This window comes from Streptomyces sp. NPDC001604 (assembly GCF_042893475.1).
GTDB lineage: Bacteria > Actinomycetota > Actinomycetes > Streptomycetales > Streptomycetaceae > Streptomyces.
This window is the reverse complement of record NZ_JBIAUY010000008.1, coordinates 56,675-114,345: the sequence shown is the minus strand read 5'-3', so window position 1 is coordinate 114,345 and position 57,671 is coordinate 56,675. Positions and strand designations below refer to the sequence as shown.

41 protein-coding genes (2 of these 41 running past the window's edge) are annotated in these 57,671 nt (G+C 71.2%); 32 read left to right on the top strand and 9 right to left on the bottom strand.

Annotation, left to right across the window (positions count from 1 at the left end; all coding sequences use genetic code 11):
* The 3 genes from ACFY1E_RS22925 to ACFY1E_RS22915 all read left to right on the top strand — a co-directional run.
* On the top strand, positions 1-1,131 hold the 3' portion of the coding sequence (locus ACFY1E_RS22925; RefSeq protein WP_389078857.1) for an ATP-binding protein. It extends 996 nt beyond the left edge of the window; 1,131 of the gene's 2,127 nt are visible here — the last part of the coding sequence; its start codon lies off the left edge, out of view; it ends in the stop codon at positions 1,129-1,131.
* A gap of 122 nt (positions 1,132-1,253) precedes the next feature.
* On the top strand, positions 1,254-2,858 hold the full coding sequence (locus tag ACFY1E_RS22920; protein WP_389078854.1) for a PucR family transcriptional regulator: 1,605 nt from the start codon (positions 1,254-1,256) through the stop codon (positions 2,856-2,858).
* A gap of 371 nt (positions 2,859-3,229) precedes the next feature.
* A complete protein-coding gene (locus ACFY1E_RS22915) occupies positions 3,230-4,675 on the top strand; it encodes an aldehyde dehydrogenase family protein (protein WP_389078852.1) in 1,446 nt (481 codons plus the stop codon).
* Between the two features lie 117 nt (positions 4,676-4,792).
* On the opposite strand, the gene ACFY1E_RS22910 is transcribed toward ACFY1E_RS22915, so the two are convergent.
* Positions 4,793-7,633, bottom strand: a complete 2,841-nt coding sequence (locus tag ACFY1E_RS22910) for a glycoside hydrolase family 3 C-terminal domain-containing protein (protein WP_389078850.1) — start codon at positions 7,631-7,633, stop codon at positions 4,793-4,795.
* A 326-nt stretch (positions 7,634-7,959) separates the two neighbouring features.
* On the opposite strand from ACFY1E_RS22910, the gene ACFY1E_RS22905 reads away from it, so the two are divergent.
* From ACFY1E_RS22905 to ACFY1E_RS22870, 8 genes are all read left to right on the top strand, one after another.
* Complete coding sequence (locus ACFY1E_RS22905; RefSeq protein WP_389078847.1) at positions 7,960-9,660, top strand: extracellular solute-binding protein; 1,701 nt, start codon at positions 7,960-7,962, stop codon at positions 9,658-9,660.
* 27 nt (positions 9,661-9,687) lie between these two features.
* Entirely contained in the window at positions 9,688-10,722 is a 1,035-nt protein-coding gene (locus ACFY1E_RS22900; protein ID WP_389078845.1) for an ABC transporter permease, read from the top strand.
* Positions 10,719-11,654 carry a carbohydrate ABC transporter permease gene (locus ACFY1E_RS22895; protein WP_389078842.1) on the top strand — a complete coding sequence of 312 codons (936 nt, stop codon included), beginning with the start codon at positions 10,719-10,721 and terminating at the stop codon, positions 11,652-11,654. The genes ACFY1E_RS22900 and ACFY1E_RS22895 overlap by 4 nt, the downstream gene beginning before the upstream one ends.
* A gap of 104 nt (positions 11,655-11,758) precedes the next feature.
* Positions 11,759-13,978: a 1,4-beta-glucanase gene (locus tag ACFY1E_RS22890; protein ID WP_389078840.1), complete on the top strand. Its 2,220-nt coding sequence runs from the start codon at positions 11,759-11,761 to the stop codon at positions 13,976-13,978.
* Positions 13,978-15,948, top strand: coding sequence for a beta-galactosidase (locus ACFY1E_RS22885; RefSeq protein ID WP_389078837.1), 1,971 nt, complete (start codon positions 13,978-13,980; stop codon positions 15,946-15,948). The genes ACFY1E_RS22890 and ACFY1E_RS22885 overlap by 1 nt, the downstream gene beginning before the upstream one ends.
* A gap of 20 nt (positions 15,949-15,968) precedes the next feature.
* Entirely contained in the window at positions 15,969-18,164 is a 2,196-nt protein-coding gene (locus tag ACFY1E_RS22880) for a glycoside hydrolase N-terminal domain-containing protein (protein WP_389079289.1), read from the top strand.
* A 37-nt stretch (positions 18,165-18,201) separates the two neighbouring features.
* Positions 18,202-18,915: a hypothetical protein gene (locus tag ACFY1E_RS22875; RefSeq protein WP_389078835.1), complete on the top strand. Its 714-nt coding sequence runs from the start codon at positions 18,202-18,204 to the stop codon at positions 18,913-18,915.
* A gap of 35 nt (positions 18,916-18,950) precedes the next feature.
* A complete protein-coding gene (locus ACFY1E_RS22870; RefSeq protein ID WP_389079286.1) occupies positions 18,951-19,529 on the top strand; it encodes a chorismate mutase in 579 nt (192 codons plus the stop codon).
* A 97-nt stretch (positions 19,530-19,626) separates the two neighbouring features.
* Here ACFY1E_RS22870 and ACFY1E_RS22865 read toward each other — a convergent pair whose 3' ends face one another.
* Both ACFY1E_RS22865 and ACFY1E_RS22860 read right to left on the bottom strand, forming a co-directional pair.
* Positions 19,627-21,702 (bottom strand): TIM-barrel domain-containing protein, encoded by a 2,076-nt coding sequence (locus tag ACFY1E_RS22865; protein ID WP_389078833.1) that lies wholly within the window; start codon positions 21,700-21,702, stop codon positions 19,627-19,629.
* Between the two features lie 55 nt (positions 21,703-21,757).
* Entirely contained in the window at positions 21,758-22,774 is a 1,017-nt protein-coding gene (locus ACFY1E_RS22860; RefSeq protein ID WP_351480256.1) for a LacI family DNA-binding transcriptional regulator, read from the bottom strand.
* A gap of 301 nt (positions 22,775-23,075) precedes the next feature.
* Between ACFY1E_RS22860 and ACFY1E_RS22855 the strand changes: the two genes are divergently transcribed.
* The 8 genes from ACFY1E_RS22855 (at position 23,076) to ACFY1E_RS22820 (ending at position 34,060) form a co-directional block, all read left to right on the top strand.
* On the top strand, positions 23,076-25,019 hold the full coding sequence (locus ACFY1E_RS22855; protein WP_389078830.1) for an acyl-CoA dehydrogenase family protein: 1,944 nt from the start codon (positions 23,076-23,078) through the stop codon (positions 25,017-25,019).
* Between the two features lie 226 nt (positions 25,020-25,245).
* A complete protein-coding gene (gene dxr, locus ACFY1E_RS22850) occupies positions 25,246-26,511 on the top strand; it encodes a 1-deoxy-D-xylulose-5-phosphate reductoisomerase (protein WP_389078828.1) in 1,266 nt (421 codons plus the stop codon).
* Positions 26,512-26,519: 8 nt separating this feature from the next.
* Entirely contained in the window at positions 26,520-27,812 is a 1,293-nt protein-coding gene (locus ACFY1E_RS22845; protein ID WP_389079284.1) for a M50 family metallopeptidase, read from the top strand.
* A gap of 219 nt (positions 27,813-28,031) precedes the next feature.
* Entirely contained in the window at positions 28,032-29,189 is a 1,158-nt protein-coding gene (gene ispG, locus ACFY1E_RS22840) for a flavodoxin-dependent (E)-4-hydroxy-3-methylbut-2-enyl-diphosphate synthase (protein WP_115905551.1), read from the top strand.
* Between the two features lie 227 nt (positions 29,190-29,416).
* Positions 29,417-30,265, top strand: a complete 849-nt coding sequence (locus tag ACFY1E_RS22835) for a GNAT family N-acetyltransferase (RefSeq protein WP_389078825.1) — start codon at positions 29,417-29,419, stop codon at positions 30,263-30,265.
* 78 nt (positions 30,266-30,343) lie between these two features.
* Positions 30,344-30,910 carry a GNAT family N-acetyltransferase gene (locus tag ACFY1E_RS22830; RefSeq protein ID WP_389078822.1) on the top strand — a complete coding sequence of 189 codons (567 nt, stop codon included), beginning with the start codon at positions 30,344-30,346 and terminating at the stop codon, positions 30,908-30,910.
* 73 nt (positions 30,911-30,983) lie between these two features.
* Positions 30,984-32,687 carry a proline--tRNA ligase gene (locus ACFY1E_RS22825; RefSeq protein ID WP_389078820.1) on the top strand — a complete coding sequence of 568 codons (1,704 nt, stop codon included), beginning with the start codon at positions 30,984-30,986 and terminating at the stop codon, positions 32,685-32,687.
* Positions 32,688-32,842: 155 nt separating this feature from the next.
* Positions 32,843-34,060, top strand: a complete 1,218-nt coding sequence (locus ACFY1E_RS22820; protein ID WP_389078817.1) for a M20 family metallopeptidase — start codon at positions 32,843-32,845, stop codon at positions 34,058-34,060.
* Positions 34,061-34,227: 167 nt separating this feature from the next.
* Here ACFY1E_RS22820 and ACFY1E_RS22815 read toward each other — a convergent pair whose 3' ends face one another.
* From ACFY1E_RS22815 to ACFY1E_RS22805, 3 genes are read right to left on the bottom strand one after another with little or no spacing between them, the layout of a single operon-like run.
* Positions 34,228-35,136: an aminoglycoside phosphotransferase family protein gene (locus tag ACFY1E_RS22815; RefSeq protein WP_389078815.1), complete on the bottom strand. Its 909-nt coding sequence runs from the start codon at positions 35,134-35,136 to the stop codon at positions 34,228-34,230.
* 26 nt (positions 35,137-35,162) lie between these two features.
* Entirely contained in the window at positions 35,163-35,621 is a 459-nt protein-coding gene (locus tag ACFY1E_RS22810; RefSeq protein ID WP_389078812.1) for a ferritin-like domain-containing protein, read from the bottom strand.
* Positions 35,618-36,130 carry a hypothetical protein gene (locus tag ACFY1E_RS22805; RefSeq protein WP_389078810.1) on the bottom strand — a complete coding sequence of 171 codons (513 nt, stop codon included), beginning with the start codon at positions 36,128-36,130 and terminating at the stop codon, positions 35,618-35,620. Before ACFY1E_RS22805 ends, ACFY1E_RS22810 begins: the two co-directional genes overlap by 4 nt.
* 352 nt (positions 36,131-36,482) lie before the next feature.
* Here ACFY1E_RS22805 and rimP point away from each other — a divergent pair, with 352 nt between their 5' ends.
* The 9 genes from rimP (at position 36,483) to ACFY1E_RS22760 (ending at position 48,531) form a co-directional block, all read left to right on the top strand.
* Entirely contained in the window at positions 36,483-36,980 is a 498-nt protein-coding gene (gene rimP, locus ACFY1E_RS22800; RefSeq protein ID WP_389078807.1) for a ribosome maturation factor RimP, read from the top strand.
* 2 nt (positions 36,981-36,982) lie between these two features.
* On the top strand, positions 36,983-37,993 hold the full coding sequence (nusA, locus tag ACFY1E_RS22795) for a transcription termination factor NusA (protein ID WP_351480224.1): 1,011 nt from the start codon (positions 36,983-36,985) through the stop codon (positions 37,991-37,993).
* 101 nt (positions 37,994-38,094) lie between these two features.
* Positions 38,095-38,373 (top strand): YlxR family protein, encoded by a 279-nt coding sequence (locus ACFY1E_RS22790; RefSeq protein ID WP_185124210.1) that lies wholly within the window; start codon positions 38,095-38,097, stop codon positions 38,371-38,373.
* A gap of 148 nt (positions 38,374-38,521) precedes the next feature.
* The gene (gene infB / locus ACFY1E_RS22785; protein ID WP_389078805.1) at positions 38,522-41,641 is read left to right on the top strand and encodes a translation initiation factor IF-2; all 3,120 of its coding nucleotides are present in this window, start codon (positions 38,522-38,524) and stop codon (positions 41,639-41,641) included.
* A 144-nt stretch (positions 41,642-41,785) separates the two neighbouring features.
* Positions 41,786-42,079, top strand: a complete 294-nt coding sequence (locus ACFY1E_RS22780; protein WP_242775834.1) for a DUF503 domain-containing protein — start codon at positions 41,786-41,788, stop codon at positions 42,077-42,079.
* 32 nt (positions 42,080-42,111) lie between these two features.
* Positions 42,112-42,564 (top strand): 30S ribosome-binding factor RbfA, encoded by a 453-nt coding sequence (gene rbfA, locus ACFY1E_RS22775; protein ID WP_344404750.1) that lies wholly within the window; start codon positions 42,112-42,114, stop codon positions 42,562-42,564.
* Complete coding sequence (gene truB / locus ACFY1E_RS22770; RefSeq protein WP_389078801.1) at positions 42,561-43,466, top strand: tRNA pseudouridine(55) synthase TruB; 906 nt, start codon at positions 42,561-42,563, stop codon at positions 43,464-43,466. Before rbfA ends, truB begins: the two co-directional genes overlap by 4 nt.
* A gap of 340 nt (positions 43,467-43,806) precedes the next feature.
* Positions 43,807-47,493, top strand: a complete 3,687-nt coding sequence (locus ACFY1E_RS22765; RefSeq protein ID WP_389078798.1) for a trypsin-like peptidase domain-containing protein — start codon at positions 43,807-43,809, stop codon at positions 47,491-47,493.
* Between the two features lie 90 nt (positions 47,494-47,583).
* Positions 47,584-48,531 (top strand): bifunctional riboflavin kinase/FAD synthetase, encoded by a 948-nt coding sequence (locus ACFY1E_RS22760; RefSeq protein ID WP_389078796.1) that lies wholly within the window; start codon positions 47,584-47,586, stop codon positions 48,529-48,531.
* A 90-nt stretch (positions 48,532-48,621) separates the two neighbouring features.
* On the opposite strand, the gene ACFY1E_RS22755 is transcribed toward ACFY1E_RS22760, so the two are convergent.
* The 3 genes from ACFY1E_RS22755 to eccE all read right to left on the bottom strand — a co-directional run bounded on the left by ACFY1E_RS22755 (position 48,622) and on the right by eccE (position 53,785).
* The gene (locus ACFY1E_RS22755) at positions 48,622-51,396 is read right to left on the bottom strand and encodes an SCO5717 family growth-regulating ATPase (RefSeq protein WP_389078793.1); all 2,775 of its coding nucleotides are present in this window, start codon (positions 51,394-51,396) and stop codon (positions 48,622-48,624) included.
* A 218-nt stretch (positions 51,397-51,614) separates the two neighbouring features.
* Complete coding sequence (locus ACFY1E_RS22750; RefSeq protein WP_389078791.1) at positions 51,615-52,460, bottom strand: hypothetical protein; 846 nt, start codon at positions 52,458-52,460, stop codon at positions 51,615-51,617.
* Positions 52,460-53,785 carry a type VII secretion protein EccE gene (eccE, locus tag ACFY1E_RS22745; RefSeq protein WP_389078788.1) on the bottom strand — a complete coding sequence of 442 codons (1,326 nt, stop codon included), beginning with the start codon at positions 53,783-53,785 and terminating at the stop codon, positions 52,460-52,462. Before eccE ends, ACFY1E_RS22750 begins: the two co-directional genes overlap by 1 nt.
* Before the next feature lie 410 nt (positions 53,786-54,195).
* Here eccE and eccB point away from each other — a divergent pair, with 410 nt between their 5' ends.
* The 4 genes from eccB to mycP form a co-directional block, all read left to right on the top strand.
* Complete coding sequence (gene eccB / locus ACFY1E_RS22740; RefSeq protein ID WP_389078786.1) at positions 54,196-55,773, top strand: type VII secretion protein EccB; 1,578 nt, start codon at positions 54,196-54,198, stop codon at positions 55,771-55,773.
* A 287-nt stretch (positions 55,774-56,060) separates the two neighbouring features.
* A complete protein-coding gene (locus ACFY1E_RS22735) occupies positions 56,061-56,372 on the top strand; it encodes a WXG100 family type VII secretion target (protein WP_115905532.1) in 312 nt (103 codons plus the stop codon).
* A 94-nt stretch (positions 56,373-56,466) separates the two neighbouring features.
* A complete protein-coding gene (locus ACFY1E_RS22730) occupies positions 56,467-56,757 on the top strand; it encodes a WXG100 family type VII secretion target (protein WP_115905531.1) in 291 nt (96 codons plus the stop codon).
* Positions 56,758-56,999: 242 nt separating this feature from the next.
* Positions 57,000-57,671: the 5' portion of a type VII secretion-associated serine protease mycosin gene (gene mycP / locus ACFY1E_RS22725; protein ID WP_389078783.1), read on the top strand. Its footprint extends 630 nt past the window's final position; 672 of the gene's 1,302 nt are visible here — the first part of the coding sequence; it begins with the start codon at positions 57,000-57,002; the stop codon falls past the right edge of the window.

Sequence of the window (57,671 nt, the reverse complement as noted above, 5' to 3'; positions counted from 1 at the left end):
GTCGTCGTGGTCGGCGCGGCGGGCGCGGGGCTCGGACCCGTCGACGCCTACGACGTCGTCGTACGGATCGGGAATCCGGAATCGGTGTACGACCTGGACCTGTACGGCGGGACGAGCGACCCGGACGAGGCCGCGGCCGTGCTGGCCGAGGCGCTGGTCGGGGACCTCGCCGATCCGCACCCGGGCAGTGACAGCCGCCGGTCCACGACCGTGCTCGCCCAGCTGCTCGGCCCCTTCCGGGCGGTCCACGGCCGCTTCCCCTCCGTACCGGAGCTGCGGCAGCTCCTGGACGGATCGCCCGGGCCGCTGGAGGAGCTGCGTACCGCGCTGCAGGGTTCCGGACAGGAGTCGCTGCTGCGGGAACTGGACGCCCGCCGGCGGCAGTCGGGGCACCCCGGGGATGTGGCGGCGGTGCTTGCGGACCGGGTGGCGCTGCTGGACCGGCCCGCCTTCGCGGGGTTCTTCGACACGTCGGGGCAGTCCAAGCCGTTCTCCCTCAAGGCGCTCGACCACCCGGTGCGGGTGCGCATCGACCTGCCCGAGCGCGGGCATGCGGACGCCTCGCGGATGCTGGCGCGGCTGGTGCTCGCACAGTTCACCGCGAGCGTGGCGGTACGCGAGGACCGGTCGCTGTTCGCCTGCCTGGTGCTCGACGACGCGACCGGGGTGGTGACCCCGGAGGCGGTGCGCGGGATCCAGCGGCTGCGGTCCGGGAACGCCGGAGTGGTACTGACCCTGCGGACCCTGGACGACGTGCCGAGGCCGCTGCGCGGGCCGCTGCTCGGCTCCACCGGATGCCGTATGGCGCTGTCCGGGCTCACCCCGTGGGACGGACAGGACTTCGCCGAGGTCTGGGGCAAGGAGTGGACCGAGGCACGGGACGTCACCGACCGGCAGATCATCGCCGAGACCCCGGCCGGCAAGGCCGTCCACATGCTCCGTCGCGTCATCACCGGCAAGGCGCCCACCGCACGGGCCGTGACCGTCCGCCAGGTCGAACGCGAGCGGTGGTCGGCGTCCGAGCTGGCGCACGGGGTGCCGCCCGGGCATGCGGTGCTGTCGCTGACGACCGTCAAGGGAGAACATGCGCCGCCACTGCTGGTGGATCTGAGGGGTCAGGACAGGCCCTGAGTCTGGACTTCACAGGACCGGGTGACCGTACGGTGAGGCAGAATCGGGACAGGCCGTTCATACCAGGCGGCCAAAAGATCAAAAGGTTCGCCCGATCCCCGCAAACCTGACCTGAAGGCCTCATGCCCCCGACACTCGCCTCGCTCGTCCACCACTCCGCGCTCAAACTCACCGTGCGCGCGGGTGAGGACCGCCTCGACGTGCCGGTCCGCTGGGCGCACGTCAGCGAGCTCGCCGACCCCGTGCCGTACATGGAGGGCGGGGAGCTGCTGCTGATCACCGCGCTGAAGCTGGACGCGGAGGATCCGGAGGCGATGCGGCGGTATGTGAAGCGGCTGGCGGGGGCGGGAGTCGTCGGACTCGGCTTCGCCGTCGGGGTCAACTACGAGGAGATCCCGAAGGCGCTGGTGGACGCGGCCGAGGGCGAGGGCCTGCCGCTGCTCGAGGTGCCACGGCGGACGCCCTTCCTCGCCATCAGCAAGGCGGTGTCCGCGGCGATCGCCGCCGACCAGTACCGGGCGGTGACGGCGGGCTTCGCCGCCCAGCGGGAACTGACCAAGCAGGCGCTGACGGGCGGCCCCGAGGGGGTGCTGTCCGCGCTCGCCTCGCAGGTCGACGGATGGGCCGCGCTGTACGACGCCTCGGGCGCCGTCGTCGCGACCGCACCGGAGTGGGCGGGGCGGCGGGCCGCTCGGCTCACGGCGGACGTGGAGCGGCTGCGGGAGCGGCCCGCGCCCGCGTCCTCGGTGGTCGGCCCCCCGGACAACGAGGACCGCGTCGAACTGCACTCCCTGGGGACGGGGCGGCGGCCCCGGGCCGCGCTCGCGGTGGGGACGGCGGCTGCGCTCGGTACCGCGGAGCGGTACGCGGTCCACTCGGCGATCGCGCTGCTGACGCTGACGACGGAACGGTCGAGGTCGCTGCACGCCGCGGAACAGCGGATCGGTGCGGCGGTGCTGCGCATGCTGCTGGCGGGAGAGCCGGACCATGCGCGGGCCGTCGCGGGCCATCTGTACGGGGGGCTGCTGGACGCCCCCTTCCGGTTGATCATCGCCGAGTCGGCCGCGCGGGCCGCCGCCGCCGACGCGGGCGGCGATCCGCTGGCCGGGCTCGCCGAGACCATGGAGTCGGCGGCCGCGCGGGCGGGGGAGGCCGTGCTGGTCGTGCCCGAGGGGGAGCGGCTGGTCGTGCTGGCCGCGGACGGGGGTGCGGCGGTCACCGCGTGTGGGGAGTACGCCGCGGCGGTCGAGGCTGCGCGGGGCGGGGCGGACGCGGTGCGGGATGCCGCCGGTGGTGAGGAGGACGAGCTGGTGGTCGGGGCGTCGGCGCCGGTGGGGCCGATCGCGGCCGCGGCGGCGTACAAGCAGGCCGAGCAGGCGTTGTCGGTGGCCCGGCGGCGGGGGCGGGTGTTCGTGGGGCACGAGCAGTTGGCGGCGGGGTCCGTGCTGCCGTTGCTGGCCGACGATGCGGTGAAGGCGTTTGCGGACGGGTTGCTGAGGGCGCTGTACGAGCATGACGCGACCGGGCGGGGGGATCTGGTGGCCTCGCTGCGGGCGTGGTTGTCGCGGCATGGGCAGTGGGATGCGGCGGCTGCGGATCTGGGGGTGCATCGGCATACGTTGCGGTACCGGATGCGGCGGGTGGAGGAGATTCTGGGGCGGTCGCTGGATGATCCGGATGTGCGGATGGAGTTGTGGCTGGCGCTGAAGGCGACGTCTGCGGAGTAGCCACCGAGGAGTTCTTCGCCCCCGCCGCCCCTTCCCGTCCCGTACCTGGGGGCTGCCGCCCCCAGACCCCCGCTTTCGGCCTGAACGGCCTCGTCCTCAAACGCCGGACGGGCTGAAAGACCAAGCCCCGGCCGGCGAAAATTCAGCCCCTCCGGCGTTTGAGGAGCGGGGGTCCGGGGGCCGGCCCCCGGGTCGGGACGGGAAGGGGCGGCGGGGGCGGAAAATGCTGGCTGCACCACCACCCCGCCAAACCGTCGTACAACCCGCCCCCACCACTACACCCCGGCCAAACACGCCCCCACCCCCACCGCCCTACCGTGGACCCCGAAGCCACGAACAAGAGCACCCCAACAGGGAAGGGCCGGAACCCCATGACTTCCACCACCGCCTTCTGGCTCGCCGGCCGCCAGGCCACGGGTGAGGACACCTTCGACGTCACCTCCCCGTGGGACGGCCGCCTCGTCGGCAAGGTGAGCGTGCCGACCGACGCCCAGGTCGAGGAGGCCGTCGCCGCCGCCCACGCCGTCCGCGAGGACTTCGCCGCAACGCCCGCCCACGTCCGCGCCGGCGCCCTCGACCACGTCAGCCGCAGGCTCGCCGAGCGCACCGAGGAGATCGCCCGGCTGATCTCCGCCGAGAACGGCAAGCCGATCAAGTGGGCCCGTGGCGAGGTCGGCCGCGCGGTCTCCGTCTTCCGGTTCGCCGCCGAGGAGGCGCGCCGCTTCAACGGCGGCGAGGCCCAGCGCCTCGACACCGACGCCGGCGGCCAGGGCCGTCTCGCCCTCACCCGCCGCTTCCCGAAGGGCGTCGTCCTCGGCATCTCGCCCTTCAACTTCCCGCTCAACCTGTGCGCCCACAAGGTCGCCCCGGCGATCGCGGCCGGCGCGCCGATCATCCTGAAGCCGGCGCCCGCCACCCCGCTCTCCGGCCTGATCATCGGCGACCTGCTCGCCGAGACGGACCTCCCGGCCGGCTCCTGGAGCATCCTCCCGGTCGCCAACGACAAGATGCCCGCCCTGGTCCAGGACGAGCGCCTGCCGGTCATCTCCTTCACGGGCTCCGAGAAGGTCGGCTACGCGATCATGGACTCGGTGCCGCGCAAGCACTGCACCCTTGAGCTGGGCGGCAACGGCGCGGCCGTCGTCCTCGGCGACTACGCCTCCGACGCGGACCTCGACTGGGCCGCCACCCGCATCGCCACCTTCTCCAACTACCAGGGCGGCCAGTCCTGCATCTCCGTGCAGCGCGTCATCGCGGATGCCACCGTCTACGACCGGTTGCTGCCGCGTATCGTCGCCGCCGTCGAGGCCCAGGTCACCGGCGATCCGAGCGACGACAAGACCGACGTCGGCCCGCTGGTCAGCGAGGACGCGGCCAGGCGCGTCGAGTCGTGGGTGAAGGAGGCCGTCGAGGCCGGTGCCACGCTGCTCACCGGCGGCGACCGCGACGGCGCCTCCTACGCGCCGACCGTCCTCACCGACGTACCGGCCGACACGACGATCTCCTGCGAGGAGGTCTTCGGGCCCGTCCTCACCGTGCAGAAGGTGGACGGCGAGGCCGAGGCCTTCGCCGCCGTCAACTCCTCCAAGTACGGCCTCCAGGCGGGCGTGTTCACGCACGACCTCCAGGTCGCCTTCCGGGCGCATCGTGCGCTGGAGGTGGGCGGCGTGGTCATCGGCGACGTCCCCTCCTACCGGGCCGACCAGATGCCGTACGGCGGCGCCAAGCAGTCCGGCGTGGGCCGCGAGGGCGTGAAGTTCGCGATGGACGACTACACGTACGAGCGGGTGCTGGTCCTCACCGGGCTCGCCCTCTAGAGCCCCTCTGGACGGCCTAGTAAATGGGAACCATTTTCATATAGGCTTCCCGAAGGGGCCCGGCACCGATGCCTTCCGGTGCCGGGCCCCTTCTTTGCGTCGGCTTCGTCCGGACCCTCAACCGGAGAAGCCGACGTGCGCGAGCCGCAGCGGGCCGCGCAGCGTGAGGTGGACGTCGTGGACACCCTCGGCGAGGAGCCCGGCGGTGACCGTCGTGTAGTCGTACGGTCCCGGCGTCGGCGTCCCGGGCGTCAGGGACGCGAGCACCGGACCCCCGTCCAGTGACACATCGACCACACCCTCGCCCGCCACCGTCACGGACACCTCGCCGGCGCCCTTTCCGAAGTCGCAGTCCCGGTAGAGCAGTTCACCCGCCCTGCCCTCCACCGGGGTCACCGCGTCGCCCGCGGCCTTCGTGCGGTCGACGATCTCGATGCCGCTCTGCTCGTCGAAGTCGGCCGCGTCGAGACCCCGGCTCAGCACGGGGCGCGGTGCGGACGCCTCGCCGTCGAGGGTCACCGTCGTACGCAGCCGCACATCCTCGCTGGAGGCACCGGCCAGCAGTTCGTAGGGGCCCGGTTCACGGCGCCAGCGGCCCTGGTGCACATCCCAGAAGCCGAAGGCGGACAAGGGGACCTCGAAGGAGAGCTCCCTGCGCTCGCCCGGCTCCAGACGCACCCGGTCGAGTGCCGCCAGCTCGCGCCGCGGACGCGGGAGAGCCGGGTCCACGGCGCGGAGATAGAGCTGGGCGACCTCGTCCGCCGCCATGGCTCCGGTGTTCGTGACCGTGAAGGAGACGGACACCGCGGCGCCCTCCGCCTTGGCCGTCAGGTCCGCGTACGCGAACGACGCGTACGACAGGCCGTGGCCGAACGGGAACAGGGGCGTGCCCTCGAAGTACAGGTAGGTCTGGCGGCTGCCGATCACGTCGTAGTCGAGGAGGTCGGGCAGGTCGGCGTCGTCGGCGTACCAGGTCTGCGGGAGGCGGCCGGCGGGGGAGACGTCGCCGGCGAGGACCCTGGCCAGGGCGGTGCCGGCCGCCTGGCCGCCGTGCGCCGTCCACAGGACGGCCGGGAGGCGGGCGGAGTCGAACGCGTAGGGGTACGCCGACACCAGCGCCAGCACCGTGTGCGGGTTGGTGGCGCGCGCGGCGTGCAGCAGGCGTTCCTGGTGCCGGGGGAGGCGCAGGGTCGTACGGTCCTCGGTCTCACGGCCGTTGATGTGCGGGTCGTTGCCCGCGACCACCAGGACCACGTCGGCCTCGGCGGCGGCCCTGCGCACCGCGTCCTCGCCGCGCTCGGTGATGATCACCTCGAAGATTTCCGGGTTCGCTTCGGCAACCTTGACGCCGTCGGCGGCGACACAGACGTGGCGACCCGTACCGAGGTGCTTCAGGAGGTGCCCGTTCTCGTGGGGTTCCAGGCGGAAGGTCTCCTGGACGATCCAGCCTCCCGGCTGGTCGGCGGAGGCGCGCAGACAGCCGTCCTCGGCGACCGAGAGATAGCGGCCGTCGGGCGCGCGCAGCGTCAGCACGCCCTCGCCCCACTCCATGAGCGCGAACTCGGTACCGGTCGCATCGGTGGTCAGCGGGGGCAGATCGGTGCGGCCCGTCAGTGTGGCCGGGTCGAGAGCGCCCTCGGCGCCGCGTACCTGCTCCTCGGCGCCGTCGGCCGCCGGGGCGTGGAGAAACGTCCCGGCAGAGGTCTTGAAGCGGACGCGGTCCACGCCCTCCGCGAACTCCACGCGCTCCGCGCCGAACCGCTCGTACAGACCCTCCAGCGGTGTGGACCGGTGGATGAGCGTGCCGCTGTACCAGTCGAGCTTGGACTCGTCCGCGAGCAGGCCGACCACCGCGATCCGGGCGTCCTCGGCGAGCGGCAGCAGACCGCCGTCGTTCTTCAGCAGCACGATCGCCTGCTCGGCGGCCTCCTGTGCGAGCGCGCGATGGGCCGGGGTGTCGAACTCTCCGGTGCCGGCGTGCGGGTCGTAGCGCGGGTCGAACTCGCCGAGGCGGAAACGTACCGAGAGCTGGCGGCGCACGGCCGTGTCGATGTCCGACTCGGTGAGCAGGCCCTGCTCCAGGGCCCCGCGCACCCGCGCGGTGAGCTTCGAGCTGTCGGTGCCGTGGTCGGTGAAGCTGTCCACGCCGGCCAGCAGCGCCGCGGCCGTCGCCTCCTCGTGCGTGTCGAAGTAGTGCTCGGAGTCGACCAGGTTGGACGGCGCGCCCGCGTCCGAGCAGACGAGGAGATCCGCCTCGGTCCAGGTCCGCAGGTGCTCGCGCAGATACGGCGAGACATGGTTCGGACGGCCGTTGACCAGGTTGTACGCGGGCATGACGCCGGCCACCGCACCCGCCTCGACCGTGTCGCGGAAGGCGCGCAGGTCGTACTCGTGCAGGACGCGCGGGCGGACGGAGGAGGACGTGGTGTCGCGGTTCGTCTCGTTGTTGTGCGCGAGCCAGTGCTTGAGGACCGGCGCCGTACGCCAGTACGTCGGGTGCTCGCCGCGCAGGCCGTGTGTGTAGGCGGTGGCGATGGCCGAGGTGAGCCGCGGATCCTCCGAGTAGCCCTCCTCGTTGCGGCCCCACAGCGGGTGGCGCAGGAGGTTGACGGTCGGGGACCAGACGTTGAGCCCCACGCGGTCGTCACGGGCGCGCATCGCGCGGATCTCCTTGGAGACGGCCTCACCGACCCGTCGTACCAGGTCCGGGTTCCAGGTCGCGCCGAGACCGACCGCCTGCGGGAAGACCGTGGCCGGGCCCATCCAGGCCACGCCGTGCAGCGCCTCCTGGCCGGTGCGGAACGCGGCGATGTCCAGCCGCTCGACGGCGGGGACGAACTGGTGCAGGAATCCGATCTTCTCGTCGAGGGTGAGCCGCGACAGAAGGTCGTCGATGCGCTTCGCGAAGGGCAGGTGTGGATCGCGAAAAGGCGGCGTGTGCGGCGTGTGTGCGGCCATGTGGAGATCCCCCTGCGATGAATCGACGGGATTGCTTTCGAAGCGCTTCGATGCTCATTCGACTCGGTGTCGAGTGTCAAGAGATCGACACCCCGACTTCAAGCGGTGCATACGAAAGCAGGGCGCTCGCCTGCCGCGTAGGAATCTTGGAAGCGACCCTTGTGCGCCCCTGTGTGTTCACTTAACCTCACAGCAACATCGAAGCGCTTCGACTGCACATTCCGTTCATACGTCGAAGAAACGCTTCAGCTCAGCCAGTTCCACTTACGACACCGCAGCCGACGGCCTCCGCCGGGTGTCCAGGTGCGCCACGAAGGGTTGACGCAATGACGCCGAACGCCGCTTCCACCTCCACCTCCTCCGGACCGAGCCGGAGAAGCTTCCTCGCCTCGACAGCGGTCGCCACCGCGGCAGTGGCGGGAGGGATGCCACTGCTGTCCGCCTGCGGTGGTTCGGACGGCGGGTCGCGTGAGGGGACCACGTCGGGCAGGAACGCCAAGAAGCTCCTGCCGGCCCATGTGGCCAGCAACGTGGTGACGCCGGACATCCCGTCCAAGAACGGCTCCGCGATGGGCTTCACCAGCAAGCTGGACATCGCCACCCTCAAGACGTCGGTGCCGAAGAAGCTCGGCAAGGGCGGCAAGGTCACCATCATGTCGCCGTTCTGGGGCTCGCCGCCCAAGCAGGGCTGCGCCTACTACACGGCGATGAACGACCTGATCGGCGTCGACGTCCAGTGGCGCAACCAGGACGGCAACACCTACGACCAGAAACTCGGCGCGGTCCTCGCCTCCAGCGACGTCCCGGACGTGGTGGTCGTCCCCGGCTGGAACATGATGGGCAAGATTCCGAACGCCATCATCAGCAAGTTCGCCGACCTCGGCCCGTACCTCTCCGGGGACAAGATCAAGGCGTACCCCAACCTCGCGGCGATCCCCAGCGACGCCTGGCAACGCTCCATCTTCGGCGGCAAGTTGATGGGCCTGCCGATGCCCGCCGGATACGTCGGCAACATCGTGCCGATCTACCGCCAGGACATCTTCGAGAAGGAGGGCTACGAAGTCCCGCGGTCCGCGGACGAGTTCATGGCCCTGTGCAAGGACATCACCAACGCCCGGGCCAAGCGATGGGCCTGCGGCGACATGAAGTGGACCGCGTTCAGCAACTTCGGGGTGCTCGGCGGCGGTGAGAAGCCGCTGTGGTGGAACCTCGTCGACGGCAAGCTGATCAACCGCATCGAGACCCCGCAGTACCTGGAAGCCATCGAGTGGACGCGGAAGCTGTTCGCCGCCAAGGTCGTCCACCCCAACTTCTACCTGGGCAAGGGCCAGATCGGCGACACGGCCCCCGTGTTCGCCGCCGGTGAGTTCCTGATCTACAACGACGACATCTCCAACTGGTACGGGCGGCAGGCCTCGTACTCGACCCAGAACCCCGACATCAAGATCTGGGGCATGGACATCTGGGGCCACGACGGCGGGCACCCGACGCTGTACGCCACGAACCCGGCCAACATCTTCGCCTTCATCAACAAGAAGGCCTCCGAGTCCGTCATCCACGACGCCCTGGCGGTCGCCAACGTCACCGCGGCGCCGTACGGCACCAAGGAGTGGATGATGACCAACTACGGCGTCGAGGGCACCCACTACACGCTCAAGGACGGCGTGCCGGTCAAGAACGACAAGGGCAACAACGAGGTCGTCAACGCCTACGTCATGGTCGCGAGCCCCGCCGCGACCATCGCCCACCCCGACCTGCCGGACTACACCCGGGCCATGGTCGAGTGGCAGCAACGGATGGGCGCCTTCACCAGGAAGTCCTCGTTCTGGGGCCTCCAGATCACCGAGCCCTCCCGCTACACCAACCTCGCCACCAACTTCGAGCAGCTCGAGGACGACATCATCCGCGGGCACAAGAAGATCAGCGACATGCAGCAGGCCATCTCCGACTGGAAGAGCCAGGGCGGCGACAAGCTGCGCGACTGGTACAAGAAGCTGCTCGACGAGAACGGTTCCGCGGCGGGCTGACCCCACTCTGAGGCAAGGAGACCGACCGTGTCCCACAGCACGGTGCCTCGGAGCAGCGCCGAGGCCAGCACACCGGTGAAGACCGCGGCGGCGTCCGGCGACGCCGCCCGCCCCCGGGAGAAACGAGTCACGGGAAAACCGAGCCTGCGGCACCGGTTCCGGCGCGACCGCGTCCTGATCCTCATGACGCTGCCGGCTGTCGTGCTCCTCCTGATCTTCAACTACCTGCCCATCCTCGGCAACGTCGTCGCCTTCCAGGACTACGACCCGTACATCAGCGACAACGGCATCGTCTCCATCCTGCACAGCCCCTTCGTGGGCCTGGAGAACTTCCAGCGGATGTTCGAGGACTCCGCCTTCTGGAACGCCGTCGAGAACACACTGGTGCTGTTCTTCGTGCAGCTCCTGCTGTTCTTCCCGGTTCCGATCCTGCTCGCGCTGCTCATCAACAGCGTGGTCAGGCCCCGGGTGCGGGCCGTCGCGCAGGCCGTCCTGTACCTGCCGCACTTCTTCTCCTGGGTGCTGGTCATCGCCGTCTTCCAGCAGATGTTCGGCGGCGCGGGAATGCTCTCCCAACTTCTGCGGGAGAACGGCCACGACGGCCTGAACATCATGACCAACCCGGACACCTTCCCCTTCCTGCTCACCGCGCAGAGCGTGTGGAAGGACGCCGGGTGGGGGATCATCGTCTTCCTCGCCGCGCTCGCCTCGGTCAGCCCGGACCTGTACGAGGCCGCCGCGATGGACGGCGCCGGACGCTGGCGCCGCATGTGGCACATCACCCTGCCCGCCCTGCGGCCGGTCATCGCCCTGCTGCTGGTGCTGCGCGTCGGCGACGCCCTGACCGTCGGCTTCGAGCAGATCCTGCTCCAACGCGACGGCGTCGGACCGGGCGCCGGAGAAGTCCTCGACACCTTCGTGTGGTGGAACGGCGTCCGCAACCAGGACTTCGGCTACGCGGCCGCCGCGGGACTGGTCAAGGGCGTGGTCAGCATCGGCCTGGTCCTCGCCGCGAACAAGGTGGCCCATCTCATGGGCGAGCAGGGGGTGTACAAGAAGTGACCGCCGTCATCGACGAACCGGTGAGCCGGCCGCGCTGGTGGACCGCACCCGAGCGCCCCGCATGGGAGGAGGAGCCCTCCCGGGCCGGTCTCGCGGGCAAGGGCATCGCCCTGACGTTCGCCTGCCTGGCGATCCTCTTCCCGCTGTGGATCGTGGTCGTCACCAGCCTGTCCTCGCGCAAGACGATCAACGAGGCGGGCGGCCTGGTGCTGGTGCCCAAGGGCATCACCTTCATCGCCTACCAGGAGCTGCTCAGCGGCGGCCAGGTCACCCGCGCCGCCCTCGTCAGCATCTCCGTCACCCTGTTCGGCACGCTGTTCTCGATGACGGTGTCCGTCCTGTGTGCCTACGGCCTGTCCCGGAGCGGGTCCCTCGGCCACCGCTGGATCCTGATGGTGCTGCTGGCGACCATGTTCTTCAGCGCCGGCCTCATCCCCACCTATCTGCTGGTGCAGTCCCTCGGCCTGACCGACAGCTATCTCGCACTGATCCTGCCGAGCGCCATCAGCGTCTTCAACATCCTGGTGCTGCGCGGCTTCTTCATGGAGATCTCGCCGGAGCTCATCGACAGCGCGCGCATCGACGGCGCCGGGGACCTGCGGATCCTCTGGCGGATCGTCATGCCGCTGTCGCGGGCCGTCCTCGCGGTGATCACGCTCTTCTACGCCGTCGGCTACTGGAGTGCCTGGTTCAACGCGTCGCTCTATCTGAACGACCAGGACATGATGCCGCTGCAGAACGTCATGATCCAGCTCGTGCAGAAGCAGGAAGCGCCGGTCGGCCTGAGCCAGGCCATCAGGACCGGTCAGCTGTCCGGGCTCGCCATCCAGATGGCGGTCATGGTGATGGCCCTGCTGCCCGTGGCCGTGCTGTCGCCCTTCGTCCAGAAGCATTTCAGGAAGGGCATGCTCACCGGCGCCATCAAGGGCTGAGCCACACCTCTCGACTCCGCCGCGGCCGACCTGCCTCCAGCAGCGGTCGGCCGCGGCGGTCCCAAACCTCCCGTTGCTCCCCACCGCACAGAACGAGGTCTGTCATGCCCGCGTTCACTCCGAGCCGACGTGCCGTTCTCGCCGGTACCGCGGCGACCGCCGCGCTCACCGCCGTTCCGCTGCTCCCCGGGCGGGCGCTGGCCGCGGCACCGGCTGCCACCGCCACGCCGGCCTACCGCTGGCGCAACGCCGTCATAGGCGGCACCGGTTTCGTCACCGGCGTCCTCTTCCACCCCTCGGTCCGCGGCCTCGCCTACGCCCGTACCGACATCGGCGGCGCCTACCGCTGGGACGACAAGGCCGCCCGCTGGACCCCGCTGACCGACCACCTCGGCGCGGACGACTGGAACCTCCTCGGCGTCGAGGCCATCGCCGTCGACCCCGCCCACCCCGACCGCGTCCACCTCGCCCTCGGCACCTACACCCAGTCCTGGGCCGGCAACGGGGCCGTCCTGCGCTCCGAGGACCGCGGTGCCACCTGGACCCGCACCGACCTCGGCGTCAAGCTCGGCGCCAACGAGGACGGGCGGGGTACGGGTGAGCGGCTGCTCGTCGATCCGTGGGACAGCGACACCCTGTGGCTGGGCACCCGGCACGACGGGCTGCTCAAGTCGACCGACCGGGGAGCCACCTGGGCCGCTGCCGGCGGCTTCCCGGGCACCCCGAGCGCCTCCGGGCAGGGCGTCACCCTCCTCGTCGCCGCCGGGCGCGCCCTCTACGCCGGCTGGGGCGACTCCGACGGCAGCACCGCCAACCTCTTCCGCACCACCGACGGCACCAGCTGGGAAGCCGTCCCCGGCGGGCCCACCGGCACGGCCGCCAAGGTGCCGGTCCGCGCCGGGTACGACCGGTACACCCGCGAGCTGTACGTGACGTACGCCGACGCGCCGGGCCCCAACGGCCAGTCCGACGGCAGTGTGCACAAGCTGTGCACCACCAGCGGGAAGTGGACCGACGTGACCCCCGTGAGACCGGGCGGCACCACTTCCGACGGTTCCGCCGACACCTTCGGGTACGGCGGCGTCGCCGTCGACGCCCGCCGCCCCGGCACCGTCGTCGTCTCCACCAACAACCGGTGGGCCGAGATCGACACCCTGTACCGGACCACCGACGGCGGCCGCACCTGGACGTCCCTCAAGGACTCCGCCGTCCTCGACGTGTCCGAGACCCCTTATCTCAAGTGGGGCGCCGACAAGCCCAAGTTCGGATGGTGGATCCAGGCGCTCGCCGTCGACCCGTACGACTCCCGGCACATCGTGTACGGCACCGGCGCCACCCTCTACGGCACCCGGGACCTGAGGAACTGGGCCCCGCAGATCCGCGGTCTGGAGGAGACGGCCGTGCGCCTGCTGATCTCGCCCCCGGCCGGCCAGGCGCACCTGATCAGCGGCTGCGGTGACATCGGGGTGCTGTACCACGAGCGGCTCACTGCGTCTCCCTCCCGCGGCATGGCGACCAACCCCGTGTTCGGGTCGGCGACGGGGCTCGCCCAGGCCGCGAACAAGCCGTCGTACGTCGTCCGTACCGGCTGGGGCGACCACGGCAACGGTGCCCGCTCCAACGACGGCGGGCAGACCTGGGTGCCTTTCGAGGCGCAGCCCGCCCTCGCCAAGGACGGGCCGGGGCCGATCGCCGTGAGTGCCGACGGCAGCGTGCTGCTGTGGGTCTTCGTGCACTCGGACGGCACCGAGTACCCCGCCCACCGCTCCACGGACCACGGCGCCACCTGGTCCGAGGTCCCCTCCTTCCCGAAGGGCGCCACGCCGGTCGCCGACCCGGCCGACCCGACGCTCTTCTATGCGTACGACACCGACACGGGAACGCTGTACGCCAGCACCGACAGCGGCCGGACCTTCACGGCCCGGGCGACCGGACTCCCCTCCGGGGACAGCCAGTTCCAGCTGGTCGCCGCACCGGGCAGGTCCGGCGATCTGTGGCTGAGCGCCAAGGGGCAGGGCCTGCACCGGTCCACCGACGGCGGCGCGAGCTTCGCGAGGACCGCCGGCGTCGGCGCCTCGGAGTGCCTCGGTTTCGGCAGGGCCGCGAAGGGCTCCGACTACCCGGCCCTCTACCAGGTCGGCACGATCGGGACCGTCACCGGCGTCCACCGCTCCGACGACGAGGCGAGGACCTGGGTGCGGATCAACGACGACCGGCACCAGTGGGGCTGGATCGGCGCGGCCGTCACCGGTGACCCGCGCATCCACGGCCGCGTCTACCTCGCCACCAACGGGCGCGGGATCCAGTACGGGGAGCCCGTCTGATGCCGGCGCTCGGCGACGCCACCCGCGGCCGCATCCTCTTCGGCGGCGACTACAACCCCGAGCAGTGGCCCGAGGAGACCTGGACCGAGGACGTACGGCTCATGCAGGAGGCCGGCGTCAACTCCGTCACCCTCGGTGTCTTCTCCTGGGCGAAGCTCGAACCCCGGCCGGGGGAGCGGGAGTTCGGCTGGCTCGACCGGCTGATGGACCTCATGCACGCGGGCGGTATCGGTGTCGTGCTCGCCACGCCCACCTCCTCGCCGCCGCCCTGGCTCGGCCGGCTGCACCCCGAGACCCTGCCCCGCGACGAGGACGGCCGCACCGAATGGTGGGGCGGCCGCCAGCACTTCTCGCACTCCAGCGCCGCCTACCGCCGCTATGCCGCAGCCATCACCGAGGACCTCGCCGCCCGCTACGGCGGCCACCCCGCCCTCACCATGTGGCACATCAACAACGAGTACTGCACCTACGACTGGGGCGACGAGGCCGCAGCCCGCTTCCGCCGCTGGCTGCAGACGAAGTACGGCACGCTCGACGCCCTCAACTCCGCCTGGGGCACGGCCTTCTGGAGCCAGGGCTACGGCGACTGGGCCGAGGTCCTGCCGCCCCGCCACGCCCACTACCTGAAGAACCCGGGCCAGGTGCTGGACTTCAAGCGGTTCACCTCCGACATGCTCCTGGAGTGTTACATCGCCGAGCGGGACATCGTCCGGCGGCACACCCCCTCCCACATCCCGGTCACCACCAATTTCATGGCGCTGTGGACCGGGCTGGACGCCTGGCGGTGGGCCGAGGAGGAGGACGTCGTCTCCGTCGACCTCTATCCCGATCCGCGCGACCCCTTCGGGGCGCAGCAAGGCGCCCTCGTCCAGGACCTGACCCGCTCGCAGGCACGCGGCCCCTGGATGCTGATGGAGCAGGCGGCGGGCCCGGTCAACTGGCGCGGCGTCAACCACCCCAAGCCGCGCGGCCTCAACCGCCTCTGGTCCCTCCAGGCGGTGGCCCGCGGCGCCGACGCCGTCTGCTACTTCCAGTGGCGCCAGTCCCGGCAGGGCGCGGAGAAGTTCCACTCCGGGATGGTCAGCCATGCCGGGCCGGAGGGTCGTACGTATCAGGAGGTCAAGCAGCTCGGCACCGAACTGGCCAGGATCAGCGGTGAGGTGACGGATCGTCACAGCAGCAACGACATCGCGATCCTGCACGACTGGCACTCGTGGTGGGCCGGTGCCCACGAGGGCCGGCTCTCGACCCGGGTCGACCACGCCCCGGTCCTCACCACCTGGCACCGCGCTCTGTGGCAGGCCCACCTCACCACCGACTTCGCCCACCCCGAACACGACCTCACCGCCTACAAGCTGGTCGTGGCCCCCCAGCTGTACGCCCTCACGGACGCTGCGGTCGACAACCTCCTCGCCTACGTCCGCGGCGGCGGCACCCTCGTCTGCGGGTTCCTGACCGGTGTCGCCGACGAGGACGACCGGGTGCGCCCCGGCGGCATGGACCCCCGTCTGCGCGAGCTGTTCGGCATCCGCACGCTGCACGAGTGGTGGCCGCTGGACGCGGACGAGACCGCCGAGACCGACGGTTTCCACGGCAGCCTCTGGTCGGAGGAGATCGAGGCCGCGGAGGACGCCTCGGTCGAGGCCAGGTACAAGGGCGGCGAGCTCGACGGCCTGCCCGCCGTGCTGCGCAGGGGCCGCGCCTGGTACGTCTCCACGCTCCCCGAGCCGCACGCGCTGCGCGTCCTGCTGGCCGGTGTCGCGGCCGACGCGGGCGCCCGCCCCGTCCTCGACGGCCTGCCCGACCGGGTGGAGGCGGTGCGCCGCGGTGACCTGCTCTTCGTGCTCAACCACGGGCGGGAGTCGGTGACCGTGCAGGTGCCGGGCACCCACCGTGACCTGCTGACGGGCGCGACAGTGGAGGGCGAGGTCACCCTCGGCCGGTACGGCGTGATGGTGTTGCGCCCATGAACACACACATGAGCACACCGATGAACATCGTCCACGGAACCTGGGAACCCGTTCCCGCCACCCGCTGGGAGGACGGCTTCCTGAGCGGCAACGGTCACCATGGCGCACTCGCGTTCGGTGACCCGAACGACGAGCGGGTCGTCGTGACCCACCACACGCTCATCCGCCCCAACGGCGCCGAGAGCGCCCGTCCGCCCCGCCTCGCCGACCAGCTACCACTTCTCCAGGACAAGTTGCTCGCGGGCGAACTGCACGCCGCCGAGACCTTCACCGACGGACGCGACCTCCAGTGGGTCCAGCCCTTCCACCCCGCCTTCCAGGTACGACTGCGCAGACCGTCCGGCGAGGAGCCGCTCCGCTACCGTCGCTCCGTCGACTTCGCCACCGGCGTGGTGAAGGCGGTCTGCGAGGGCTGGAGCAGCCGGGTCTTCGTGTCCCGCGCCGACGACGTGATCGTCCAGCACATCACGGCGGCCGACCTCGACATCTCCCTGGACCATCGCCTGCCGGGCGCACCGCCGGGCCTCGCCGTGGGCGACGGCGCGGTCCTCACCCCCGAGGGCGCCCTGCTCACCCTGCGCGGCCGCTACCCCGGCAGCGACACGGCGTACACCGGGGTGACACTCGTCGTGGTCACGGGCGGCCGTACCACCCTCACGCCCCCCGGCGTACGCGTCGCGGACGCGGAGTCGGTCCTGCTGCTGACCAGGGTGCTGCGGCACACCGGCGAGCTGGACACGACCCCCCACGCCCGCGCCCTGCGCGAACTGCTGCCGGCCGGTGAGGACCCGTACACCCTCCTCCTGGACCGCCACACCGCTGTGCACCGCAGCGCCTACGAGCGCGTCACCCTCGACCTGGACGCGGACCCCGCAGAGCGCGCCCTGCCCGGCTCGGAGCTGCTCGCGCACCCCGACAGCCCGGCCCTCCTGGAGCGCCTCTTCGCCGCCGGCCGCTACCACCTGCTCTCCGCGAGCGGTCTGCTCCCGCCCCGCCTGGTCGGCCTGTGGACCGGCGACTGGGACACCGCGTGGTCGGGGGCGTTCACCAACGACGCCAACCTCAACCTCCAGACCGCGTCCGCAGCGGCCGCAGCCCTTCCCGAAGTCACGGAAGCCCTCGCCTCTCTGATTCAGCGTCAGCTCCCGGACTGGGCCGAGAACGCCGGCGCGGTCTTCGGCGCCCGTGGCGTCGTCGCCCCCGCCCACACCGACGGCGAGTCCGGGCTGTCGTACCACTTCAGCCGCGAGTACCCCCTGCACCTGTGGACCGCGGGCGCCGACTGGCTGCTCAAACCGCTGGTCGACCACGACGAGACGAACGGCGCCCGGGACCCCCGTACCGCCCACGCGCTCGCCCAAGTCGCCCTCTTCTACGAGGACTTCCTCACCAGGACCGACAACGACGGACACGTGGTCGTCGTCCCGTCCTACTCGCCGGAGAACCGCCCGGCGAACGCGAGCTGGGGTGCGATCAACGCGGCCATGGACCTCTCGGCCGCCCGGCACGCGCTGCTGACGGCGGCCGAGTACCACCCGGGCACCCCCGAGGCCGACCGCTGGCGTGCCCTCGCCGACCGGCTGCCGCCCCACCGGATCAACGCCGACGGCGCCCTCGCCGAATGGGCCTGGCCCGGCCTCGACGACACCTACGACCACCGTCACCTCAGCCACCTCTACGGCGTCTGGCCGCTCGACGAGATCAACCCCTACGACACCCCGGACCTCGCGGCGGCCGCCCACCGCGCCCTCGAACTGCGCGGCGCCGAGAACGACTCGGCCCACGGCCATCTGCACCACGCCCTGGTCGCCGCCCGGCTGCGCGACGGTGAACGGGTCGCGCACGCCCTCGGCCAGGTGCTCAACGGCGACTTCTTCCACGCCTCCCTGATGAGCGCGCACTATCCGGACCGCGACGTCTACAACGCCGACGCCGCCCACACCCTGCCCGCCGTGCTGATCGAGATGCTCGTGCAGTCGACCCCGGACCGACTGGTCCTGCTGCCCGCGCTCCCGAAGGCCTGCCCCAAGGGCCGGCTCCTCGGTGTCCGCACCCGGTTCGGGGCGGAACTCGACCTCACCTGGAACCCACAAGAAGCGACGGCGGTGCTGCGCCCCACCCGTACGCACCGCGTCGAACTCAGGACTTCTTCCGGCACCCGGCCGCTCGACCTCGTCGCCGGAGAAGACCACGTCCTCGACCTGGGGGCGTGGTAGCCACCCCGCAGTTCCCCCCACCCATGGAAGGGACACCATGGCAAAGAGCACTCTGCGCAAGGTCACCATGGCCGTACTGGCCCCGGCGACGGCCATCGGCGCCACCGTCGGCCTCGCGTCCGCCCCCGCCTCCGCGGCGGTCTGGAACTCGTGCGCCCAGTACGGCAGCACGAGCCTGAACGGCTACACGCTCTACAACAACATCTGGGGTTCCGGCGCCGGCAGCCAGTGCATCTGGGCCAACTCCGGCACCAACTGGGGTGTCTGGGCCGACCACCCCAACACCGGCGGCATCAAGTCCTACCCGAACGCCACCAAGACGATCAACAAGTCGGTCACCTCGCTCGGTTCGCTCTCCAGCAGCTACAACGTCAGCGTCCCGTCGTCCGGCGCGTACGAGACGGCGTACGACATCTGGGACACCAACCACAGGTACGAGATCATGCTCTGGATGAACAAGACCGGAGCCGTCGGCCCGCTCGGCTCCTCGCAGGGCAACGTCACGCTGGGCGGTCACTCCTGGACCGTCTACAAGGGCACCAACGGCTCCAACGACGTGTTCTCGTTCGTCCGCAGCTCCAACTCGGCCTCCGGCACGGTCGACATTCTGCCGATCCTGAAGTGGATCAAGGACACCAAGGGCTGGTTCGGCAACGTCACCATCGGGGACGTGCAGTTCGGCTTCGAGATCACGTCATCGTCCGGTGGCCTGAACTTCATCGTCAACAGCGAAAGCGTCAGCAGCAGTTGATGTTGATGCGGACCGGGTGAGGTTTCATGGACCCCATGCAGATCCTCACCCCCCTCCGCACCACGCTGGCGGCCGCTGCCGCAGTGCTCGCCATACCGGGCACCGCGGCAGCGGCACCCGCATCCCCCTGGTCCTCGCCCCTGCACCCGGTGGCCTCCCTCGCCGCCGAACGCCTCGCCACCGCCGACCTGGTGGCCGCGGCCAAGTGGGGCACCGACAGCCCCATCGACGACCCCGCCCGCGAGCAGGTGGTCCTCGACAACGTCGCCGCACAGGCGAAGCAGATCGGCGCCGACCCCGACGAGGTCCGCCGCATCTTCCGCGACCAGATCGAGGCCAACAAGGACGTCCAGCGCGCCCTCTACGCCCGCTGGACCGCCCACCCCGACCAGGCCCCCACCACCAGGCCCGACCTGAACGTGGTCCGCCAGACCATCAACCGCATCAACACGGACCTGGTCCAGGCGGTCGCAGACACGACCCCCGACCGCACGGCCCCGACGTGCCGCCCCGAACTCTTCGTGGCGGTGATCGAGGTCCACCACGAAAAACACCCGGACCTGGTCCACACAAAGGCCCTGGTCCGCTCCCTGGAGTCCGTCTGCAGGAACTAACAGGCGGAACATTGTCCGCTGCGGTTCTGTCGCGCCCCTGAAAGGGGCGCGGGGAACTGCGCGACCAGCCACGACGGCGCAGCAGTCGACGACGCACCTATAGCGGCACATCCTGCGAAGCAATAGGCAGCTGCACACCGTCCCGCAAGAACAGCGGAATCCGATCCAACGGCGCCGCGACGGTCACGGTCGCACCACCCTCGTACGTCCGACCGGTCCACGCATCGGTCCACGTAGCCCCCACCGGAAGATAGACAGTCCGGGCGCTCGCGCCAGCCGTAAGCACCGGCGCCACCAACAGATCCCGCCCGAACAGATACGCATCATCCACGCCCCAGGCGGCCTGGTCCTCCGGAAACTCCAGGAACAGCGGCCGCATCACCGGCAACCCCTCCTCGTGCGCCTCTCGCATCACGTCCAGGACATACGGCTTCAACCGCTCCCGCAGCCGCAGGTACTTCTCCAGGATGGCCCTGGCCTCCTCGCCGTAGGACCACACCTCGTTCGGCCCGCCGGTCATCTCCGGCCCCAGCGGCATCCCCGGGTCACGGAACCCGTGCAGCCGCATCAGGGGAGACAGGGCCCCGAACTGGAACCACCGCACCATGACCTCGCGGTACGCCGGGTCGTCCGGGTCGCCGCCGTGGAAGCCGCCGATGTCGGTGTTCCACCAGGGGATGCCGGAGAGGGCCGTGTTCAGGCCGGCCGCGATCTGGCGGCGCAGGGTCGGGAGGTCGGTGCCGATGTCGCCGGACCACAGGGCGGCGCCGTAGCGCTGACTGCCCGCCCAGGCCGAGCGGTTGAGGGTGATCACCTCGTCCTCGCCGGACGCGCGCAGGCCCTCGTAGAAGGTGCGGGAGTTCTCGGCGGGGTAGCTGTTGCCGACCTCCAGGCCGGGGCCCGCCCAGTAGCGCAGGTTCTCCTGGAAGCCGGGCTTGAGCTCGGGCTCGCAGGCGTCCAGCCAGAAGGCCGTGATGCCGTACGGCTCCAGGTAGTTCTCCTTCACGCGCGACCACACGAACTCACGGGCCTCCGGGTTCGTGGCGTCGTAGAAGGCGACCTGGACGGTGGAGGCGACCTGCTTGTCGGGCCAGTCGGCGTGTGCCATCGGGCCGTACTGGGTGCCGATGAAGTAGCCGCGCTGTTCCATCACCGGGTGGTTCTCGCTCAGCGGTGACACGGATGGCCAGACGCTCACCACCAGCTTGATGCCGAGCTCGTCCAGTTCACGGACCATCGCCGCCGGGTCGGGCCACTCTGCCGGGTCGAACTTCCACTCGCCCAGGTGCGTCCAGTGGAAGAAGTCGCACACGATGGCCGAGATGGGCAGGCCCCTGCGCTTGTACTCCCTTGCCACCGCCAGGAGTTCGTCCTGGGTGCGGTAGCGCAGCTTGCACTGCCAGAAGCCGGCCGCCCACTCCGGCAGCATCGGCGTACGGCCGGTGACCGCGCTGTAGCGGCGCTGGCCGTCGGCCGGGGTGCCCGCGGTGATCCAGTAGTCGATCTGCCGGGCCGAGTCGGCCACCCAGCGGGTGCCGTTGTGCGCCAGCTCCACGCGGCCGATCGCCGGGTTGTTCCACAGCAGGGTGTAGCCGCGGCTGGAGGAGAGCACCGGGATGCCGACCTCGGCGTTGCGCTGGACCAGGTCGAGGACCAGGCCCTTCTGGTCGAGGCGGCCGTGCTGGTGCTGCCCGAGGCCGTACAGCTTCTCGTCGTCGTAGGCGGCGAACCGCTGCTCGAGCCGGTGGTGGCCGTTCCCGACGGCTGTGTACAACCGTGACCCCGGCCACCAGAAGTGGGCGCGCTCCTCGGCCAGCACCTCGTGGCCGTCGTCGGTACGCAGGAAGCGGATCAGGCCCTCGGCGCTCACCTCCACGGTGAGCGCGCCGACCGTCAACTGCCCTTCTCCGTCACCGATCTTGACGCTGCTCTCGGTGGCCGGCGCCTCGTCGAGCAGGGCGCCCGGCAGGCCCTCCAGGATCGGGCCGCCGAGCCTGGCCCGCACCCGGACCGCGTCCGGACCCCAGGGTTCGATGCGGAGGGTCTCCTGACGGCCGCTCCACTCCAGCGCGCCGTCCCGCTCCCGGAAGGTGCCGACGGTGGGTGACGACTGGGCGAGGCTGACCTGGGGCTGCGCCCCGGCCGGTGGCTGGTTTTCGGCAGACTGGTTCACGAAGGGTGCTCCCGAAAGACATGAGGGTGCCCGCAAGGGGCACGGAAGAGCGGGATCAGGAAGTACCGGAGGGTGCCGGGCCCGTGCTCGCCCGTACCGTCAACTCCGGGGCGAGCAGCACGACTTCGTCCGTGCCCCGGCCGTCCAGCTTGGCGACCAGCCGCTCCACGGCGTGCCGGCCCATCTCCTGCGCGGGGATGGCGACCGACGTCAGCCGCACCGAGGCCTGCACGGCGACCTGGTCCGGGCAGACCGCGACCACCGACACGTCCTCGGGCACGGCACGGCCCTGCTGGCGGAGCAGGGCGAGCAGCGGCTCGACCGCCGACTCGTTCTGCACGACGAAGCCGGTGGTGCCCGGCCGCTCGTCGAGAATGCGGGCGAGGGTGACGGCCATGGCGTCGTACCCGCCCTCGCACGGCCGGTGCAACAGCCGTACGCCCAGCTCCTGGGCGCGCGAGCGCAGCCCGTCGAGGGTGCGCTCGGCGAAGCCCGTGTGCCGCTCGTAGACGGCGGGGGCCTCTCCTATGACAGCGATGTCGCGGTGGCCGAGCATCGCCAGGTGCTCCACGCACAGTGCGCCGGTCGCCTTGAAGTCGAGGTCGACACAGGTCAGTCCGGAGGTGTCGGCGGGCAGGCCGATGAGGACCGAGGGCTGGTCGGTGCCGCGCAGCAACGGCAGCCGCTCGTCGTCGAGTTCGACGTCCATCAGGATCATCGCGTCGGCGAGCCCGCTGCCGGTCACCCGGCGCACCGCGTCGGGGCCCTCCTCGCCGGTCAGCAGCAGGACGTCGTAGCCGTGGGTGCGGGCCGTGGTGGCGACCGCGATGGCGATCTCCATCATCACCGGTACGTACATGTCGGTGCGCAGTGGGACCATCAGCGCGATGATGTTCGACCTGCTGCTGGCCAGGGCCCGCGCGCCCGCGTTCGGGTGGTAGCCGAGCTCGCGGATCGACTGCTCGACCCGCTGCCGGGTGGTCGTGGAGATGGACCGCTTGCCGCTGAGGACATAGCTCACCGTGCTCGCCGAGACTCCGGCATGCTGGGCGACCTCGGCGAGGGTGACCATCCAGCTCTCCAAGCGTGTGAAGCGCTTCGACAGTGCGCATTGCGAACAGGGGCGGGTGGGGGTGGTTCGACACTAGCTCTAGCGAGGGTGGGTGTCCATAGGGAGTCGAAGCGCTTCGACAGCTTTCTTCTCGGCTTTCCTTGCGCGGTGTTGTCCCACGGAAGAGGTCGTACCAGAAACATCCGCCGAACGGCTGCACAAAGGGTGGTGACCTCGCCCCGAATCGGGTACATACGATCGGGTAGCACCCGTCGGTAACCAAAGTCGACCAAGATCCCGATTCGCGGCGAGGTGGCCCCCAATGTCCGCAGCACCCGCACCCTCTTCCCGACGCCCCACCGTCACCGAACGCGAGGCCCGCCAGGTGGCGGAGGCGGCCCGTGAACAGGACTGGCGCAAGCCGAGCTTCGCCAAGGAACTCTTCCTCGGCCGCTTCCGCCTCGACCTCATCCACCCGCACCCCACCCCGTCCACCGAGGAGGCGCAGCGCGGCGAGCAGTTCCTCACCAAGCTGCGCGACTTCTGCGAGACGAAGGTCGACGGCGCGCTGATCGAACGGGAGGCCCGGATCCCCGACGAGGTGATCAACGGCCTCAAGGAAATCGGTGCCCTCGGCATGAAGATCGACACCAAGTACGGCGGCCTCGGCCTCACCCAGGTGTACTACAACAAGGCACTCGCGCTGGCGGGCTCTGCCTCCCCGGCGATCGGCGTGCTGCTGTCGGCGCACCAGTCGATCGGCGTACCGCAGCCGCTCAAGCTGTTCGGCACGCAGGAACAGAAGGAGCAGTTCCTGCCCCGCTGCGCGCGCACCGACATCAGTGCCTTCCTGCTCACCGAGCCGGACGTCGGCTCCGACCCGGCCCGCCTCGCGACCAGCGCGGTGCCGGACGGGGACGACTACGTCCTCGACGGCGTGAAGCTGTGGACCACCAACGGCGTGGTCGCCGACCTGCTGGTCGTGATGGCCCGGGTGCCGAAGAGCGAGGGCCACAAGGGCGGCATCACCGCCTTCGTCGTGGAGACCAACTCGCCGGGCATCACCGTGGAGAACCGCAACGCCTTCATGGGCCTGCGCGGCATCGAGAACGGCGTCACCCGCTTCCACCAGGTCCGCGTCCCGGCGGCCAACCGGATCGGGCCGGAGGGCGCGGGGCTGAAGATCGCCCTCACCACCCTCAACACCGGCCGGCTCTCGCTCCCCGCGTCCTGCGTGGCCGCCGGCAAGTGGTGCCTGAAGATCGCCCGTGAGTGGTCGGCGGCCCGTGAGCAGTGGGGCAAGCCGATCGCCCAGCACGAGGCGGTCGGGTCGAAGATCTCCTTCATCGCGGCGACCACCTTCGCCCTGGAGGCCGTACTCGACCTGTCCTCGCAGATGGCCGACGAGGACCGCAACGACATCCGCATCGAGGGCGCCCTGGCCAAGCTCTTCTCCTCGGAGATGGCCTGGCTCATCGCCGACGAACTCGTCCAGATCCGCGGCGGCCGCGGCTTCGAGACGGCCGCGTCCCTCGCCGCCCGCGGCGAGAAGGCGGTCCCGGCCGAACAGGTCCTGCGCGACCTGCGCATCAACCGCATCTTCGAGGGCTCGACCGAGATCATGCATCTGCTGATCGCGCGCGAGGCCGTCGACGCCCACCTGTCGGTGGCCGGCGACCTGATCGACCCCGAGAAGTCCTTGCAGGACAAGGCCAAGGCAGGCGCCAACGCGGGTGTCTTCTACGCCAAGTGGCTCCCGAAGCTGGTCGCGGGACCGGGCCAACTCCCGGTCTCCTACGGCCAGTTCAAGCACGGCGTGGACCTGTCCCCGCACCTGCGCTACGTCGAACGGCACTCCCGCAAGCTGGCCCGCTCCACCTTCTACGCCATGTCCCGCTGGCAGGGGAAGATGGAGACCAAGCAGGGCTTCCTCGGCCGCATCGTCGACATCGGCGCCGAACTGTTCGCGATGAGCGCGGCCTGCGTACGGGCCGAACTCCTGCGCAGCCAGGGCGACCACGGCCGCGAGGCCTATCAGCTCGCCGACGTCTTCTGCCGCCAGTCCCGCATCCGCGTCGAGGAACTCTTCAACCGCCTGTGGACCAACACCGACGACCTCGACCGCAAGCTGGTCAAGGGCATCATGTCGGGCACCTACGAGTGGCTGGAGGACGGCATCGTCGACCCGTCGGGCGAGGGACCGTGGATCGCCGCGGCGGACCCCGGTGCCTCGGAGAAGGAGAACGTGCACCGTCCCGTCCGCTGACCGCACCACCTTCTGAGGCAACCCCCGGCGCGTGATCTTCACGGCGTTCCGCCGGGGGGGCTGTCCGGCGCGTGCGGCTGCGGCGACCGACCACGGGGTCCGTGAACGCCGAACTCAACCGCCGGGCAGCCCCCAGGGGCCCCTTCGGCCTGCGCAGAGCGCAACAAGCCACCCACCCGAGCGACGCACTGTCCACCCGGCGCTCCGGCTCGGCAACAATGGAGCAATGAGCGACAGTCCAGCCCCCCTCGCCGACCCCCATCTCGTCTACGACCCCGTGGCGGGAACCGGCCCCAAGGACGTGGTGATCCTCGGCTCCACCGGGTCGATCGGCACCCAGGCCATCGACCTCGTGCTGCGCAACCCCGACCGCTTCCGGGTCACCGGCCTGTCCGCCAACGGCGGCCGGATCGCCCTTCTCGCCGAACAGGCGCACCGGCTGCGGGTACGGACCGTCGCGGTCGCCCGTGAGGACGCCGTACCGGCACTGCGCGAGGCGCTCACCGCGCAGTACGGCGCGGGGGAGGCGCTCCCGGAGGTCCTCGCCGGGCCCGAGGCGGCCACCCAGCTCGCCGCCTCCGACTGCCACACCGTGCTCAACGGCATCACCGGCTCCATCGGCCTCGCCCCGACCCTCGCCGCCCTGGAGGCGGGCCGCACCCTCGCGCTCGCCAACAAGGAGTCGCTCATCGTCGGCGGCCCGCTGGTCAAGGCGCTCGCCAAGCCCGGGCAGATCATCCCGGTCGACTCCGAGCACGCGGCCCTGTTCCAGGCGCTGGCGGCCGGTACGCGCGCCGACGTGCGCAAACTCGTCGTCACCGCCTCCGGCGGCCCCTTCCGCGGCCGTACCAAGGCCGAGCTGGCGAACGTCACCGTCCAGGACGCCCTCGCCCACCCCACCTGGGCCATGGGCCCGGTGATCACGATCAACTCGGCGACCCTCGTCAACAAGGGCCTCGAGGTGATCGAGGCACACTTGCTGTACGACATTCCCTTCGACCGCATTGAGGTCGTCGTGCATCCCCAGTCGTATGTCCACTCGATGATTGAGTTCACCGACGGATCGACGATCGCCCAGGCGACGCCCCCCGACATGCGCGGGCCCATCGCCATCGGCCTGGGCTGGCCCGAGCGCGTCCCCGACGCGGCACCGGCCTTCGACTGGAGCACGGCCTCGACGTGGGAGTTCTTCCCGCTCGACAATGACGCGTTCCCGTCGGTGAACCTCGCCCGGCACGTGGGTGAACTCGCGGGCACCGCGCCGGCGGTGTTCAATGCGGCCAACGAGGAATGCGTGGAGGCGTTCCGCAGTGGCGCGCTGCCGTTCAACGGGATCATGGAGACCGTGACCAGGGTCGTCGAGGAGCACGGCACCCCGCCCACGGGAACCTCACTCACCGTGCCGGACGTCCTCGAAGCGGAGACCTGGGCACGGGCCCGGGCCCGGGAACTGACGGCGCAGACGACTTCTGCCGCGGAGGCGCGTGCATGACATCCCTGATGATGATCCTCGGCATAGTGATCTTCGTGGTCGGCCTGCTGGTCTCGATCGCGTGGCACGAGCTGGGGCATCTGTCCACCGCCAAGCTCTTCGGCATCCGCGTGCCGCAGTACATGGTGGGCTTCGGCCCGACCCTCTGGTCGCGGAAGAAGGGCGAGACGGAGTACGGCTTCAAGGCCGTCCCGCTCGGCGGCTACATCCGCATGATCGGCATGTTCCCGCCCGGCGACGACGGCCGGATCACCGCGCGCTCCACCTCGCCCTGGCGCGGCATGATCGAGGACGCCCGCTCGGCGGCCTTCGAGGAACTCCGCCCCGGGGACGAGAACCGCCTCTTCTACACCCGCGCCCCCTGGAAGCGGGTCATCGTGATGTTCGCGGGCCCCTTCATGAACCTGGTCCTGGCCGTGGCTCTGTTCCTCACGGTCCTGATGGGCTTCGGCATCACCCAGCAGACCACCACCGTCAGCTCCGTCTCGCAGTGCGTCATCGCCCAGAGCGAGAACCGCGACAAGTGCACGAAGTCCGACGCCGCCTCCCCGGCCGCCGCGGCCGGCCTCAAGGCCGGCGACAAGATCGTGTCCTTCAACGGGGTGCGGACCGACGACTGGAACAAGCTCTCCGACCTCATCCGCGCCACCCCCGGCAAGGACGTGGCGATCGTCGTCGACCGCAAGGGCCAGGAGACGACCCTGCACGCGAAGATCGCCACCAACCAGGTCGCGAAGAAGGACTCCACCGGACACGTGGTCCCGGGCAAGTACGTCACCGCCGGCTTCCTCGGCTTCAGCGCCGCAAACGGCGTGGTCCGCCAGGACTTCGGCGAGTCGGTGTCCTGGATGGGCGACCGGCTCGGCGAGGCCGTCAGCTCCATCGCCGACCTGCCCGGCAAGATCCCCGCCCTGTGGAACGCGGCCTTCGACGGCGCCCCCCGCCAGCCCGACTCCCCGATGGGCGTGGTCGGCGCGGCCCGCGTCGGCGGCGAGATCTTCACCATGGACATCCCGCCGACCCAGCAGCTGGCCACCGCCCTGATGCTGATTGCCGGCTTCAATCTCTCCCTGTTCCTCTTCAACATGCTCCCGCTGCTCCCGCTCGACGGCGGACACATCGCGGGCGCCCTGTGGGAGTCGCTGCGCCGCCACCTGGCGAGGGTGCTGCGACGCCCGGACCCGGGCCCGTTCGACGTGGCGAAGCTGATGCCGGTGGCGTACGTGGTGGCGGGCGTCTTCGTCTGCTTCACACTGCTGGTGCTGATCGCGGACGTGGTCAACCCCGTGAAAATCACCTAGCGGAAATCAACTGGTCACGCGGAGTTTGTGGCGGCCCGACACGCTTTGTGCCGGGCCGCCTTCCCATGAGTGGGTTTACGGGCGAGGGCGTCCCCCCACCGGGTGTGTTCGAGGTGGGGGCGTGCTGGGGCCCGCGCCGGTGCCGTAATCTCGAAGCGAAGCCTGGAGCCCGATGATCCGGGACCGGACCTTGATCCACGACTTGGGGTTGCACAGCAGATGACTGCGATTTCTCTCGGCATGCCGTCCGTTCCGACCAGGGTTGCCGAGCGTCGGCAGAGCAGGCAGATCCAGGTGGGATCCGTGGCGGTCGGCGGCGACGCGCCCGTGTCCGTGCAGTCGATGACCACGACCCGTACGTCCGACATCGGCGCGACCCTCCAGCAGATCGCCGAGCTCACCGCCTCCGGCTGCCAGATCGTGCGCGTCGCCTGCCCCACGCAGGACGACGCGGACGCGCTCGCCACCATCGCGAAGAAGTCGCAGATCCCGGTCATCGCCGACATCCATTTCCAGCCGAAGTACGTGTTCGCGGCCATCGAGGCGGGCTGCGCGGCCGTCCGCGTCAACCCCGGCAACATCAAGCAGTTCGACGACAAGGTCAAGGAGATCGCGCGGGCCGCCAAGGACCACGGCACCCCGATTCGCATCGGCGTCAACGCCGGCTCCCTCGACCGCCGCCTGCTCCAGAAGTACGGCAAGGCGACCCCCGAGGCCCTGGTCGAATCGGCCCTCTGGGAGGCGTCCCTCTTCGAGGAGCACGACTTCCGGGACATCAAGATCTCGGTCAAGCACAACGACCCGGTCGTGATGATCGAGGCCTACAAGCAGCTCGCCGCCCAGTGCGACTACCCCCTCCACCTCGGCGTGACCGAGGCCGGGCCCGCCTTCCAGGGCACGATCAAGTCGGCGGTCGCCTTCGGCGCACTGCTCTCGCAGGGCATCGGCGACACCATCCGCGTCTCCCTCTCCGCGCCCCCCGTGGAGGAGGTCAAGGTCGGCAACCAGATCCTGGAGTCCCTGAACCTCAAGCAGCGCGGCCTGGAGATCGTCTCCTGCCCGTCCTGCGGCCGCGCCCAGGTCGACGTCTACAAGCTGGCCGAGGAGGTCACGGCGGGCCTGACCGGCATGGAGGTCCCCCTCCGCGTCGCCGTCATGGGCTGCGTCGTCAACGGCCCCGGCGAGGCCCGCGAGGCCGACCTCGGCGTCGCCTCCGGCAACGGCAAGGGCCAGATCTTCGTCAAGGGTGAGGTCATCAAGACGGTCCCCGAGTCCAAGATCGTGGAAACCCTCATCGAGGAGGCCATGAAGCTGGCCGAACAGATGGAGGCGGACGGCACCCCGTCGGGCGAGCCGTCGGTCTCGGTGGCGGGCTGAGGACACTTCTCGAGCGCCGGTGCGGGCTTGCTCTTTTCAGCCCGTCCGGCGTTTGAGGACGAGGCCGTTCAGGCCGATGAGCGGGGGCCTGGGGGCGGCAGCACCCAGTGACGGCACAGCAGCCAAGGCCCACTGGGCGACGGGCAGTACGCCAACCGGGGGCAGCACCGCCCGGCTTCCGCAGGTACAGTGCGGAGATCAGCAGAACCTCACGATGAGGCCCGCACGTGTTGACGCAGACCACCTCACGGGTGCTCGAACCGAGCGACCTGGACGCCGCGCTCGCCGTCCTCGACCGCGAGCCGGTCGCAAACGCCTTCGTGACCTCCCGGGTCCAGGTCGCGGGCCTCGACCCGTGGCGGCTCGGCGGCGAGATGTGGGGCTTCTACGAGGAGGGCATGCTGACCTCCCTGTGCTACGCGGGCGCCAACCTCGTCCCGATCTGCGCCGGTCCGCGCGCCGTGCGCGCCTTCGCCGACCGCGCCCGCAGGGTCGGCCGCCGCTGCTCGTCCATAGTCGGCCCCGTCGAGTCCACCACCCAGCTCTGGCGCCTGCTCGAACCCAGTTGGGGCCCGGCCCGCGAGGTCCGCGCCCACCAGCCGCTCATGGTCACCGACCGCATGCCCGCCGACATCGCCCCGGATCCGTACGTCCGCCGCATCCGCAAGGACGAGATGGAGACGATCATGCCGGCCTGCGTGGCGATGTTCACCGAGGAGGTCGGCGTCTCACCGCTGGCCGGGGACGGCGGGCTGCTGTACCAGGCCCGGGTCGCGGAACTCGTCGGCTCGGGCCGTTCGTTCGCCCGCCTCGACGAGAACGGCAAGGTCGTCTTCAAGGCGGAGATCGGCGCCGCCACCCCCCAGGCCTGCCAGATCCAGGGGGTGTGGGTCGCCCCCGAGTACCGGGGAATGGGGATCGCCGCACCGGGCATGGCCGCGGTCCTCCGCTACGCGCTGGCGGACGTGGCCCCGATCGTCAGCCTCTACGTCAACGACTTCAACACCCCCGCGCGAAGGGCGTACCAGCGGGTGGGGTTCCAGGAGGTCGGCGCTTTCATGAGCGTTCTCTTCTAGCCGCACTTCCGGCCGGACTTCCCGCCGCAGCTCACAGCGCTGTTCTGAGCCCCGTACGAGACCTGTAGTCTCCCCGGCATGCTGCGCTTTCCCGGTCACGGACACCGCCATCCCGAAGACGTCGTGATCGGCCCCCTCGACCTGACCGCCCGGGTCGACGAGGCCCTTGCAGTGCAGGCCCTGGCCTTCGGACTCGGCGCCGACGAGGTCGCCGTACGCCGGCAGATCGTTCTGCGGCACATGACCTACCCGGGAGCCCGCGCGCTCGGCGCCACCGTAGAAGGCCGCCTCGTCGGCTTCGTCTACGGCATGCCGAACGACCGCACCCACTGGTGGTCCACGGTCGTCGAGCCGTACCTCCGCGCGCAGGGACACGACGGCTGGCTCGACGACTCCTTCGTGATCACCGAGCTGCACGTGCACCCGCGCCACCAGAACCGCGGCATCGGCCGCTCCCTGATCACGACCATCACGGACGGTGCCACCGAGCCCCGCTCGATCCTGTCGGCGATCGACGTCGACAGCCCGGCCCGCGGCCTCTACCGCTCCCTCGGCTACCAGGACCTGGCCCGCCAGGTCCTCTTCCCGAGCGCCCCGAAGCCGTACGCCGTGATGGGCGCCCCCCTGCCCCTGCGGCGTCGTTAACGGATTTCCACCGGCACAGCAAGCCCGGCTAACCTCCATGCCATCACCGTTTCCCGGCAGGAGTACGAGAACCATGGCGAACGCACCGGTCCAGCGCATGTCCCAGTTGATGGCGAAGACGCTGCGTGACGACCCGGCGGACGCCGAGGTCCTCAGCCACAAGCTGCTCGTCCGGGCCGGCTATGTGCGCCGCACGGCGGCCGGCATCTGGTCGTGGCTGCCCCTCGGCAAGAAGGTCCTCGCCAACGTGGAGCGGATCGTCCGTGAGGAGATGGACGCGATCGGAGCCCAGGAGGTGCTGCTCCCCGCCCTGCTGCCGCGGGAGCCGTACGACGCCACGGGCCGCTGGGACGAGTACGGCGCCGAGCTGTTCCGCCTCCAGGACCGCAAGGGCGGCGACTACCTCCTCGGTCCCACCCACGAGGAGATCTTCACCCTGCTGGTGAAGGACCAGGCGTCCTCCTACAAGGACCTGCCGGTCATCCTCTACCAGATCCAGCACAAGTACCGTGACGAGGCCCGCCCGCGGGCCGGCATCCTGCGCGGCCGTGAGTTCCTGATGAAGGACTCGTACTCCTTCGACACCGAGGACGAGGGCCTCGCCCAGTCCTACGCCCTGCACCGCCAGGCCTACCAGCGCGTCTTCGAGCGCCTCGGCCTCGACTACCGCATCTGCGCCGCGACCGCGGGCGCGATGGGCGGCTCCAAGTCGGAGGAGTTCCTCGCCCCCGCCGAGGCCGGCGAGGACACCTTCGCGGACTGCCCGTACTGCGACTTCGCGGCCAACACCGAGGCGATCACCTACGAGCTCAAGCCGGTGGACGCCGAAGGCGTGCCCGCGCTGGAGGAGATCCCGACCCCCGACACCCCCACCATCGAGACCCTCGCCGCCTTCCTGGAGGTCCCCGCCTCCGCCACCCTGAAGAACCTCCTCGTGAAGGTCGACGGAGAGATCGTCGCCGTCGGTGTCCCCGGTGACCGCGAGGTGGACATGGACAAGGTCGAGGCGCACTTCGCTCCGGGGGTCGTCGAGATGGTCACCGAGGCGGACTTCGCGGGCCGCCCCGACCTGGTCCGCGGCTACGTCGGCCCGCAGGGCCGCGGCGAGAAGGTCAAGTACATCGCCGACCCGCGCGTGGCCCCCGGCACCGCTTGGATCACCGGCGCCAACAAGGCGGCCACGCACGCCAGGAACGTCGTCGCGGGCCGTGACTTCGAGGTCGACCAGTACGTCGACGTCGTGGTCGTCCAGGAGGGCGACCCGTGCCCCAAGTGCGGCACCGGCCTCAAGCTGGACCGCGCCATCGAGATCGGCCACATCTTCCAGCTCGGCCGCAAGTACGCGGACGCCCTGAAGCTCGACGTCCTCGGCCAGAACGGCAAGCCCGTCCGCGTCACCATGGGCTCCTACGGCATCGGCGTCTCCCGCGCCGTCGCGGCCCTCGCCGAGCAGACCGCCGACGAGCAGGGCCTGTGCTGGCCCGCCGAGGTCGCCCCGGCCGATGTGCACGTCGTCGCCGCGGGCAAGGCCCTGCAGATCGAGCTCGCCCTCGACGTCTCCGAGAAGCTGCGGGCGGCCGGTCTGCGCGTCCTGGTCGACGACCGGGCGGGCGTCTCACCGGGCGTCAAGTTCACGGACGCCGAACTCATCGGCGTACCGAAGATCCTGGTCGCCGGCCGCCGCTCCGGCGAGGGCGTCCTGGAGCTGAAGGACCGCAAGACAGGCGAGCGCGAGGAGCTGACGGTGGACGAGGCGATCGCCCGCCTCAGCGCCTGAGGCGCAACTCCTCGGGAACGTCTCCGTCTCGGGAGCGTCCTGAAGGCGCGCGGAGCTATTTCGCCAATTTCCGCACGACGCCGAGTCGTTCCCTCATCATTTCCGACCACATGGGCAATACATGTGACAGTCGGTGCGTGGGTGAGGGGAGAGGGATGAGCCTGAGAGACGACGCGCGTGAGCTCCAGGGTGAACTGGCCGTCCTGCGCCGGGCGTTGCACCGGGAGCCGGAGATAGGGCTGCACCTGCCGCGCACACAGGAGAAGGTGCTGGCCGCGCTGGACGGACTGCCGCTGGAGATCAGCACCGGCGGTTCGCTTTCCTCCGTCACGGCCGTGCTGCGCGGCGGCGCTGCGCCCGGCGGCCCCGTCGTACTGCTGCGCGGCGACATGGACGCTCTGCCCGTCACCGAGCGCACCGGCGCGGAGTTCGCCTCCCGGATCGCGGGCGCCATGCACGCCTGCGGTCACGACCTGCACACGGCCGGTCTGGTCGGCGCCGCCCGGCTGCTCGCGGACCGGCGCGAGAGCCTCGCCGGGGACGTGGTGTTCATGTTCCAGCCGGGGGAGGAGGGCTGGGACGGCGCCGGGCACATGGTCCAGGAGGGTGTGCTGGATGCGGCGGGACGTCCCGTCGACGCCGCCTACGGACTGCACGTCAGCTCGTCGTCGTACCCGACCGGTGTCTTCGCCTCCCGCCCCGGCCCGCTGATGGCGGCCTCGGCGGGCCTGCATGTGCGCGTGGTCGGCGCCGGTGGCCACGGCTCCCGCCCGCACGACTCCCTCGACCCGATCCAGGCGGCCTGCGAGATGGTCACCGCGCTGCAGACGATGGTGACCCGGCGCTTCGACGTGTTCGACCCGGTCGTGGTCACCGTCGGCACCTTCCACGCCGGCACCCGGCGCAACATCATCCCCGACGACGCGGCCTTCGAGGCGACCGTCCGCACCTTCTCGCCGGCCGCCGCCGAACGCATCGCGGAGGTCTCCGTACGCCTCTGCCAGGACATCGCCACCGCCCACGGCCTCACCGCCGAGGTCGACTTCGTCCCCGAATACCCGGTCACGGTCAATGACGCCGGCGAACACGACTTCGTCGCCGACACCGTCCGCGAGGCCTTCGGGGAGGAGCGCTTCGAGCAGCTCACCGACCCCATCACCGGCTCGGAGGACTTCTCCCGGATCCTGGACCGGGTGCCGGGCGCCTTCGTCTTCCTGGGCGCCGACGCCACCGGCGACCCGGAGACCGCCCCCACCAACCACTCCCCGCTCGCCGCCTTCGACGACGCGGTGCTGTCCGACGGCGCCGCCCTGCTCGCCGAACTCGCCGTCCGCCGACTCGCCCAGCAGGCACACAGCGCCCGTACCACCTGATCCCCGCAGTGCCGGCGCTCGGTGTGCATGAGCGAAGTCCGTACGGCCCTCATGGGGGCGCAGGGCGAGCGAACTGCCCCCGCTCGAGCGAAGCCGAGAGCGGGGGAGCGCCAAGCCCCCACGAACCCGCAGCCCGCAAACAACCTCCACTCCCGAGCTGAATCGCCCTAAAGCCACCCGGCGAACTCGAGCAGGAGCTCCGCGTCCTTGCCCCGCCCCACCCGAAGCGCCCGCACCCCGGACTCCACAGCCCGGAACAACGTCCACCCCCGCAACCGCTCCTGATCCACATCCAACGACTCGGCAAGCCGCTTCACCCGCCGCCGCGTCGTCGCCGCCCCCGCCGGCGAGGCGATCAGATCCTCCACCCGGTCCCGCACCAACCGAGCCAGATCGAACGCACACTCACCCACCACCGGATCGGGCCCCACGGCCAGCCACGGCATCCGCTCGCCGGCCAGCACCTTGCTCTGCCGAAACGTCCCGTGCAGCAGCCGCTGCTCGGGCGGATCCGCCAGCAGTTCCTCGCGGGCGGCGACCGCGGCGTCGACCAACACGGCCACCTCGGCGAAGCCCGCCGCGGTCGCCCGCATGGCCTCGGCCTGCCGCCCGGTCCGCTCGGCCACGGTCTCGAAGACATGCGCGCCCTCGTCGGCAGGTGGCTCCACCCACAGCCGCCGCAACGTCCCCGCCGCCTCCAGCAGCGCCTTCGCCTCCGGCAACGACCGCACCGACACATCCGGATGCAGCCGCTCCAGCAGCAACACGCCCTCCGTCGTGAACGGTTCGACCAGCTGTACGGCGCCCGTACCGCCCCAGTGCGCCAGCGCGGCCCGCTCGCTCTCCGGACGGGCCCGGGGCGGGGCCAGCTTCAGCACGGCGGGCGTCCCGTCGGGGCGCCGCACCAGCACGACCAGGCTGCTTCGGCCGCCGGGCACCTGCACCCGTTCCACGGTCAACTCGCGCAGCTCGACCGCCTGCCGGGCCGCCTCGGGCAGCTTCTCCAGCCAGTCGTCGCCGTCCGGTGCCGTCTCACCGAGCGCCCTGACCAGACGCTGCGGCGGTGCGAAAACCATGCGCGAGTCGTTCCTTCCAGTACGCGTTACGCCGTGGGGGCCGGCGAGGCCGGGGCGGTGGCCGCCCGCTCGGCGAGCCCAGGGAAGGCTACGCTCTCGCCGCTCCAGCGCACCGCCCGCACCGCCGCCTCCCGCAGCGCCCCGGCGGCAGCCCGCCGCCGCTCGCCGACGGTCGCCCGCACCAGGTCGGAGTAGACCCCGGCCACCCGGTCCTCCAGCTCGGTGGCCAGCCGCACGGCCGCGGCCGAGTCCGGCACCGGGAACGGCAGCGCGTACCCCGCGGCCGCGGCCACCGGCGTGCCGCCCAGGTCCCGTACCTCGCGGGTGAGCGCGTCCCGTCGGGCCCGGTGCGCGTCGTACGCCGCCCGGGCCTCCGTACGCCGTCCCGCGCGGATCCGCCCGCCGACGACCCCGTAGCCGTACACCGCCGCATGCTCGGCGGCCAGCGCCGCCTGCAGGGCCTTCAGCTCCTTCTCCCGGCTCACCCGGCACCCTCCGTCAGCAGATACGCATGCGCCGCCCCGGCCGCCGCCACCGAGGCCAGCAGCCGCGCCAACTCGCCCGGCACGTCGAGGAGCGCCGCGATCCGCCGGTCGGCCAGGGCCCGCTCGGCGGCGGCAAGCTCGGCGAGGGCGTCCTTCTGGTTCACGGGTACGGCGGCGGAGGGCGAAGCCGGTTCCGTCGCCGTGGGGGAGGATTCCGCCACCGTCCCCCCGAAGGCCTCCACATGCCGGCCGACCTCCGCCCGCAGCGCCCCCAGCCGCTCCGCCACGGCAGGATGCGCGGCGATCACGGCGTCGTACCGCCCGAGCAGCCCCACGCTGTCCCGCGCCGCACGCGCGCGTGCCTTCTCCGTGACCGAGGGGCTGCCACCGGCACTCTGCTCGGACTCCCCACCGGAGCAACCCACCAACAGGGCGGCCCCGGCGGCCGAAGCGAGCACGGATCTTCTGCGCGGCCCCGAGGGGGCGCGCAAGGGCGGGGGGTACGGCACGGCTGACGTCCTCGGGGGGCTCGAACGAACACGCTCGCGGGAAGAGCGCCCCGCGTGTGATCACGGTACCCGCGCATCCGTCGCAGTCATGTCACCGGCTCGACAGCCACCTGAAGGGGCGCGAGGCTGTGTCGACATGCGGCTCCGCCGCGTGGGCGCGACAAGCCACACACAACCCGCACTCGCCCAATAGGCCACAGCTCCCCAGCCAATAGGCGACCCGGCACCACCGCCGGAGGCACCCGGCACCGCACGTCCGTACGTGTACGGCAACACACCTTGCGACCGGATACCCTTTGACCAGACACGCGACCCATCCCACAACAGCACACGCGGCCGAGGAGTCACCCGGATGAGCACCACCCAGAGCGAGAGGCTGCGAGAGCTCCTGGAACCGCTCGTCACCTCCCAGGGCCTGGATCTCGAAGAGATCGCAGTGGACTCCGTCGGACGCAAGCGGGTGCTGCGCGTGGTCGTCGACTCCGACACCGGTGCCGATCTGGACCAGATCGCCGATGTGAGCCGCGCGCTCTCGGCGAAGCTCGACGAGACGGACGCGATGGGCGAGGGCGAGTACACCCTCGAGGTCGGAACCCCGGGCGCGGAGCGCTCCCTCACCGAGCACCGGCACTACGTGCGCGCGGTCGACCGGCTGGTGAAGTTCCAGCTGACCGAGGGCGGCGAACTGGTCGCCAGGATCCTGAAGGTCGACGACGAAGGCCTCGATCTCGAGGTGCCCGGGGTGAAGGGCCGCAGGCCCACCAGCCGCAGACTCGCCTTCTCGGACATCGACAAGGCGCGCGTGCAGGTCGAGTTCAACCGCAAGAACGAGAAGGAAGAGGAGGCGTAGCCGTGGACATCGACATGAGTGCCCTGCGGGGCTTGGTACGGGAGAAGGAGATCTCCTTCGACCTGCTGGTCGAGGCGATCGAGTCGGCCCTCCTCATCGCCTACCACCGAACCGAGGGAAGCCGCCGCCACGCGCGCGTGGAGCTCAACCGGGAGACCGGCCACGTGACGGTGTGGGCGAAGGAGGATCCCGAGGACCTCGAGGAGGGGCAGGAGCCCCGCGAGTTCGACGACACCCCGTCCGGCTTCGGCCGTATCGCCGCCACCACCGCCAAGCAGGTCATCCTGCAGCGGCTGCGCGACGCCGAGGACGACGCGACGCTCGGCGAGTACGCCGGCCGTGAGGGCGACATCGTCACCGGAGTGGTCCAGCAGGGCCGCGACCCGAAGAACGTGCTCGTGGACATCGGCAAGCTGGAGGCCATCCTGCCGGTGCAGGAGCAGGTGCCGGGCGAGACGTATCCGCACGGCATGCGACTGCGCTCGTACGTCGTACGGGTGGCGAAGGGCGTCCGCGGCCCGTCCGTGACCCTCTCGCGCACCCACCCGAACCTGGTGAAGAAGCTCTTCGCCCTGGAGGTGCCGGAGATCGCCGACGGCTCCGTGGAGATCGCCGCGATCGCCCGCGAGGCCGGTCACCGCACCAAGATCGCCGTACGGTCCACCCGTTCGGGCCTGAACGCCAAGGGCGCCTGCATCGGCCCCATGGGCGGGCGTGTGCGCAACGTCATGGGCGAGCTGAACGGCGAGAAGATCGACATCGTCGACTGGTCGGACGACCCGGCGGAGATGGTCGCCAACGCGCTGTCGCCCGCCCGGGTCTCCAAGGTGGAGGTCGTGGACCTCGCCGCCCGCTCCGCGCGCGTGACGGTGCCGGACTACCAGCTGTCCCTGGCGATCGGCAAGGAAGGGCAGAACGCCCGCCTCGCGGCCCGGCTGACCGGCTGGCGGATCGACATCCGCCCGGACACCGAGCCGGCCGAGGACCAGCGTGCGGAGCAGCGCGGGGAATAGATCCAAGCCGCGGATGGCTCAGATCACGACAGTTGTATGCGCGGAACTGTTCGATTCTTGCCCCAAAGGGGTGAGGTCGCCACGGGGAGGTAGACTTAAGAGTGTCTGGCCGGACGCGCGCCCGCGCATGCCCTGAGCGCACCTGTGTGGGGTGCAGGCAGCGAGCGGCCAAGAAGGATCTGCTGCGCATCGTGGCGGTCGAGGGCGAATGTGTCCCCGATCATCGCGGTACGCTGCCCGGCCGGGGTGCTTATGTGCACCCCGCCCTGGTCTGTCTCGACCTGGCGGTACGCCGCCGGGCGTTCACGCGGGCGCTGCGCGCCCCGGGAGCGCTCGACACAAAGGCGTTGCGCCTCTATGTCGAGCAGGCAACACCGTAAGACGCGGTCGTGCGGAACCCCCGTGCGGCCCTGGTACCCCGCGAGTTGGAAGTAGGTCGAGATTGCGATGAGCACTCGATGAGCACGCGATGAGTACGCCCATGAAGTAGCGACGGTCCGGCCGCAACCCGGACCTAAAAGGAGCGAAGTGGCTAAGGTCCGGGTATACGAACTCGCCAAGGAGTTCGGGGTTGAGAGCAAGGTCGTCATGGCCAAGCTCCAAGAACTCGGTGAATTCGTCCGTTCGGCGTCTTCGACCATCGAAGCGCCCGTCGTCCGTAAGCTGACGGACGCCCTCCAGCAGGGCAACGGAGGCGGCAAGTCCGCCCCCGCACGCAAGGCTGCCCCGGCTCGTCCGGCAGCCCCCTCTCCCGCGCAGGCCGCCCGTCCGGCCGCCCCGCGCCCGCCGGCCCCCAAGCCGGCCGCCGCCGAGAAGCCCGCGGCTCCCGCCGCGCCGGCCGCTCCCGGCCCCCGTCCCACCCCGGGCCCGAAGCCCGCGCCGCGGCCCGCTCCGGCGTCCCCGGCTCCGACCACGCCCGAGTTCACGGCGCCTCCGGCGGCTCCCGCCGCCCCGGCTGCCTCCCAGGGCCAGGGCTCCGGCCCGCGTCCGGGCGCCCCGCGTCCGGCAGGCCAGGCCCCGCGTCCGGGCGCCCGTCCCGGCGGCCCCGCTCAGGGCGGCCAGGGCCGTGGTGAGCGCGGCGACCGTCCCGGTGGCGCCCCGCGCCAGGGTGGCGGCGCTCCGCGTCCCGGTGCCCGTCCGGCCGGTCCCCGTCCGGGCAACAACCCCTTCACCTCCGGTGGCTCCACCGGCATGGCGCGCCCCCAGGCGCCCCGTCCGGGTGGCGCTCCGCGTCCCGGCGGCCCGGGTGCCCCGGGTGGCGCTCCGCGCCCGCAGGGTGCCGGCCAGGGTGGTCCGCGTCCCCAGGGTGCGGCGGGCGGTCCCCGTCCGCAGGCTCCGGGCGGCCCGCGTCCGACCCCGGGCGGCATGCCCCGCCCGCAGGGCGGCGGCCCCCGTCCCGGCGGCGGCCCCGGCGGCCCGCGTCCCAACCCCGGCATGATGCCGCAGCGTCCGGCTGCCGGCCCGCGTCCCGGCGGCGGTGGCCCCGGCGGCCGCGGTCCCGGCGGCGGCGGTCGTCCCGGTGGCGGCGGCGGTCGTCCCGGCGGCGGTGGCGGCTTCGCCGGTCGTCCCGGTGGCGGTGGCGGCGGCTTCGCCGGTCGTCCCGCCGGTCCCGGTGGTGGCGGTGGCGGCGGCTTCGCCGGTCGTCCCGGCGGCCCCGGTGGTGGCGGCGGTGGCCGTCCCGGCTTCGGCGGTCGTCCCGGCGGTCCGGGCGGTCGTGGTGGCACGCAGGGCGCCTTCGGTCGTCCCGGCGGTCCCGCGCGTCGCGGTCGCAAGTCGAAGCGGCAGAGGCGCCAGGAGTACGAGGCCATGCAGGCCCCGTCGGTCGGCGGCGTGATGCTGCCTCGCGGCAACGGCGAGACCATTCGCCTGTCGCGCGGTGCCTCCCTCACCGACTTCGCGGAGAAGATCAACGCCAACCCGGCGTCGCTCGTCGCGGTCATGATGAACCTGGGCGAGATGGTCACGGCCACGCAGTCCGTCTCCGACGAGACGCTGCAGCTCCTCGCGGGCGAGATGAACTACGAGGTTCAGATCGTCAGCCCCGAGGAGGAGGACCGCGAGCTGCTCGAGTCCTTCGACATCGAGTTCGGCGAGGACGAGGGCGGCGAGGAGGACCTGGTCGTCCGTCCGCCGGTCGTGACCGTCATGGGTCACGTCGACCACGGTAAGACCCGACTGCTCGACGCCATCCGCAAGACGAACGTCATCGCGGGCGAGGCCGGCGGCATCACCCAGCACATCGGTGCCTACCAGGTCGCGACCGAGGTCAACGACGAAGAGCGCAAGATCACCTTCATCGACACCCCGGGTCACGAGGCGTTCACCGCCATGCGTGCCCGTGGTGCGAAGTCGACCGACATCGCGATCCTGGTCGTCGCGGCCAACGACGGCGTCATGCCGCAGACGGTCGAGGCGCTCAACCACGCCAAGGCGGCCGACGTCCCGATCGTCGTCGCGGTCAACAAGATCGACGTCGAGGGCGCCGACCCGACCAAGGTGCGCGGTCAGCTCACCGAGTACGGGCTGGTGGCCGAGGAGTACGGCGGCGACACGATGTTCGTCGACATCTCCGCCAAGCAGGGTCTGCACATCGACTCCCTGCTGGAGGCCGTGGTCCTCACCGCGGACGCCTCGCTCGACCTGCGGGCCAACCCGAACCAGGACGCGCAGGGCATCTCCATCGAGTCCCGTCTCGACCGCGGCCGCGGTGCCGTGTCGACGGTCCTCGTCCAGCGAGGCACCCTGCGGGTCGGCGACACGATGGTCGTGGGCGACGCCTACGGCCGGGTCCGCGCCATGCTCGACGACAACGGCAACAACGTCACCGAGGCAGGCCCGTCGACGCCGGTCCAGGTCCTGGGCCTGACCAACGTCCCGGGTGCGGGCGACAACTTCCTGGTGGTCGACGAGGACCGTACGGCCCGTCAGATCGCCGAGAAGCGCGCCGCCCGTGAGCGCAACGCCGCGTTCGCCAAGCGCACGCGCCGTGTCTCCCTCGAGGACCTGGACAAGGTGCTCAAGGCCGGCGAGGTCCAGCAGCTCAACCTCATCATCAAGGGTGACGCTTCTGGTTCCGTCGAGGCTCTCGAGTCCTCCCTGCTCCAGCTGGACGTCGGCGAAGAGGTCGACATCCGCGTCCTGCACCGCGGCGTCGGTGCGGTCACGGAGTCGGACATCGACCTGGCGATGGGCTCGGACGCCATCGTGATCGGCTTCAACGTCCGTGCGGCGGGCCGCGCGGCGCAGATGGCCGAGCGCGAGGGCGTGGACGTCCGCTACTACTCGGTCATCTACCAGGCGATCGAGGAGATCGAGGCGGCCCTCAAGGGCATGCTCAAGCCGGAGTTCGAGGAGGTCGAGCTCGGTACGGCGGAGATCCGCGAGGTCTTCAAGTCGTCCAAGCTGGGCAACATCGCGGGTGTTCTCATCCGCTCCGGCGAGGTCAAGCGCAACACCAAGGCGCGCCTCATCCGCGACGGCAAGGTGGTCGCGGAGAACCTCAACATCGAGGGTCTGCGTCGCTTCAAGGACGACGTCACCGAGATCCGCGAAGGGTTCGAGGGCGGTATCAACCTCGGCAACTTCAACGACATCAAGGTCGACGACGTCATCGCGACGTACGAGATGCGCGAGAAGCCGCGCGTCTGATCCAGCACGCGATCGGGGCCGATCGGCGGGGAAGTTCCTCCACGGAATTTCCGTCGATCGGCCCCGGCCGTTGCGTGTACGGTTCCCGTATCGGCGTCGAAGCGTGGCGCCCGTACCCCGAACCGGCGGGACATCCGGACACACATGTATGTGGGGACTCTGTCCTTCGACCTGCTCCTCGGCGACGTCCACTCGCTCAAGGAGAAACGCTCTCTCGTCCGTCCGATAGTGGCCGAGCTCCAGCGCAAGTACGCGGTGAGCGTGGCGGAGACGGGCAGTCAGAACCTCCATCGCCGGGCCGAGATCGGCCTCGCGATGGTTTCCGGGGACACGGGACACCTCTCCGACGTACTGGACCGCTGCGAGCGGCTGGTCGCCGGGCGGCCCGAGGTGGAACTGCTCTCGGTTCGACGCAGGCTCCACAGCGACGAAGACTGAAGCAAGAAGTAAGCACTTAAGGAGACGGACCAGTGGCCGACAACGCGCGTGCCAAGAGGCTGGCGGACCTCATCCGAGAGGTGGTGGCCCAGAAGCTGCAGCGTGGGATCAAGGACCCGCGGCTCGGCTCGCACGTCACCATCACGGACACCCGGGTCACCGGGGACCTGAGGGAGGCGACCGTCTTCTACACGGTGTACGGGGACGACGAGGAGCGGGCGGCCGCGGCCGCCGGTCTGGAGAGCGCCAAGGGCGTGCTCCGCTCCGCGGTCGGCGCGGCCGCGGGCGTGAAGTTCACGCCGACGCTGACCTTCGTCGCGGACGCCCTGCCGGACACCGCCCGGACCATCGAGGACCTCCTCGACAAGGCCCGCCAGTCCGACCAGAAGGTGCGCGAGGTCTCGGCCGGCGCCACCTACGCCGGTGAGGCGGACCCGTACAAGAAGCCGGGTGACGAGGACGAGACGGACGACACCGCCGAATGACCCAGAAGAACCGGACGCCCGACGGGCTTGTCATCGTGGACAAGCCGTCGGGCTTCACCTCGCACGACGTGGTCGCCAAGATGCGCGGCATCGCCCGCACCCGCCGCGTCGGGCACGCAGGAACCCTCGACCCCATGGCGACGGGCGTGCTCGTCCTCGGCGTCGAGCGCGCCACCAAGCTGCTCGGTCACCTCGCGCTGACCGAGAAGGAGTACCTGGGCACGATCCGCCTCGGGCAGACGACCCTGACCGACGACGCAGAGGGCGAGATCACGGGGTCGACAGACGCCTCGAAGGTCGCCCGCGAGGCCGTCGACGCCGGGATCGCCAAGCTCACCGGCGACATCATGCAGGTCCCGTCCAAGGTCAGCGCCATCAAGATCGACGGTGTGCGCTCCTACAAGCGGGCGCGTGAGGGCGAGGAGTTCGAGATCCCGGCCCGCCCGGTCACCGTCTCGTCCTTCGCGGTGTACGACCTCCGGGACGCCGTCGCGGAGGACGGCACCCCGGTGCTGGACCTGGTGGTCTCCGTCGTCTGCTCGTCCGGCACCTACATCCGGGCCCTGGCCCGCGACCTGGGCGCCGGTCTGGGCGTCGGAGGCCACCTCACCGCGCTGCGCCGCACCCGCGTCGGCCCGTACAAGCTGGACGCGGCGAAGACGCTCGACGAGCTCCAGCAGGAGCTGACGGTGATGCCGATCGCCGAGGCGGCCACGGCCGCGTTCCAGCGCTGGGACGTGGACGCCAAGCGGGCCCGGCTGCTCACCAACGGCGTACGGCTGGAGATGCCCGAGGTGTACGCGGGCGGCGGCCCGGTGGCCGTCTTCGACCCCGAGGGGCGCTTCCTCGCGCTCGTCGAGGAACAGAAGGGCAAGGCGAAGAGCCTGGCCGTCTTCGGCTAGGCGCTCCGCTGGTTGTGCCGCGCCGGGGCATCTTTCGTCTGCTGCGCCGTCGTGGCTTGTCGCGCAGTTCCCCGCGCCCCTGAAGGGGCGCTCCCGAACCGCTGGGTGCTTTGCCCGTGGAGCGGCGTCACGGGGTTGTGCCGCCGCTCCACGGTCCCCCCTCGGTTCCCCCACCCCTAGGGTGTATCCACGGACCCCCGCCTGTTCACCCGTCCGGGCAGGCGCTCGGAGTGAATCGAGGGAGCGGAAGGGGGCGCGTTCGCCAAGGGATCTGTCCCGCTGATCATCGTGGCCCTAACGTCGAACCGAGGGCACAGATGTACGGCGGGGAGGCTCGAACATGGCGGTACGGGGCCCGCGGACCGGGGGCGGACACCGGCCGCCGGAGGATACGCGAACGGGGCACACCCCTGCCGGGGAACCGACCGCCGGTGACACCGCCCTGGTCCGCGTCCACGACCTCGCCGGCCGCCCCCGCGGCACCGGCTTCGTCGCCGACCACCACGGCACCGTCATCACCAGCCACGAGGCCGTCGACGGGCTGCCCAGGCTGGTCCTGCACACGGCCGACGACCGCACCTGCCTGGTGACCGCGGACGCGGTGACCCCGCTGCCCGATCTGGACCTGGCCCTCGTACGCACCGAGGGTCTCGGTGTCGAACCGCTGCCGGTCACGGTCCGGGACCGGGTCGAGACCGGCCGATACGTCCGCCTCGCCGCCGGCTGCTGGCGCGAGGCACGCGTGCTCGGCGCGACCTCCGTGACGTATGCGGCGACGGACCGCTTCCATCTCCTCGACGAGGCCCTGGAGTTGGCCATCGGCACAACCGGCCGGGACGCGCTGCGGCTGGGCGGCGGGGCGGCCGGCGGGCCGGTCCTGGACGCCGAGACCGGCGCCGTCGTCGCCGTCCTCGGCACCGCACTGCACTCCGGCCACCGCGACGTCGGCTTCGCGGTCCCGCTCCGTCCCGCACCGAGCGGCCCGCTCGGCGAACTGCTGGCCCTGAACGCGGCGACGGTGCCCGCGTACGGAGCCGACCTCAACCTGGCCGGCGTACTGGAGCTGACGGCCACGTCGGTGGGCCAGGACGGCCCTGGGGGGACGCTGGAGGGCTGCGTCGGCCGGACGGGCGTCGAGCCGGTCGAACGAACGGACACGGCAAGGAAGTTGGCCGCATTCGTGCAGGGCCCGGACGCCGTCCTCGGCCTCGTCGGGCCACCGGGCAGCGGTCGTACGACGGAACTCGCGTCCCTCGCAGCCCGCCGCAACCGCGGCCCCGAACCGGCCCCCACGCTGTGGCTGCGCGGCGCCGACCTGAAGGAGGACGACACCTCGGTCGCGGACGCGGCCGCCCGCGCACTGGCCCGCGCCGCCCGCATCGTCGCGACGGCGAAGTCCACCTGCGCCGCCGCCCTCGGCGACACCGGCCCGAACCGCCTCGCCCAGACCGCCCGCACAGCAGACCGCCCCCTGCTCCTCCTCCTGGACGGCCCGGAGGAAATGCCGCCCGCCCTGACCCACCGGCTACCGGAGTGGACCGAGGGAACGGCGGAATGGCTGCGGGAGACGGGAACGCAGCTGATCGTGGCGTGCAGGGCGGAGTACTGGGAGGTCTTCTCGGCCGGGCGGAACACCTCGGCCCGTCCGGCGTTCGAGGACGAGGCCGTTCAGGCCGAAAGCGGGGGTCTGGGGGCGGCAGCCCCCAGGGACGGGACGGGTAGGGGCGGCGGGGGCGACATGCCCTGCGTACGCCTCGGCGACCTCACGGAGGACGAGGCCCGCAGAGCCCGCGCGCGCTACCGCATCCCCGAGGGCACCCTCGAGGCCCCCGACGCCCGCCACCCCCTCACCCTCCGCCTCCTCTCGGAGATCCACGCGGCCCTCCAGGACGCCCCCACCGCCCGCGTGGACCGCAACGACGTCCTCGCGGCCCACCTCGACCTGATGTGCCTGCGCATCGCCGTCAGACTGGCCGCCGAGAACGGCCTGCGCGGCACCGCCGTACGCCGCCTCGCCGCAAAGGTCTCCGGTCAGGTCCACGAGGCAGCCCGCCGCAGCCTCGGCCCCGGACAGGGCGAGCTGGACCGGAAGACCTTCGAGGCGGTGTTCCCCTGGGGAGCGGCCCCCGCGAGGCTGGGCGGCGGCACCGGCTGGGCGTCGGCGGTCCTCACCGAGGGCCTGCTCGTCCCCGCCGGCACCGGCTACCGCTTCGCCCACGAGGAACTCGCCGACTGGCTCCAGGGCATGCACCTCGACCTCGACGAGGCCCTGCGCACCCTGGTCCACCACAGCCACACCCCTGACGGCGGCACCCACGCCATCCCCGTACCGCACCACCGCATCGGCCCCGTCGTGGAGGCCCTGCTGCTCCTCGCCCGTCAGGAGGGGCCCGCCCAACTCGCCGTAAGAATGGAGGAGTTGGCCAACGTCCTGGATGCGGACCCGCACTCCTGGTGGCCCGCCCGCCTCCTCACCGAGACCCTGCTGCGGGTGCCGGACGCCACCCCGTACCTGGCGGTCCTGCGACGGCTCGCCGACCGTCTCGTGGCGGCACGCCGTCACGAGGGTCTCAACCCCCGGGAAGCCAGGGACGATTCCCGTCCGGTACTCGCCGCCACGGACCCCTTCGCCCCCGGCTTCTGGACCGCCCTGCCGCTCCCGCAGACCGAACGCCTCGACCTGCTGCGCCATCTGCTCCTCGCCGACGGCCCCCCGCAGGACACCGGCCCCCGCTACCTGGACGCCGTCTCCCAGCTCCTCGCCGACGATCCCACCGCCCTGCAACCCCTCCTCACCCGCTGGTTCGACGACGACCGCCCGCTCCCCGCGACCCCGCACGCGACCGTCGCCGAAGCGGCGCAGGCGCTGCTGCACACCCACCGGCACCTCGCTCTGGACGACCTGACCGAGGTGCTGGTCGAGAGCGCGCACCCGAGGGCGGACGAACTGCTCGCCGTACTCGCGGAGGACGAGCCGTCCACCATCTGCCGGGCCGTTGACCGATGGGCGCACGACGAGCGGCCCGCGCGGCGGGTCGCGGCCGTGGCGTACGGCCTGCGCGCCGCACCCCACGTCCGTACCGACGCCGACCGCGAACTCCTGCGCTACGCGGCCCTCGCCCTCCTCGCCCGACCCGCCGACTGCACCCTGCACGGCGGTGCGCTCGCCCTTCTCGTACGCGACCCACGCACGCGTGCCCGCCATCTCCCGCAGGCGCTGCGGCAGTTCGCCGACGGAGACCCGCACTTCCCGGCGAGCGCACTGGTCGCCGCCCTGACCACACATCCGGAACCGGTCCTCGACGCCTTCCGTGAGCGTCTGCGCCGCCCGGACGCCGGCCAGGCGCTGCGCACGCTCGCCGACGTCACCACGCCCCCGCTGGCCCGCAGGGTCGCCACGCTGGTGCGGGAGGCGGTGGAGCGGCGCCCGGAGACCGCCGCCGACGTGGCCGCGTACGTCGACCGGCGGCTCGACCAGGGACCGGAGGCCCGCGCCGTGCTCTTCCCCCTGGTCACCGGTCTGCTCGACGGCGGCCCGGAGCAGGTGCGGGCCGCGCTCGCCGCCGTACTCGCCGCTCCCGGCACCCCCGCCTCCCGCGTCCTGCGCCGCGAACTCCTCGACTTCCTCCTGACCCACGAACAGGCCCCCGCGGTCCTGGACACCCTGCTGCACACCGCGGCCCGGCACGCCGGCGACGACGCGCGCGAGCTGGTGCACCGCACCGGACTGCTCCTCGTCCGCACCCCGGACGGCGCGGCCCGTTTCGACCGCGGCCTGGTCGACCTCGCCCGGCAGCTCCCCGGCTTCGCCGCCCGCATGACCGGCTGGCTCACCGAGGCCCCGCAGACCTGGTCGGCGGTGGTGGGCCCGAGCACCCGCCGGATGATCAAGAACTTGGCGGGCGTGAGCGCCCCTCTCAGGGGCGCGGGGCTGCACCGACATGCGGCTCCGCCGCGGGGCGCGACCAGCCACGACGACGCCGCAGTCACAAGACGACCCATCGCGGCACTACCCGCGGAGCGCTAGGCCGATGCGGGCCGCCAGGCCCGGGCATGGCACCCTTAGACCTGCGTAAGAGGTCGGTAGACACGGACACGGGTTCGAGGAGCGGTCACAGTGCAGCGCTGGCGTGGCTTGGAGGACATCCCCGAGGACTGGGGGCGCAGCGTCGTCACCATCGGCTCCTACGACGGAGTCCACCGCGGTCACCAGCTGATCATCCGGCATGCTGTGGACCGCGCACGCGAACTGGGCATCCCGTCCGTCGTCGTCACCTTCGACCCGCACCCCAGCGAGGTCGTCCGCCCCGGCAGCCACCCGCCGCTGCTGGCCCCGCACCACCGCCGCGCCGAACTCATGGCGGACCTGGGCGTGGACGCGGTCCTGATCCTCCCCTTCACCACCGAGTTCTCGAAGCTGTCGCCGGCCGACTTCGTCGTCAAGGTCCTGGTCGACAAGCTGCACGCCAAGGCGGTCGTCGAGGGCCCGAACTTCCGCTTCGGCCACAAGGCCGCGGGGAACGTCGAGTTCCTCGCCGAGCAGGGCAAGGTCTACGACTTCGAGGTCGAGGTCGTCGATCTGTACGTGCGCGGTGAGGCGGGCGGCGGCGAGCCGTTCTCGTCCACCCTCACCCGGCGTCTGGTCGCCGAGGGCGACGTCGAGGGCGCGGCCGAGATCCTCGGCCGCCCGCACCGCGTCGAGGGCGTCGTCGTACGGGGCGCGCAGCGGGGCCGTGAGCTGGGCTTCCCGACCGCCAATGTCGAGACTCTGCCGCACACCGCGATCCCGGCCGACGGCGTCTACGCCGGCTGGCTGCACGTCCAGGGCGAGGCGATGCCGGCCGCGATCTCCGTCGGCACGAACCCGCAGTTCGACGGCACCGAGCGCATGGTGGAGGCGTACGCCATCGACCGCGTGGGCCTCGATCTGTACGGCCTGCACGTGGCCGTCGACTTCCTGGCCTACGTCCGCGGCCAGGCGAGGTTCGACTCCCTGGAGGCCCTGCTGGAGCAGATGGCCGAGGACGTGAAGCGGTGCCGCGAACTGGTGACGGCCGCCGACTAGCCGTACCGGAAAGCGTTTCGGAAAGCGTTTCTACGACGACGAAGGGCGGCCGGTGCTCTCGGGCACCGGCCGCCCTTCGTCGTTGCCGTACTACTGCTGGGTCCAGCCGGGCGGCATCGCGCCCGGCTGCGGCTGCTGCCCCTGCTGCGGGTCCTGGGGCGGCTGCTGCTGCCAGCCCTGGCCCGGAGCCGGCTGCTGCGGGGGCTGCCCCCAGCCCTGCCCCGGCTGCGGGGCGCCGCCCTGGCCGTAGAGCTGCTGCTGGGGGTCCTGCGGCGGGGGTGCGTAGCCCTGCTGGGGCTGCTGCGGGTACTGCATGTGCGGGTTGCCGAAGCCCTGCTGGGTGCGGGCGAAGTCCTCGGCGATGAGGGCCGCGAGATCGAAGTAGGCCTCGCGGGTCTTGGGACGCATCATCTCGAGGTCCACCTCGGCGCCCGCCGCGAGGTGCTCGTCGAAGGGGATCACGACGACACCGCGGCAGCGGGTCTCGAAGTGCGCGACGATGTCCTCCACCTTGATCATCTTGCCCGTCTCGCGGACACCGGAGATCACGGTGACCGACCGCTGCACGAGATCGGCGAAGCCGTTCGCGGACAGCCAGTCGAGCGTGGTCGAGGCGCTGCTCGCACCGTCCACCGAGGGGGTGGAAATGATGATCAGCTGGTCGGCGAGGTCGAGGACCCCGCGCATCGCGCTGTAGAGCAGACCGGTGCCCGAGTCGGTGAGGATGATCGGGTACTGCCGGCCCAGCACGTCGAGCGCGCTGCGGTAGTCCTGGTCGTTGAAGGTGGTGGAGACCGCCGGGTCCACGTCGTTGGCGATGATCTCGAGGCCCGAGGGCGCCTGCGAGGTGAAGCGGCGGATGTCCATGTAGCTGTGCAGCTGCGGGATCGCCTGGACGAGGTCGCGGATGGTCGCGCCCGTCTCGCGCCGGACCCGTCGGCCGAGCGTGCCGGCGTCCGGGTTGGCGTCGATCGCCAGGATCTTGTCCTGGCGCTCGGTGGCGAGGGTGGCACCGAGCGACATGGTCGTCGTGGTCTTGCCGACGCCGCCCTTGAGGCTGATCACCGCGATCCGGTAGCAGGACATCACCGGCGTACGGATCAGACCCAGCTTCCGCTCCCGCTCCGCCGCCTCCTTCTTGGCGCCGAGCTTGAAGCGCGAGGGGGCCTGGTTGTTCTTGCGGGCCTTCGGCTGGTTGCGCAGCAGCCGGTCGGAGGAGAGCTCCACGGCGGCGTTGTAGCCGAGCGGGGTCCCCGGCGCGGCTTGCTGCTGCGGGGGCGCACCGGGTCCGGCCTGCGGGCCGGGCGGGGCGGTCCAGCCCTGGTTGCCGTACGCACCGGGTTGCTGCTGCAGGGGCGGCTGCGGCTGCGGCGCCTGCTGCGGGGGCTGGGGCTGCGCCGGAGGCTGCTGCTGCGGTGCGGGCTGCTGCTGGGCGGGCTGCGGATAGCCGTAGCCCGGCTGCTGGGGCGGGTAGCCGTAACCGGCCTGCTCGGGCTGCGGCGGGTAGCCGTAACCGGGGGCCTGCGGCGGTGCGGGCTGCGGCTGGGCGGCCTGGGGCGGCTGCTGCTGCGGGTAGCCGTATCCGGCGGCCTGCGGCTGGGGCTGTCCCGGCTGGGCGGCCTGGCGCGGGTCGGCCGGTGCGGGCTGTCCGCCCTGCGCCGGGTATCCGGGCTGCGGCTGGGCCGGGCCGAACGCGCCCTGCGGCGGCGTCTGGTGGGCCGGCTGACCCGGCTGCGGCTGGACAGGGGGCTGGCCGGGCTGCTGCGGGTAGCCGTAACCGGCCGCGGCCTGCGGGTCCGGCTGCGGGACCGCCTGGCCGGGGTGTGCGGGTGCGAAGCCCTGCGGCAGCGGGGGAAGTCCCGGTGCGGCCCGGGGCGGGGTCGGGGCCTGCGCGGTGGGCTGCGGCTGCGGCTGGGCGACGGGCGGGGGCGGGGGAGCGGCGGGCGCCGCCTCGGCCTCCGGTTCTGCTTCCGCAGTCGCCGAAGCGGGGGAGTCCGTCTCGGGCGCCGGCTCGTCGGCACCGGCCGCGGACGCGGCGGGGTCGGCCGGCTCCGGCTCGTCGCCGTGCTGCTCCTCCGACTCGACCTCGTCGTCGCCACCGCCGAACAGGCGCGCCGCCTCGGCATCGGCGGCCGCATGGTTGAGCTCGGCCTCCGGCTGCTCGGGGGCGGCCGCCGGTACGCCGGCCGCCGGGGTGGCGGTCTGGGCGTCCTCGTCGACCGGCTGCAGCGCCGGGAAGCCGGGCGCGGCGGCCGACGGCGCGGCAGGCGCCTGCTGCTGGGGCGCGACGGGCGGCGGGGTGGGCGTCGGCTGCTGGGGCGCGACGGGCGGCGGCGTGGGCGTCGGCTGCTGGGGCGCGGCCGGCGGCTGCTGCTGCGGTGCCGCGAAACCGCCGGACGTGTCCTGGCCGGGCTGGGGCGGGGCGACCGCGCCCGTCTGCTGGGGGTAGCCGTATCCGCCGGGCGTCGTCGCGGGGGCGGTGGCCGGCGCGGACTGCTGCGGCGGGAATCCGTAGCCACCCGTGCCCTGGGCCGGTGCGGGCTGCGTGGGCTGCGACGGCGGTGCGGGCTGCTGCGGTGCGGTCTGGGCGGGCGGCTGTGCCGGTGCGGGGGCGGGTGGCGCGGGACGCTGCGGTGTGACGCCCGGGGGTCCCGTGGGTGCTCCGATGGGCGGCCCGCTCGGGGGCGGCGGCGATTGCCGCCCGCCGTCCTGCTGGCCGCCGGACGAGGAGCCACCCTGCGTGCTCTGGGCGTACCAGGCGGGCGGCTCGTAGACGATCTCGAACTCGCCCGTGAGGTCCACCTCGTGATCGTCCCCGTCCGAGGAAGGGCTGCCGCCGTTGTACTCGGACCGATCCCTGTTCACTGCTTGCCTCCTGGTCAGCCACTGCTGCTGAGCTGGTCGTCGTCGCGGCCGGGCGGACCGAGTGGCGAGTCCCACGCGACTGCGATCGTCACCGCACCACCAGAAGCCTAATCACTCACATGGCGGGACGGAAAAGCCCCCATGGGTGCGAACTCAACAGCCTCACGGGTGCGGCCGGTTCGCACCGTTCGCACCCTTACCTCGGTGACGGGGGCGCGTCAGTCCATCCGTCGGGCCACGCCGAGCAGGCCCGTCTCCGCATCGGTGGGTTCGGTCATCACGAACTTGTGGTGCTTGCGGGTGCACCACAGAGCGGCACCCTCGTGCAGTGCCGGCAGGTGCTGCAGATGCTCGTTCGGGACGCCCAGGGTGTCGCGTACGACCTCGATCTCCTGCGGCGAGATCCGCTGGATGCCGACCAGCTGCGCCTGAGCCAGCCAACGCGGCGCGTGCTCACTGACGTACGGCAGGACCGTCACCACGGCCTGCCACGGCACCGAGGTCACCCGCCCGCGCGGCGGGCGCACACCGCAGTCCCGGATCAGCACCACCGGACTCGACACCGACGGCCCCTGCGCGGGCACCCGGCCGACCGGATAGACCGTCACGCACTGCTGGCCGCCGCCCGCCGCCTGCGCCAACTGCTGCCAGACCTGCGGACGTCCGGTCTCGACGCCCACGCGCGCGCCCGTCGCGGCGGCACGCAGCGCCAGCACCTGGGCGAGCCACAGACCACCCACGAGGACGACGTCGAAGGCGGTCGGCCGGGACAGCCCCAGCACCGCCGGCTGCGCATCCGGGTCGGTGCCGATGAGCACCCCGTCGTCACCGATGGGCATGCTGATCGCCGCGAGTTCGTCGGCGGTGACGACATGGCGGTTGCGGCGCGGGCCGCGCAGCCCGAACCCCGGGCTGACGATGCGCCGTTGCTGCTGCGGGGTCTCCGGCTGCCGGATGATCGGGATCATGCCGGTGTCGGTGGGCGAGGCCACGTGGGCCGGCGTCGTACGGCCGGGGGTGCGGCCCTGCTGTCCCGGTGGCATGGTCTGCGGGGGGTAGGACATCAGTAGGTACCTCCGAGCGGCAGGGTGGCGAGAGCTCCGGGGACCTGCTCCCGGTCGAGACGGACCAGACCGGCCTTCGCGGCACTGGCGGCCCGTTCCAACTCCCGTCCCACCTGGCCGAGTTCGCTGTCACCGCGGGCCGTGACCCGGATGTGCCCGGTGAGCGAGACACCGCGGTTGCCGGCCTTGCTCAGGGTCATGCTGAACGTCGTGGCGAGCACCGGCAGCGAGGTCAGCCGCGTGACCAGCTCGGGCAGCGCCACACCGCCGTTGCCCAACTGCGGCCAGCGGGAGACCCAGTAGGTCGCGTGGTACCGGTCGTCGACCCGCCAGGACTTCACCGCTTCGACGGTACGGCGCTGGGGCGCCCGTCCCTCCTGGCCGTGCTGCGCGTTGGCGCGCGGGTTGAGGCAGCTGGACGTCGCCAGCGCCTGCACCAGCTCGTTCTCGTCGAGGATGGTCGCCTTGAAACCGGCGCCGGCCAGTCGGCTGGACAGCTGGTCCGCCACCCGCAGCAGCGCCTTCTGCGCCCCGGGAACACCGTCGCCGCGCGCCTGCACCGCCTCCGGGCACAGCTCCGGGTCGAGCTTCAGGGCGACCCAGGTCAGCCGCAGCGCGGGCGAACCGACCTGCGCCTGCAGGGGGCCGTACGAGCGCGCGGCGAGCGACTGCGCGGGCAGATGCGGCGCGGGCGCCGGCTGGGTGTGCTGCACGACCTGCGCGGAGGCGAGGCGGATCCCGTCGACCTCCAGGGCGTCCTGGATCAGCCGCAGCGGCAGCTGACGGTGGGCGGCTGCGGGCCGCAGCGGCTCGTCGGCCGGCTGCACGAAGAGGACGGCGGTCAGAAAGGTCCCGTCGCCGATCATGCCGATCGCCCGGTTGTCACGCGACACGAAGTTGTACGTCCGCAGGGCCGGGTCGCACTCCACGACCGGTGCCAGCATCGCGTCGGTCCCGGGCGGGACGGGCAGCTTGGCGTCGCGCCGGCGCTGCCGCATCGCGCGCGTCGTCTCGTACCACTCGGGCAGCGGCCGGCGTCCCCGGCGCAGCACCGCCAGCAGGAGCAGCAGCACCGCCACGGCACCGGCCGGGGCCAGCAGCCAGGAGGTGTCGGCGGCCCAGGCGGCCAGCATGACCGCGGCCGCGAGTTCCACGAGGATGAGCTGCTGCAACCGCACCGGACCCAGACCGCCGGGGCGGGGCAGCGTGCGCGGCGACGCGGCGGCGGGGGCGGCAGGAGCGGCGGGTGTACGACGTCTGTCGCCGGGCCCTCCCTGTTGCTGCTGTGCGCGGCGACCGCGCCGAGTGCTCGTAGCGCTGCTCATCCCCCGGGACATCCCTTTCGAGAACTATGTGGCCGCTCAGCGGGCCATCACTGGTCCATGAACTGGGCCATGACTGGGCCCACAACATCCGTGTGGGCGGCTCACGGTACCCGCTGCGAAACACCAGGCGACACACGGGACACCGAAACCCCAGGTGGCCAGCCTTTCACGGACCGGGCCCGCATGGTGAAGCGCTGTGGTGAAGCTCTGTGAAGATGCGGGGTCGGCCCAACACCTGGTGAACCGGCGTCCGGTGGCGCAGGGCATAGTAGGTGCCTGCGCGGCGGAGCAGGTGCCTGCGGGCGGCCGAGGCTGCCGTACGAACGCGATCCGGCGTCACCGGCGCGATCGAGCATTATCGCGCAGCCACAGACACGATCGAGCAGTAAAAAACGGGAGAAACGGGGACCATGGCAAAGCGTCAGGACGAGCTCGCCGCCTACAACTTCGCTCGCAAGCGCACCGTCGCGGCGTTCCTGGCACCGTCGCCGGGTGGCTCGGAGGAAGGCGCACCGCGTCCCATGCGCACGGTGACGCCCAGCCTGGCGCTCGGCGTCGTCCTGGTGATCGGCTTCATTGCCTACGGCGTGATCAAGCCGGCCGCACCGGCGGGCTGGGACAAGCCCGGCGAGTACATCATCGTCGACAGCGACTCCACGACGCGTTACGTCGTCATCAACGACAAGACGTCGAACGGCAAGAAGGTCGCGACGCTGCACCCGGTCCTCAACTACGCCTCCGCCAAGCTCCTGCTCGACAAGGGCAAGGGCAGCGTCCTCGAGGTCCCCGGCAGCGAGATCGACAAGAGCAACATCCCGCACGGCGCGACCATCGGCATCCCGTACGCCCCGGACCGCCTGCCCTCCAAGGACGACGCGGAGAAGGCGAAGACGTGGGCCGTGTGCGAGCGTCCGGCGCCGGGAGGCTCGGCCGACTCCATCGACCGCGCCGTCTTCGTCCTCGATGCCGACGACGCCAAGACGCTGGACAATTCCGGCAAGGTCGACTCCGGTGAGGCGCTGTACGTCAAGGACAGCAAGACCGGCGCGCTCTACCTGATCGACCGCGACGGGAACCGCTTCCTGCTGGGTGGACCGGCTTTCGACAAGACGACCATGGCGCAGCTGCTCTCGGCCGTCATCGGCACGTCCGCCGAGCCGCAGCCGGTGAGCCAGGAGTGGCTGGCCACCTTCAACAACGGCGGGGCCATCACCTTCCCGACCGTCCCGGGTGCGGGCAGCACGACGACGGCCAAGGGCCTGCCCACCGGGGCGACCACGGTGGGCCAGGTACTGGAGTCGGAGGACGCGCAGGGCAAGCAGTACTACGTGGTCCTCCAGGACAAGGTCGCCTCCGTCACCCCGTTCGTGGCGGAGCTGCTCAAGCAGTCACCGCAGGCCCGGGCGACCGGGACCACCAAGGTCCCGCAGAACGTCATCATCGCGGCCAACGGCGGCGCGCCGGACAAGTTCTACGGGGACAAGGGCTGGCCGGACGACGTCCCGCACCAGGCCAACCCCGCGTCCACGGCGAACGGCCAGGCCCGCACCACCTCGTGCAGCGTCTACGACGGCACCTTCGGCGCCGACAAGAAGCCGAAGCTGGCCGCCTGGGCCGGAACGGCGTACCCCAAGAAGGTCGTCTCCGGTTCCGTGAGCGCCTACGTCTCCTCCGGCTCGGGCCTGCTCTTCAAGGAGCTCACGGGCGTCGCGGGCGGCGGTGGCGCGCAGTACCTGCTGACGGACACGGGCCTGCGCTATTCGCTGCCGTCGAACAACGACAGCTCCGCGAAGGGCAAGGTCGCCGGTTCGTCCTCCTCCGGCTCCGACGGGTCCTCGCAGAACGCGAGCGAGACGGACAAGGCCCGCACACGACTCGGCTACGAGGACATCACCAACCCCGCGCTGGTGCCGCAGACTTGGGCGGAGTTCATCCCCAAGGGCCCGACGCTGGACACGGGCAGCGCTTCGCAGGAACAGAGCCAGTGATGGCGTAACTGCCGCAGGCAGGGAGGCGATTGCGGTCCGACTGCAGTCGGATTGCAGTCGTCATCTGTCAACAGGCGTGCGGGCGCGGGCACTTGAGCACACCGAGGTTGTTGATCACAAGATGATCGCTCAAGTGTGTGAGCCGTGTAACTGATTGGTCTTGCCTGTGGATGTGAGACAGGCTGACGATAGAGTGTTTGCAGCGCTCAACGGTGCGAAGCTTCTCCGGGCACCACGTAGGTTTCCCGGATCAGTCAACATGAACGACGACATGGGGGAAGGTCATCATGGCCGGCCAGTTCCGGGTAACAGAGGACGAACTCACCAAGCTCTCCGGTGACATCAGCACTGTCAACGGCCAGCTCCAGGGCGAGATCCGCCGTCTGAACGGTGTCATCGAGCAGATCGCCGGCGGCTGGAAGGGCCAGGCGGCCACGTCCTACCACCAGCTGCAGGAGCGCTGGAACCAGGACGCGAAGAAGATGAGCGACATCCTCAACGACATCAAGGAAGCCGTGGACTCCACGCGGAGCAACTACTCCGCGTCGGAAGAGCAGCAGAACTCCGAGATCAGCAAGATCATGTCGGACTTCGGCTGAGCCGTACCCGGCTCCGACCGATCCACCGGGCCCGTGGGGCCCCCTGATCCTGATCGATCCCGAACGACTTCCTAACGACTCTTCCTGAAAGGGAATGACGATGTCGATCCTCGTCAATTACGCAACCATCACCAACGCCTCCACGGACGTGCGTACCACCGCCGGCCGCATCAAGCAGCAGCTCGACGACCTGGAGGCCGCGGTCAAGCGCGTCGCCGCCACCTGGGAAGGCGAGGCGCAGGAGGGCTACCAGCGCAAGCAGACCGAGTGGGACAAGACGGCCCAGGACCTGCACAACACCCTCCTGAAGATCTCCACGGCGCTGCAGAGCGCCGCCGAGAACTACCAGGCCACGGAGAAGAGCAACGCCTCCACCTGGGGCTGAGCCGTCGGCGACCCGAGGCACCTGAGGGACCTGAGGGACCTGAGATGAAGAGAATCGGCCCAGCCGACGCCACGGTGTCGGCTGGGCCGTCCTCTGCTTCGGGCCCGTACACAGCAAATTCAGCAAATCTTCACACGCGTCAATCTCCGCACTCGTCCGCTGTCTCCACACTCGTCATCAACTCCACACTCGTCATCGGGACGTCCGGCATCGGTACGTCAGGAAGCCCTGGGGGCCTGAACATGAGGGGCCTGAACGTGGAGGGCCGCAGAGCCCGTTCGCGTAGCCGCAACGACCGCCACGACCGCAACGGTGGAACCCGCGCACTGCAGCGGGTTTTCGGCGTGCTTGCGGTGACCGGGTTGTGCGTGGTGTCGGCACCGCCGGCCCTCGCTTCCGACGGCCCTGCCTCCGGCGGCGCGAAGTTCGGCCTGGCGGCGAGCACGGAATGCGTCTTCGGCGGCGACGTCATCAAGTCCACGCCCTGGTCCCTCCAGCGGATCCTGCTGGACCAGATGTGGGGGCAGGCGACGGGCAAGGGCGTGACGGTCGCGGTGATCGACACGGGCGTGGACAGCTCCAATCCGCAGCTGCGCGATGCGATGGCCCCCGGCAGTAAGTCCTACGTCGGCGGCTCAGGCACCCAGGACCTCGAAGGCCACGGCACTCGGGTCGCGGGCATCATCGCGGCCCGTCCGCTCAAGGGCACCGGCTTCGAGGGCATCGCCCCAGCCGCCAAGATCCTCTCCTTCCGCTACGCGGGCGGAGAGAACAAGCAGGGCAACGCGGGAACCATGTCCGACGCGATCCGGGCTGCGGTTGCCGCGCGCGCGGAGATCATCAACATCTCCTCCGACACGGCGAACAAAAAAACCGACCCGACACTCGAGAGCGCCGTGGCGGCGGCCGTGAAC

What these genes read in the sequence shown, in the direction of transcription:
- ACFY1E_RS22920 (WP_389078854.1), top strand. Translation starts at nt 1,254, where the DNA reads ATGCCCCCGACACTCGCCTCGCTCGTCCACCACTCCGCGCTCAAACTC.
- ACFY1E_RS22915 (WP_389078852.1), top strand. Translation starts at nt 3,230, where the DNA reads ATGACTTCCACCACCGCCTTCTGGCTCGCCGGCCGCCAGGCCACGGGT.
- ACFY1E_RS22910 (WP_389078850.1), bottom strand. Translation starts at nt 7,633, where the DNA reads ATGGCCGCACACACGCCGCACACGCCGCCTTTTCGCGATCCACACCTG.
- ACFY1E_RS22905 (WP_389078847.1), top strand. Translation starts at nt 7,960, where the DNA reads ATGACGCCGAACGCCGCTTCCACCTCCACCTCCTCCGGACCGAGCCGG.
- ACFY1E_RS22890 (WP_389078840.1), top strand. Translation starts at nt 11,759, where the DNA reads ATGCCCGCGTTCACTCCGAGCCGACGTGCCGTTCTCGCCGGTACCGCG.
- ACFY1E_RS22885 (WP_389078837.1), top strand. Translation starts at nt 13,978, where the DNA reads ATGCCGGCGCTCGGCGACGCCACCCGCGGCCGCATCCTCTTCGGCGGC.
- ACFY1E_RS22880 (WP_389079289.1), top strand. Translation starts at nt 15,969, where the DNA reads ATGAACATCGTCCACGGAACCTGGGAACCCGTTCCCGCCACCCGCTGG.
- ACFY1E_RS22875 (WP_389078835.1), top strand. Translation starts at nt 18,202, where the DNA reads ATGGCAAAGAGCACTCTGCGCAAGGTCACCATGGCCGTACTGGCCCCG.
- ACFY1E_RS22870 (WP_389079286.1), top strand. Translation starts at nt 18,951, where the DNA reads ATGCAGATCCTCACCCCCCTCCGCACCACGCTGGCGGCCGCTGCCGCA.
- ACFY1E_RS22860 (WP_351480256.1), bottom strand. Translation starts at nt 22,774, where the DNA reads ATGGTCACCCTCGCCGAGGTCGCCCAGCATGCCGGAGTCTCGGCGAGC.
- ACFY1E_RS22855 (WP_389078830.1), top strand. Translation starts at nt 23,076, where the DNA reads ATGTCCGCAGCACCCGCACCCTCTTCCCGACGCCCCACCGTCACCGAA.
- dxr (WP_389078828.1), top strand. Translation starts at nt 25,246, where the DNA reads ATGAGCGACAGTCCAGCCCCCCTCGCCGACCCCCATCTCGTCTACGAC.
- ACFY1E_RS22845 (WP_389079284.1), top strand. Translation starts at nt 26,520, where the DNA reads ATGATGATCCTCGGCATAGTGATCTTCGTGGTCGGCCTGCTGGTCTCG.
- ispG (WP_115905551.1), top strand. Translation starts at nt 28,032, where the DNA reads ATGACTGCGATTTCTCTCGGCATGCCGTCCGTTCCGACCAGGGTTGCC.
- ACFY1E_RS22830 (WP_389078822.1), top strand. Translation starts at nt 30,344, where the DNA reads ATGCTGCGCTTTCCCGGTCACGGACACCGCCATCCCGAAGACGTCGTG.
- ACFY1E_RS22825 (WP_389078820.1), top strand. Translation starts at nt 30,984, where the DNA reads ATGGCGAACGCACCGGTCCAGCGCATGTCCCAGTTGATGGCGAAGACG.
- ACFY1E_RS22820 (WP_389078817.1), top strand. Translation starts at nt 32,843, where the DNA reads ATGAGCCTGAGAGACGACGCGCGTGAGCTCCAGGGTGAACTGGCCGTC.
- ACFY1E_RS22815 (WP_389078815.1), bottom strand. Translation starts at nt 35,136, where the DNA reads ATGGTTTTCGCACCGCCGCAGCGTCTGGTCAGGGCGCTCGGTGAGACG.
- rimP (WP_389078807.1), top strand. Translation starts at nt 36,483, where the DNA reads ATGAGCACCACCCAGAGCGAGAGGCTGCGAGAGCTCCTGGAACCGCTC.
- ACFY1E_RS22780 (WP_242775834.1), top strand. Translation starts at nt 41,786, where the DNA reads ATGTATGTGGGGACTCTGTCCTTCGACCTGCTCCTCGGCGACGTCCAC.
- truB (WP_389078801.1), top strand. Translation starts at nt 42,561, where the DNA reads ATGACCCAGAAGAACCGGACGCCCGACGGGCTTGTCATCGTGGACAAG.
- ACFY1E_RS22765 (WP_389078798.1), top strand. Translation starts at nt 43,807, where the DNA reads ATGGCGGTACGGGGCCCGCGGACCGGGGGCGGACACCGGCCGCCGGAG.
- ACFY1E_RS22750 (WP_389078791.1), bottom strand. Translation starts at nt 52,460, where the DNA reads ATGTCCTACCCCCCGCAGACCATGCCACCGGGACAGCAGGGCCGCACC.
- eccE (WP_389078788.1), bottom strand. Translation starts at nt 53,785, where the DNA reads ATGAGCAGCGCTACGAGCACTCGGCGCGGTCGCCGCGCACAGCAGCAA.
- eccB (WP_389078786.1), top strand. Translation starts at nt 54,196, where the DNA reads ATGGCAAAGCGTCAGGACGAGCTCGCCGCCTACAACTTCGCTCGCAAG.
- ACFY1E_RS22735 (WP_115905532.1), top strand. Translation starts at nt 56,061, where the DNA reads ATGGCCGGCCAGTTCCGGGTAACAGAGGACGAACTCACCAAGCTCTCC.
- ACFY1E_RS22730 (WP_115905531.1), top strand. Translation starts at nt 56,467, where the DNA reads ATGACGATGTCGATCCTCGTCAATTACGCAACCATCACCAACGCCTCC.